General features: G+C 33.3%; 71 protein-coding genes and 1 pseudogene (2 of these 72 running past the window's edge). 39 read left to right on the forward strand and 33 right to left on the reverse strand.

Annotation, left to right across the window (positions count from 1 at the left end; translation table 11 throughout):
* The 6 genes from trpD to NSED_RS05205 form a co-directional block, all read left to right on the forward strand.
* On the forward strand, positions 1–201 hold the 3' portion of the coding sequence (gene trpD / locus NSED_RS05180) for an anthranilate phosphoribosyltransferase (protein ID WP_014965198.1). The gene continues 846 nt to the left of window position 1, outside the view; only the last 201 of its 1,047 coding nucleotides appear in the window; its start codon lies beyond the left edge, outside the window; its stop codon occupies positions 199–201.
* Positions 194–970 carry an indole-3-glycerol phosphate synthase TrpC gene (locus NSED_RS05185; RefSeq protein WP_014965199.1) on the forward strand — a complete coding sequence of 259 codons (777 nt, stop codon included), beginning with the start codon at positions 194–196 and terminating at the stop codon, positions 968–970. Before trpD ends, NSED_RS05185 begins: the two co-directional genes overlap by 8 nt.
* Positions 967–2,157: a tryptophan synthase subunit beta gene (gene trpB, locus NSED_RS05190; protein ID WP_014965200.1), complete on the forward strand. Its 1,191-nt coding sequence runs from the start codon at positions 967–969 to the stop codon at positions 2,155–2,157. Before NSED_RS05185 ends, trpB begins: the two co-directional genes overlap by 4 nt.
* Entirely contained in the window at positions 2,144–2,944 is an 801-nt protein-coding gene (trpA, locus tag NSED_RS05195; protein ID WP_014965201.1) for a tryptophan synthase subunit alpha, read from the forward strand. Before trpB ends, trpA begins: the two co-directional genes overlap by 14 nt.
* A gap of 218 nt (positions 2,945–3,162) precedes the next feature.
* Complete coding sequence (pyrG, locus tag NSED_RS05200) at positions 3,163–4,830, forward strand: glutamine hydrolyzing CTP synthase (protein WP_014965202.1); 1,668 nt, start codon at positions 3,163–3,165, stop codon at positions 4,828–4,830.
* Positions 4,831–5,046: 216 nt separating this feature from the next.
* On the forward strand, positions 5,047–5,634 hold the full coding sequence (locus NSED_RS05205; protein ID WP_014965203.1) for a matrixin family metalloprotease: 588 nt from the start codon (positions 5,047–5,049) through the stop codon (positions 5,632–5,634).
* A 44-nt stretch (positions 5,635–5,678) separates the two neighbouring features.
* Here the strand turns inward: NSED_RS05205 and NSED_RS05210 are convergent, their stop codons facing one another.
* Both NSED_RS05210 and NSED_RS05215 read right to left on the reverse strand, forming a co-directional pair.
* On the reverse strand, positions 5,679–6,677 hold the full coding sequence (locus NSED_RS05210) for an NAD(+)/NADH kinase (protein WP_014965204.1): 999 nt from the start codon (positions 6,675–6,677) through the stop codon (positions 5,679–5,681).
* A gap of 40 nt (positions 6,678–6,717) precedes the next feature.
* A complete protein-coding gene (locus NSED_RS05215; protein ID WP_026090118.1) occupies positions 6,718–7,587 on the reverse strand; it encodes a PfkB family carbohydrate kinase in 870 nt (289 codons plus the stop codon).
* Between the two features lie 262 nt (positions 7,588–7,849).
* Here NSED_RS05215 and NSED_RS05220 point away from each other — a divergent pair, with 262 nt between their 5' ends.
* Positions 7,850–8,137, forward strand: a complete 288-nt coding sequence (locus tag NSED_RS05220) for a 30S ribosomal protein S26e (RefSeq protein ID WP_014965206.1) — start codon at positions 7,850–7,852, stop codon at positions 8,135–8,137.
* Positions 8,138–8,180: 43 nt separating this feature from the next.
* Here the strand turns inward: NSED_RS05220 and NSED_RS10490 are convergent, their stop codons facing one another.
* The 4 genes from NSED_RS10490 to NSED_RS05235 all read right to left on the reverse strand — a co-directional run bounded on the left by NSED_RS10490 (position 8,181) and on the right by NSED_RS05235 (position 11,852).
* Positions 8,181–8,357, reverse strand: a complete 177-nt coding sequence (locus NSED_RS10490; protein WP_016940326.1) for a hypothetical protein — start codon at positions 8,355–8,357, stop codon at positions 8,181–8,183.
* A gap of 46 nt (positions 8,358–8,403) precedes the next feature.
* Positions 8,404–8,976 (reverse strand): CDP-alcohol phosphatidyltransferase family protein, encoded by a 573-nt coding sequence (locus NSED_RS05225; protein WP_014965207.1) that lies wholly within the window; start codon positions 8,974–8,976, stop codon positions 8,404–8,406.
* A 132-nt stretch (positions 8,977–9,108) separates the two neighbouring features.
* On the reverse strand, positions 9,109–9,981 hold the full coding sequence (gene speB / locus NSED_RS05230; protein WP_014965208.1) for an agmatinase: 873 nt from the start codon (positions 9,979–9,981) through the stop codon (positions 9,109–9,111).
* Positions 9,982–9,983: 2 nt separating this feature from the next.
* Positions 9,984–11,852 carry a threonine--tRNA ligase gene (locus tag NSED_RS05235; RefSeq protein WP_026090117.1) on the reverse strand — a complete coding sequence of 623 codons (1,869 nt, stop codon included), beginning with the start codon at positions 11,850–11,852 and terminating at the stop codon, positions 9,984–9,986.
* Positions 11,853–11,972: 120 nt separating this feature from the next.
* On the opposite strand from NSED_RS05235, the gene NSED_RS10495 reads away from it, so the two are divergent.
* Together NSED_RS10495 and NSED_RS05240 are read left to right on the forward strand one after the other, a co-directional pair.
* Positions 11,973–12,119 carry a hypothetical protein gene (locus NSED_RS10495; RefSeq protein WP_016940324.1) on the forward strand — a complete coding sequence of 49 codons (147 nt, stop codon included), beginning with the start codon at positions 11,973–11,975 and terminating at the stop codon, positions 12,117–12,119.
* A gap of 5 nt (positions 12,120–12,124) precedes the next feature.
* A complete protein-coding gene (locus NSED_RS05240; RefSeq protein ID WP_016940323.1) occupies positions 12,125–12,682 on the forward strand; it encodes a pentapeptide repeat-containing protein in 558 nt (185 codons plus the stop codon).
* Between the two features lie 26 nt (positions 12,683–12,708).
* On the opposite strand, the gene NSED_RS05245 is transcribed toward NSED_RS05240, so the two are convergent.
* Positions 12,709–13,044 carry a hypothetical protein gene (locus tag NSED_RS05245; RefSeq protein ID WP_014965211.1) on the reverse strand — a complete coding sequence of 112 codons (336 nt, stop codon included), beginning with the start codon at positions 13,042–13,044 and terminating at the stop codon, positions 12,709–12,711.
* A gap of 218 nt (positions 13,045–13,262) precedes the next feature.
* Here NSED_RS05245 and NSED_RS05250 point away from each other — a divergent pair, with 218 nt between their 5' ends.
* Entirely contained in the window at positions 13,263–14,357 is a 1,095-nt protein-coding gene (locus tag NSED_RS05250; RefSeq protein ID WP_014965212.1) for a homospermidine biosynthesis protein, read from the forward strand.
* On the opposite strand, the gene NSED_RS05255 is transcribed toward NSED_RS05250, so the two are convergent.
* Positions 14,354–14,566, reverse strand: coding sequence for a hypothetical protein (locus NSED_RS05255; RefSeq protein ID WP_014965213.1), 213 nt, complete (start codon positions 14,564–14,566; stop codon positions 14,354–14,356). The genes NSED_RS05250 and NSED_RS05255 overlap by 4 nt on opposite strands.
* A 121-nt stretch (positions 14,567–14,687) precedes the next feature.
* Between NSED_RS05255 and NSED_RS05260 the strand changes: the two genes are divergently transcribed.
* Positions 14,688–14,996 (forward strand): MarR family transcriptional regulator, encoded by a 309-nt coding sequence (locus NSED_RS05260; protein ID WP_014965214.1) that lies wholly within the window; start codon positions 14,688–14,690, stop codon positions 14,994–14,996.
* On the opposite strand, the gene NSED_RS05265 is transcribed toward NSED_RS05260, so the two are convergent.
* Entirely contained in the window at positions 14,978–15,328 is a 351-nt protein-coding gene (locus NSED_RS05265) for a cyclophilin-like fold protein (RefSeq protein WP_014965215.1), read from the reverse strand. The two genes, NSED_RS05260 and NSED_RS05265, sit on opposite strands and share 19 nt — an antisense overlap.
* Before the next feature lie 88 nt (positions 15,329–15,416).
* Here NSED_RS05265 and NSED_RS05270 point away from each other — a divergent pair, with 88 nt between their 5' ends.
* Entirely contained in the window at positions 15,417–15,911 is a 495-nt protein-coding gene (locus tag NSED_RS05270; protein ID WP_014965216.1) for a DNA-directed RNA polymerase subunit K, read from the forward strand.
* A gap of 51 nt (positions 15,912–15,962) precedes the next feature.
* Positions 15,963–16,274, forward strand: a complete 312-nt coding sequence (locus NSED_RS05275) for an AlbA family DNA/RNA-binding protein (protein WP_014965217.1) — start codon at positions 15,963–15,965, stop codon at positions 16,272–16,274.
* Here the strand turns inward: NSED_RS05275 and NSED_RS05280 are convergent.
* Complete coding sequence (locus NSED_RS05280; protein ID WP_014965218.1) at positions 16,271–16,687, reverse strand: transcriptional regulator; 417 nt, start codon at positions 16,685–16,687, stop codon at positions 16,271–16,273. The two genes, NSED_RS05275 and NSED_RS05280, sit on opposite strands and share 4 nt — an antisense overlap.
* 107 nt (positions 16,688–16,794) lie before the next feature.
* Between NSED_RS05280 and NSED_RS05285 the strand changes: the two genes are divergently transcribed.
* On the forward strand, positions 16,795–17,742 hold the full coding sequence (locus NSED_RS05285; protein ID WP_237737677.1) for an asparagine synthase C-terminal domain-containing protein: 948 nt from the start codon (positions 16,795–16,797) through the stop codon (positions 17,740–17,742).
* On the opposite strand, the gene NSED_RS05290 is transcribed toward NSED_RS05285, so the two are convergent.
* The 5 genes from NSED_RS05290 to NSED_RS05310 all read right to left on the reverse strand — a co-directional run bounded on the left by NSED_RS05290 (position 17,739) and on the right by NSED_RS05310 (position 20,768).
* On the reverse strand, positions 17,739–17,882 hold the full coding sequence (locus NSED_RS05290) for a YHS domain-containing protein (protein WP_014965220.1): 144 nt from the start codon (positions 17,880–17,882) through the stop codon (positions 17,739–17,741). The genes NSED_RS05285 and NSED_RS05290 overlap by 4 nt on opposite strands.
* A gap of 169 nt (positions 17,883–18,051) precedes the next feature.
* Positions 18,052–18,246, reverse strand: coding sequence for a hypothetical protein (locus NSED_RS05295; RefSeq protein ID WP_014965221.1), 195 nt, complete (start codon positions 18,244–18,246; stop codon positions 18,052–18,054).
* A gap of 69 nt (positions 18,247–18,315) precedes the next feature.
* Positions 18,316–18,681 carry a DUF6659 family protein gene (locus NSED_RS05300; RefSeq protein WP_014965222.1) on the reverse strand — a complete coding sequence of 122 codons (366 nt, stop codon included), beginning with the start codon at positions 18,679–18,681 and terminating at the stop codon, positions 18,316–18,318.
* Between the two features lie 63 nt (positions 18,682–18,744).
* Positions 18,745–19,845, reverse strand: a complete 1,101-nt coding sequence (locus NSED_RS05305; protein ID WP_014965223.1) for an aldo/keto reductase — start codon at positions 19,843–19,845, stop codon at positions 18,745–18,747.
* Between the two features lie 38 nt (positions 19,846–19,883).
* The gene (locus NSED_RS05310; RefSeq protein ID WP_014965224.1) at positions 19,884–20,768 is read right to left on the reverse strand and encodes a prenyltransferase; all 885 of its coding nucleotides are present in this window, start codon (positions 20,766–20,768) and stop codon (positions 19,884–19,886) included.
* A gap of 82 nt (positions 20,769–20,850) precedes the next feature.
* On the opposite strand from NSED_RS05310, the gene NSED_RS05315 reads away from it, so the two are divergent.
* A complete protein-coding gene (locus NSED_RS05315) occupies positions 20,851–21,057 on the forward strand; it encodes a hypothetical protein (protein ID WP_014965225.1) in 207 nt (68 codons plus the stop codon).
* A 3-nt stretch (positions 21,058–21,060) separates the two neighbouring features.
* Here NSED_RS05315 and NSED_RS05320 read toward each other — a convergent pair whose 3' ends face one another.
* From NSED_RS05320 to NSED_RS05345, 6 genes are all read right to left on the reverse strand, one after another.
* Positions 21,061–23,763 (reverse strand): hypothetical protein, encoded by a 2,703-nt coding sequence (locus NSED_RS05320; protein ID WP_232212403.1) that lies wholly within the window; start codon positions 23,761–23,763, stop codon positions 21,061–21,063.
* A 60-nt stretch (positions 23,764–23,823) separates the two neighbouring features.
* A complete protein-coding gene (locus NSED_RS05325; protein ID WP_026090116.1) occupies positions 23,824–24,414 on the reverse strand; it encodes an archaellin/type IV pilin N-terminal domain-containing protein in 591 nt (196 codons plus the stop codon).
* 126 nt (positions 24,415–24,540) lie between these two features.
* Entirely contained in the window at positions 24,541–26,376 is a 1,836-nt protein-coding gene (locus NSED_RS05330; RefSeq protein ID WP_014965228.1) for a hypothetical protein, read from the reverse strand.
* Positions 26,373–27,113: a hypothetical protein gene (locus NSED_RS05335; RefSeq protein WP_014965229.1), complete on the reverse strand. Its 741-nt coding sequence runs from the start codon at positions 27,111–27,113 to the stop codon at positions 26,373–26,375. Before NSED_RS05335 ends, NSED_RS05330 begins: the two co-directional genes overlap by 4 nt.
* Positions 27,114–27,120: 7 nt before the next feature.
* Complete coding sequence (locus tag NSED_RS05340) at positions 27,121–27,648, reverse strand: hypothetical protein (RefSeq protein ID WP_014965230.1); 528 nt, start codon at positions 27,646–27,648, stop codon at positions 27,121–27,123.
* Positions 27,645–28,871, reverse strand: a complete 1,227-nt coding sequence (locus NSED_RS05345) for a TackOD1 domain-containing metal-binding protein (protein ID WP_014965231.1) — start codon at positions 28,869–28,871, stop codon at positions 27,645–27,647. The genes NSED_RS05340 and NSED_RS05345 overlap by 4 nt, the downstream gene beginning before the upstream one ends.
* Before the next feature lie 135 nt (positions 28,872–29,006).
* Between NSED_RS05345 and NSED_RS05350 the strand changes: the two genes are divergently transcribed.
* From NSED_RS05350 to NSED_RS05375, 6 genes are all read left to right on the forward strand, one after another.
* Positions 29,007–30,620, forward strand: coding sequence for a type II/IV secretion system ATPase subunit (locus NSED_RS05350; RefSeq protein WP_014965232.1), 1,614 nt, complete (start codon positions 29,007–29,009; stop codon positions 30,618–30,620).
* A gap of 4 nt (positions 30,621–30,624) precedes the next feature.
* On the forward strand, positions 30,625–31,548 hold the full coding sequence (locus NSED_RS05355) for a type II secretion system F family protein (protein WP_014965233.1): 924 nt from the start codon (positions 30,625–30,627) through the stop codon (positions 31,546–31,548).
* Entirely contained in the window at positions 31,549–32,472 is a 924-nt protein-coding gene (locus tag NSED_RS05360) for a type II secretion system F family protein (protein ID WP_014965234.1), read from the forward strand.
* 257 nt (positions 32,473–32,729) lie between these two features.
* Entirely contained in the window at positions 32,730–33,575 is an 846-nt protein-coding gene (locus tag NSED_RS05365; RefSeq protein ID WP_026090114.1) for a TrmB family transcriptional regulator, read from the forward strand.
* Between the two features lie 91 nt (positions 33,576–33,666).
* The gene (locus NSED_RS05370) at positions 33,667–34,164 is read left to right on the forward strand and encodes a HEAT repeat domain-containing protein (protein ID WP_016940320.1); all 498 of its coding nucleotides are present in this window, start codon (positions 33,667–33,669) and stop codon (positions 34,162–34,164) included.
* 94 nt (positions 34,165–34,258) lie between these two features.
* Positions 34,259–35,056: a hypothetical protein gene (locus tag NSED_RS05375; protein WP_014965237.1), complete on the forward strand. Its 798-nt coding sequence runs from the start codon at positions 34,259–34,261 to the stop codon at positions 35,054–35,056.
* Positions 35,057–35,089: 33 nt separating this feature from the next.
* Here the strand turns inward: NSED_RS05375 and NSED_RS05380 are convergent, their stop codons facing one another.
* Positions 35,090–35,710, reverse strand: a complete 621-nt coding sequence (locus NSED_RS05380) for a hypothetical protein (protein ID WP_014965238.1) — start codon at positions 35,708–35,710, stop codon at positions 35,090–35,092.
* A 258-nt stretch (positions 35,711–35,968) separates the two neighbouring features.
* On the opposite strand from NSED_RS05380, the gene NSED_RS05385 reads away from it, so the two are divergent.
* The 3 genes from NSED_RS05385 to NSED_RS05395 all read left to right on the forward strand — a co-directional run bounded on the left by NSED_RS05385 (position 35,969) and on the right by NSED_RS05395 (position 38,718).
* Positions 35,969–36,526, forward strand: coding sequence for a hypothetical protein (locus NSED_RS05385; RefSeq protein ID WP_232212401.1), 558 nt, complete (start codon positions 35,969–35,971; stop codon positions 36,524–36,526).
* An 80-nt stretch (positions 36,527–36,606) separates the two neighbouring features.
* Positions 36,607–37,674 carry a DMT family transporter gene (locus NSED_RS05390; RefSeq protein WP_014965240.1) on the forward strand — a complete coding sequence of 356 codons (1,068 nt, stop codon included), beginning with the start codon at positions 36,607–36,609 and terminating at the stop codon, positions 37,672–37,674.
* A gap of 195 nt (positions 37,675–37,869) precedes the next feature.
* Complete coding sequence (locus tag NSED_RS05395; RefSeq protein ID WP_014965241.1) at positions 37,870–38,718, forward strand: TrmB family transcriptional regulator; 849 nt, start codon at positions 37,870–37,872, stop codon at positions 38,716–38,718.
* 97 nt (positions 38,719–38,815) lie between these two features.
* On the opposite strand, the gene NSED_RS05400 is transcribed toward NSED_RS05395, so the two are convergent.
* The 3 genes from NSED_RS05400 to NSED_RS10500 form a co-directional block, all read right to left on the reverse strand.
* The gene (locus tag NSED_RS05400) at positions 38,816–39,217 is read right to left on the reverse strand and encodes a DUF2203 domain-containing protein (RefSeq protein WP_014965242.1); all 402 of its coding nucleotides are present in this window, start codon (positions 39,215–39,217) and stop codon (positions 38,816–38,818) included.
* Between the two features lie 90 nt (positions 39,218–39,307).
* Positions 39,308–39,475, reverse strand: coding sequence for a hypothetical protein (locus NSED_RS10140; protein ID WP_016940319.1), 168 nt, complete (start codon positions 39,473–39,475; stop codon positions 39,308–39,310).
* A gap of 574 nt (positions 39,476–40,049) precedes the next feature.
* Entirely contained in the window at positions 40,050–40,190 is a 141-nt protein-coding gene (locus tag NSED_RS10500) for a hypothetical protein (protein ID WP_016940317.1), read from the reverse strand.
* Between the two features lie 154 nt (positions 40,191–40,344).
* Between NSED_RS10500 and NSED_RS05410 the strand changes: the two genes are divergently transcribed.
* Together NSED_RS05410 and NSED_RS05415 are read left to right on the forward strand one after the other, a co-directional pair.
* On the forward strand, positions 40,345–40,623 hold the full coding sequence (locus NSED_RS05410; RefSeq protein ID WP_014965243.1) for a hypothetical protein: 279 nt from the start codon (positions 40,345–40,347) through the stop codon (positions 40,621–40,623).
* Complete coding sequence (locus NSED_RS05415) at positions 40,620–41,018, forward strand: pyridoxamine 5'-phosphate oxidase family protein (protein ID WP_014965244.1); 399 nt, start codon at positions 40,620–40,622, stop codon at positions 41,016–41,018. Before NSED_RS05410 ends, NSED_RS05415 begins: the two co-directional genes overlap by 4 nt.
* Here the strand turns inward: NSED_RS05415 and NSED_RS05420 are convergent.
* Together NSED_RS05420 and NSED_RS05425 are read right to left on the reverse strand one after the other, a co-directional pair.
* On the reverse strand, positions 41,015–41,380 hold the full coding sequence (locus NSED_RS05420; protein WP_014965245.1) for a response regulator: 366 nt from the start codon (positions 41,378–41,380) through the stop codon (positions 41,015–41,017). The two genes, NSED_RS05415 and NSED_RS05420, sit on opposite strands and share 4 nt — an antisense overlap.
* A 154-nt stretch (positions 41,381–41,534) precedes the next feature.
* The gene (locus NSED_RS05425; protein ID WP_014965246.1) at positions 41,535–41,738 is read right to left on the reverse strand and encodes a hypothetical protein; all 204 of its coding nucleotides are present in this window, start codon (positions 41,736–41,738) and stop codon (positions 41,535–41,537) included.
* Positions 41,739–41,899: 161 nt separating this feature from the next.
* Between NSED_RS05425 and NSED_RS05430 the strand changes: the two genes are divergently transcribed.
* Both NSED_RS05430 and NSED_RS05435 read left to right on the forward strand, forming a co-directional pair.
* Positions 41,900–42,523, forward strand: coding sequence for a response regulator (locus NSED_RS05430; protein ID WP_014965247.1), 624 nt, complete (start codon positions 41,900–41,902; stop codon positions 42,521–42,523).
* 26 nt (positions 42,524–42,549) lie between these two features.
* On the forward strand, positions 42,550–43,161 hold the full coding sequence (locus tag NSED_RS05435; RefSeq protein WP_014965248.1) for a helix-turn-helix domain-containing protein: 612 nt from the start codon (positions 42,550–42,552) through the stop codon (positions 43,159–43,161).
* 20 nt (positions 43,162–43,181) lie between these two features.
* On the opposite strand, the gene NSED_RS10505 is transcribed toward NSED_RS05435, so the two are convergent.
* Positions 43,182–43,325 (reverse strand): hypothetical protein, encoded by a 144-nt coding sequence (locus NSED_RS10505; RefSeq protein ID WP_014965249.1) that lies wholly within the window; start codon positions 43,323–43,325, stop codon positions 43,182–43,184.
* Positions 43,326–43,573: 248 nt separating this feature from the next.
* On the opposite strand from NSED_RS10505, the gene NSED_RS05440 reads away from it, so the two are divergent.
* Together NSED_RS05440 and NSED_RS05445 are read left to right on the forward strand one after the other, a co-directional pair.
* Positions 43,574–44,212: a class I SAM-dependent methyltransferase gene (locus tag NSED_RS05440; protein ID WP_014965250.1), complete on the forward strand. Its 639-nt coding sequence runs from the start codon at positions 43,574–43,576 to the stop codon at positions 44,210–44,212.
* A 531-nt stretch (positions 44,213–44,743) separates the two neighbouring features.
* Positions 44,744–45,022: a peptidylprolyl isomerase gene (locus NSED_RS05445; RefSeq protein ID WP_014965251.1), complete on the forward strand. Its 279-nt coding sequence runs from the start codon at positions 44,744–44,746 to the stop codon at positions 45,020–45,022.
* Here the strand turns inward: NSED_RS05445 and NSED_RS10300 are convergent.
* A complete protein-coding gene (locus NSED_RS10300) occupies positions 45,014–45,169 on the reverse strand; it encodes a hypothetical protein (RefSeq protein ID WP_016940315.1) in 156 nt (51 codons plus the stop codon). The two genes, NSED_RS05445 and NSED_RS10300, sit on opposite strands and share 9 nt — an antisense overlap.
* Positions 45,170–45,276: 107 nt before the next feature.
* On the opposite strand from NSED_RS10300, the gene NSED_RS05450 reads away from it, so the two are divergent.
* Positions 45,277–45,549 (forward strand): hypothetical protein, encoded by a 273-nt coding sequence (locus NSED_RS05450; RefSeq protein WP_014965252.1) that lies wholly within the window; start codon positions 45,277–45,279, stop codon positions 45,547–45,549.
* Here the strand turns inward: NSED_RS05450 and NSED_RS05455 are convergent.
* Positions 45,546–47,053 (reverse strand): annotated as a pseudogene (locus NSED_RS05455) (DEAD/DEAH box helicase). The gene NSED_RS05450 and the pseudogene NSED_RS05455 overlap by 4 nt on opposite strands.
* 166 nt (positions 47,054–47,219) lie before the next feature.
* On the opposite strand from NSED_RS05455, the gene NSED_RS10305 reads away from it, so the two are divergent.
* The 8 genes from NSED_RS10305 (at position 47,220) to NSED_RS05490 (ending at position 55,418) form a co-directional block, all read left to right on the forward strand.
* Positions 47,220–47,366: a hypothetical protein gene (locus NSED_RS10305; protein WP_016940314.1), complete on the forward strand. Its 147-nt coding sequence runs from the start codon at positions 47,220–47,222 to the stop codon at positions 47,364–47,366.
* Between the two features lie 204 nt (positions 47,367–47,570).
* Positions 47,571–48,095, forward strand: a complete 525-nt coding sequence (locus NSED_RS05460) for a deoxycytidylate deaminase (protein ID WP_014965253.1) — start codon at positions 47,571–47,573, stop codon at positions 48,093–48,095.
* Between the two features lie 4 nt (positions 48,096–48,099).
* Positions 48,100–50,658: a DNA-directed DNA polymerase I gene (locus NSED_RS05465; RefSeq protein ID WP_014965254.1), complete on the forward strand. Its 2,559-nt coding sequence runs from the start codon at positions 48,100–48,102 to the stop codon at positions 50,656–50,658.
* Between the two features lie 8 nt (positions 50,659–50,666).
* Entirely contained in the window at positions 50,667–50,951 is a 285-nt protein-coding gene (locus tag NSED_RS05470; RefSeq protein WP_014965255.1) for a SemiSWEET family sugar transporter, read from the forward strand.
* Between the two features lie 38 nt (positions 50,952–50,989).
* Entirely contained in the window at positions 50,990–51,646 is a 657-nt protein-coding gene (tpiA, locus tag NSED_RS05475) for a triose-phosphate isomerase (protein ID WP_014965256.1), read from the forward strand.
* Between the two features lie 33 nt (positions 51,647–51,679).
* A complete protein-coding gene (ppdK, locus tag NSED_RS05480; protein WP_014965257.1) occupies positions 51,680–54,346 on the forward strand; it encodes a pyruvate, phosphate dikinase in 2,667 nt (888 codons plus the stop codon).
* Positions 54,347–54,451: 105 nt separating this feature from the next.
* The gene (locus NSED_RS05485; RefSeq protein ID WP_014965258.1) at positions 54,452–55,009 is read left to right on the forward strand and encodes a CBS domain-containing protein; all 558 of its coding nucleotides are present in this window, start codon (positions 54,452–54,454) and stop codon (positions 55,007–55,009) included.
* 106 nt (positions 55,010–55,115) lie between these two features.
* Positions 55,116–55,418: a hypothetical protein gene (locus NSED_RS05490; RefSeq protein ID WP_014965259.1), complete on the forward strand. Its 303-nt coding sequence runs from the start codon at positions 55,116–55,118 to the stop codon at positions 55,416–55,418.
* 137 nt (positions 55,419–55,555) lie between these two features.
* On the opposite strand, the gene mce is transcribed toward NSED_RS05490, so the two are convergent.
* From mce to NSED_RS05505, 3 genes are all read right to left on the reverse strand, one after another.
* Positions 55,556–55,954: a methylmalonyl-CoA epimerase gene (gene mce / locus NSED_RS05495; RefSeq protein WP_014965260.1), complete on the reverse strand. Its 399-nt coding sequence runs from the start codon at positions 55,952–55,954 to the stop codon at positions 55,556–55,558.
* Between the two features lie 66 nt (positions 55,955–56,020).
* Positions 56,021–56,458, reverse strand: a complete 438-nt coding sequence (locus NSED_RS05500; RefSeq protein ID WP_014965261.1) for a universal stress protein — start codon at positions 56,456–56,458, stop codon at positions 56,021–56,023.
* Positions 56,455–56,738, reverse strand: partial view of a universal stress protein gene (locus tag NSED_RS05505; protein WP_014965262.1) — the 3' portion only. Its footprint extends 181 nt past the window's final position; the window shows 284 of its 465 coding nt (coding positions 182–465); its start codon lies beyond the right edge, outside the window — the gene reads right to left on this strand; its stop codon occupies positions 56,455–56,457. Before NSED_RS05505 ends, NSED_RS05500 begins: the two co-directional genes overlap by 4 nt.

Here is a 56,738-nt window from a genome sequence, read left to right on the forward strand (position 1 = left end):
TCTGCAAATCAAGCAATGATTGAGACCACAGCTCTTAATGCCGCAGGAGGGTTGATTGTTGCAAATATTTCCAAGAACTTTGAAGAAGCAGTTGAACTAGCATTAAACACAATAAAAAGTGGGAAAGCATATTCATTGTTAGAGAAGTTTGTTCAAGATACTGGAGATGTTGCAAAACTAAGGGAGATTAACAATGGCTGAAAACATTCTACGAAAACTGGTAAGCAATTCCCAGATGGCAATTAATGACGGAGTTTATGAGGTGGATGCAAATTTGGAAAAATCTACCAAAGACTTTATCCAAATTATCAATACAAATCTACATGCAACATTGCTTACTGAGATAAAATTTGCATCCCCATCCTTAGGAAAAATTCGAACATTAACTGATCCAGTAAGCATTGCAAATCAAATGATTGCAGGAGGCTCAAAAGCCCTCTCAGTTTTGACTCAACCACACCTATTTCATGGCTCGCCAGAATATTTCATTAAAGTCAGAGAGGCAGTGGATGTGCCAATGCTCATGAAAGACATCATGATTGATAAAATCCAAATTGATGCGGCAAAGAAGATTGGTGCAGATTTTATGTTAGTTATTCAATCGCTTTATGATCAAAAGTTCCTCTCAGATATAGATGAGTTCATAGACTATGGTCACAAACAAGGATTGCAGATTTTGCTTGAAGTACATACAAAACAAGAATTACAAAATGCACTAAAGACAGAAGCGGATCTCATTGGAATTAATAACAGGAATTTAGATACTTTAGAAATAGATCTAAAAACTACGGAGACCATTCTTCTAGGAGAAGAAAAAACAAGACCAATACTATCTGAAAGCGGGATAAATACACCTGAAGACATCCAATATCTAAAAAAGTGCGGAGCAGATGCATTTCTAATAGGATCAAGCATTATGAAAAGTGACAACATTGAAGAAGAGGTAAAGAAATTGGTGAATGCATATTGAAGTATCCTAAAAACGGAAGATTTGGAGAATTTGGCGGAAAGTATATTCCAGAAACTTTGGTGCCGGCAATAGAAGAGCTAGAAGAAAATTATCTTAAATTTAAAAATGATAAAAAATTCAAAAAAGAATTAGATTACTATCTTAAGGTGTATGCAGGAAGACCAACGCCGCTGTACTATGCAAAGAATTTATCTGAAAAGATTGGCGGCGCTAAAATCTATCTTAAACGAGAAGACCTGCTTCATGGAGGAGCTCATAAAATTAACAACACGTTGGGTCAAGCACTACTTGCAAAAAAGATGAACAAAAAAAGAATCATTGCAGAAACAGGAGCTGGTCAGCATGGAGTAGCAACAGCAATGGCATGTGCCGCATTGGGAATGAAAGCAGAAGTATACATGGGATATAGAGATACAGTTAGGCAAAAACAAAACGTATTTCGAATGAACATGCTTGGTTGTGATGTACACCCAGTAAAATCAGGCTCTAAAACTCTCAAAGATGCAATCAATGAAGCAATTCGTGATTGGATTACAAATGTAGAGAATACGTACTATTTACTTGGTTCAGCAGTAGGCCCACATCCATATCCTGTAATGGTGAGAGATTTTCAAAGCGTGATTGGGAATGAAATTAAATCACAGATGAAAAAAATCAACAACAAGGCACCAGATACTGTAATTGCATGTGTCGGAGGGGGTTCTAATGCAATTGGAACGTTTTATCCGTTGGTAGATACTAATTCAGAGATTATCGGCGTAGAAGCTGCAGGCCATGGATTGAAATCAAAAATGCATTCAGCAACATTGTCTGTAGGAACCAAAGGGGTTCTGCATGGAATGATGACGTACTTGTTACAAGACAAAGAAGGTCAGATTACAGAGACTCATAGTATTTCTGCAGGGTTAGATTATCCAGGGGTGGGCCCTGAACATTCATACTATAAAGACACCAAACGAGTAAAATATCATGCAGCAACGGATGCAGAAGTTATTGACGCATTTCTTACATTAACAAGGACAGAAGGAATTATTCCAGCTTTGGAATCATCTCATGCAATTGCAGAAGCTATGAAAGTTGCAAGAAAGAGTAAAAAATCTGAATCAATTGTAGTTACTCTTTCAGGAAGAGGAGACAAAGACATCGAAGAAGTACAAAATTATTTGAATAAACATGTCAAGAATTAAAGAAAAGTTTTCAGAGTTACAGGCTAGAAACCAAAAAGCTCTGATATCATACATTATGGCAGGGTTTCCAAACGAGAAAGCAACCATATCCACCATTAGAGGATTGGTCAAGGGAGGAGTAGATATCATAGAGATTGGATTTCCATTTTCAGATCCTCTAGCTGACGGACCAGTCATTCAGAATGCAAGTACAGTATCCCTAGAAAAAGGAACAAAGATTGCAAAGTTTTTCAATCTTGTAAAAAAAATAAGAAAAGAAACAGACATCCCCCTTATTCTAATGACATATACCAATATTTTGTACCATAAAGGATACGCAAAATTCATTGTAGAAGCAAAAAGAGCAGGTATCGATGGTTTTATTCTTCCAGACATGTCAATAGAAGAGTCAAAAGAATACTTGAAGGCAGCAAAGAATAACGCAGATACAATATTCTTAATTTCTCCAAATACAAGCAAAACAAGAATTCAGAAAATATCTAAGGTAACATCAGGGTTTTTGTATCTGGTTGCAGTATTTGGCACTACAGGAATAAAAACAGGAATTAAAAAATATACAATAGATGCAATCAAGCAAGTCAAAAAACAGACCAAGGGAAAAATTCCAGTAGGGGTCGGATTTGGAGTTTCAACACCAGATGACGTAAAAAAATACATCAAAGCAGGGGCAGATGCCGTAATTGTCGGAAGTGCATATTTGAAATTGATTGAAAAGACCCCACAAAATCAACTAGAGTCAAAAATTGCATCATTTACAAAAAGTCTCAAAAAACAAACAATCCTTTAGAACAATATCGTCTGAGTTGGCGGTCAAGTATGCAAACTTTCATGAAGGGGAACTCGATTTCAGTTAATGGCCGCCAAACTAGATGTTCTCGCATAATATTACATAATGAAAAATAAAAAAATAACGTTTGCAATCTCTAAAATTCATTTGAAAATGGAGAAATTAATTTACAAGTGTAAAGATCGCAAATTTCTCAATAAAATTATGAACTATCTAAAATGATAGCAGGGTTATTTAATTATGATCGACAAAACATACAAAAACCAGATACTCGTTTCATTAATGTGCAGACGAAGTTCATTTTTGTCACAGGTGGTGTGATGTCTGGCCTTGGAAAAGGTGTAACTACTTCCTCGATTGCTAAATTATTACAATTAGCAGATCAAAAAGTATCATGTGTCAAAATAGATCCATATCTCAATTATGATGCAGGAACTATGAATCCTGTAGCTCATGGCGAAGTTTTCGTCACCGATGACGGAGGGGAATGTGACATGGATATTGGAAACTATGAAAGATTTCTAAATCAAAACATACCTAAAAGCCACAATATTACCACAGCACAAGTTTATTCATCCGTAATAGAGGCAGAACGAAAAGGGGAGTATCTAGGAGCATGTGTCCAAATCATCCCCCACATTACAGATGAAATCAAAAACAGAATTACAAATATTGCTGAAGATGAAAAATTAGACTTTTTGATTGTAGAATGTGGTGGAACTGTAGGGGATATTGAATCGCTGCCATTCTTAGAAGCATTAAGACAAATGAGAGTTGAAGAAGGACCAGAGAATGTGATTTTTGTACATGTCACGTTGGCACCATCTCTAGATGTAGTAGGAGAACAAAAAACAAAACCAACTCAGCATAGTGTTCAAGAATTAAGAAGAATTGGTATTCAGCCAGACTTTTTGGCAGTAAGATGTACTTTGCCATTAGAAGAAAAAACAAAGAAAAAGATTGCGATGTTTACAAATGTCACTCCAAAAGATGTACTATCATGCCATGATGCAAAATCAATTTTTGAAGTTCCACAGATGCTATACGATCAAGGAATAATGGATTCGATATTTACAAAGTTTGGAAAAGTTGGAATGGTCAATGCATCATCTAATTGGGACAAGTGGAATGAGATTGCTCAAACCATGGTAAATCATGAAAATGATAAAGTCAAGATAGCAATGATTGGAAAATATGTTACGTTACCCGATAGTTATGTGAGCGTGAATCATGCACTAAAGCATGCAGGGGCAGCAATTGGCAAATCAGTGGATATCGATTGGATAGATTCTGAATCAATTACAGATTATAACATTTTATCAAACTATGACGGGATTTTAGTCCCAGGAGGATTTGGCACAAGAGGTTCTGAAGGAATTATTCAGACTGCAAATTATGCTCGTGAAAAAAACATACCATACCTAGGAATTTGTTTTGGATTCCAGTTAGCAGCAATTGCATTTGGAAGAAATGTAATGAAGTTAGAGGATGCAAATTCTACAGAAATTAAAGCAGATACAAAAAATCCAATTGTAGATTTGCTACCAGAACAAAAAGATGTTTCAGATATGGGAGGATCATTGAGATTAGGAGCAAATGATGTAATCATCAAAGACAATACAAATGCCCAAAAAATTTACAGTGCTTTAACAATAAGTAAGCGCCATAGACATAGATATGAAATCAACAAAGACTACATTCCAGAGTTTGAAAAGAAAGGATTGATATTTTCTGCATATAGTGACGGAGGCAAAAGAATGGAGATGTTAGAAATCCCATCCCATAAATTCTATCTCGGAGTTCAATTCCACCCAGAATTTAACAGTAGGCCCGGATTTCCAGAAGAGTCATTTTCAGCATTTCTTAAAGCAGCATCTAAAAAATAATTTCTTGCAAAAATCAGATCAATATCCCATTTCTTAATGCATATCAAAAATTTCAACACATGTTAAAATTATCACAACATTAATTGTAATATTTGTAGACCAAAATTCATACTTTTATAAAATCCACGATTAGTTTGTTTGTTATTTGAATGACAGACTGTTGGATAATACAATGTATGAAGATATTATTTTATGAGAGATATGGTACTGCCAAGTATGGCAGTGGCGATAGCAATATTCGTCCCTACAGAAATTTGGGCAGATAATGATGAAAGATGGGAAAAATTATCCAAATGGCAAACTGTGAAAGAGAGTATAATTCCAGTTTTAATCATAAGAGATTCAGTAGTTGATCAAAATCATGTGAATATTGTTGAAGATGTAATCAATTCAAAAAAAGTTAAAAAAAATGGCAGACCATTATATTCAGGGTGGAATGAAGGAATTAAAGAAGCCTCAAAAGCATTTGATGTAAAAATTCCAACATTAGAAATCAGACATACATTAGACAGATCAGAATCAATTGTAATCTATCTAATGGGCAAAGGAAACAAAGAGAGATTTGACGGATACACCAACCTATATTATAATGGAGATAAAGAAATCGAAAAAGCAATTATATCAATTTACAATGCAGATGAATTAAACAAGAAGCAGATTGAATCAATTGTTAGACACGAGTTAGGTCACGCACTTGGACTCAGCCACACCACTGCAAAAGAGGACTTGATGAGACCAACCATAGATATGAATCACAGTTTAATTTCATTGTTGGATTTAGTAGCGTTGGCACATATGTACTGATTTAGAACAGGAATCACTTTTGGGCAAATAGAACAACTAGAAACTTACTCAATCTTTGAAATTTCATATATCTTCTGTCGGGCATCTCTGATGGAAACTTTCTTTTTTACATATCCTTTTTTGAGCAAATGGCTCAATGCCAATCTGACTGTCCTATCAGGCAATAGAGTTTTGTTTGCCAAGTCTTTTTGTGTGAGTGCCCCCTCATACTCTAGAGTTTTCAAAAGTAATTTTGAGCTTGGAGGCATACTCAATAATTCTTCTGCCAAATGAACCTTTTTTGCAAGTGCAGAAATTGCAGTAGAGTTTTTCTTTAAACGGATAATTTTTGCAGGAGGGAAAAACTGTGTGCATTCTACAGTATTGTTTACTTTGTATCTATCCAATCCATCCAACACCACCTCACAGTGTAATCTTGCAGAAATATCATCAATTACAATAGAACTATCATTAGATACAATGATGGGCCTTCTTGTCACATCTAATGAGTTAACTGAGATGATCTCAAAGACAGCAGAGTCCTGAAACAATACAGGACCGCCTGCAGACATTGAATATGCAGAAGAACCTATTGGAGTAGACACAATTATTCCATCACTGTTATCGTGCCATACTTCCTCTCCATTTACTCTAAGAGTATGCTCCATCAACATTGCACTTTTTGAAGAAAATACCGCTACGTCATTTAGCACAGGATAGACATTTTTCCCATCAATCTTTACTCCAAGTCTAGGAACTTCCTCTATTGTGTATTTTTGTTTTTTTAAAACATTAACGTATGTTGAGAATTCCCTAAGATCTATTTGGGCTAAAAATCCACTTGCCTCACCCTCACTGATTCCCAATACAGGCAATGTAGAATCAAATGTTCTATGAAAATAATTTCGGACTCCTTTATCACCACCTAAAACGATAATACAATCAGCAAGTTTATTCTTAGATTTTGTAATAGTAAATGAATCAATTCCAGAATCATCTAAAATTTTTTTAATATTCTTTGCAGCTGATTCGGCAGTTCCCGAACCATAGATACCTATTTGCATAGAAGAAACAGTCAATTTGGTTCAATAAAAGAATAATGTATCATATGTCTCGGAATTTTACCAAATTGTAAAAATAAGAGGCATTATTTTGGATTGCTCCTTTTTTGGGGATTTTTTGTAAACCAACTTTATTGGATTCTAATGCAGCCTGAGCAGCACCACCTGCAAAACATAGAGCCCACAAAAAGTCTTTTTCTTTAAGCATGGTACAAGTAAATGCAGCACAAAAAATATCACCTATGCCAGTAGTGTCATAGATTTGCCGATTAGGCAAAGTGATAGAATAAATTTTGTCTTTAACTAATAATGACACGTTAGTTTTATTTGTCAATATCACATGTTCAACTCCTTTTTTTTGTAGTGCCAACATCATTTCGTCATGAGTTCCATTAACAATTTGTTGGGATTCTTCAGGGTTGACCTTGATTGCATCAACATCAGATAAATCAAGATCAGTTTTGTCTAAAAAGATATTATTTTTGGAATCTTTTCGTCTTAGGAATCCTTGAGGATCTACGAAAAGAAAGTTTGAATCATTTTTAATTTTTTTAAAAACTTCATCAGAAATTTCATGATATATTGGACTGACAAGATGAGCGTCTGCATCAGATTGGAAATAATCTATTTGCTCACATTCATTTTCTAGCATCAATGTTCTGTCTGAGCCAGTAATAGATATTGCAAACTTTGTCGTGTTTTTTTCAGATTCAGAATTTTGAAAATGGATGTCATGTTCAGATAGATATTGTTTGGGAAAATCAGGGCCAAATTTTGTAAACAAATCTACATCAAATTTGAATTCTCTTGCAGTAATTCCACAATAACAAGAGGCACCACCTATTTGCTCGTAATTATTCCCATCAAGTGTTATTGTATCAATTGCACAATGAGAAAAAAGAGCTAATTTCATTTTTCTTAATTTTATTAGTATGGATTTAGTTTTTTGCATTGATTTTTGATTTGCAATCATGACAAAGAATCTGACCTTTCAGTATCTCCAATTCGACCCCAGATCTAAAGCAAATGTGACACAAACCATGCATAATATATCAATGGAAATGATTCGATCTAAGATTAAAACATGAGGGATTTTTATCAAAAACCCAGGCACAGAATGGGGAATATTGATGAAAATTCTACAAGAATATAAGTAGGCAAATTTGTTCATGTTCATGCCACTTAAGCGTGCAAGTAGAGGTCGTACCAAGGGAGGAAAAGGTTCCTCAGGAGTCGTACAATGCACAAACTGCGGACAAACAGTCCCAAAAGATAAAGCAAAAAAAGTAACATCCAGATTAAATCTGGTTGAACATACATTGGCAAAAGAGCTCCGTGCACAAGGCGCATACATTGCATCACCAACAGTTTTGAAACATTACTGTATATCATGTGCAATTCACTTTAAGATTTTGAAAATCAGATCTGCAGATAGCAGAAGAAAACGCGGTAAACTACGTTAGAATTATTCAGTTCTATATTTTGACACAAGTAAATTTTCCATTCTCAAGAACTTTCATAACCAACAGTTCTCATACCTACACAAGGCTTTTTTCCTTTGCTCCAACATTTACAAGAACAAGAAACAGCTTTTCCACTTTCTAGGTCTTTAACGACGTTATGAAAAACACCTTCTCTGATTTTGGATTCAATTGATATTGTTTCAAATCTATTATCTGTCATGAATTAACTACAAAAATTATAAACTTAAGGGTATTGATGAGTTTGATCATTCTTTAATGTTTTTTGCAGTGAAAATCATTCTTTGAATCAAAGTGATTCCGGCAATGATTACCACAATGATTACTGCATAATCCATAAAACCAATGATTCCAATAATTGCAATCACCAAAAGTCGTTCAGCTCTTTCACCTATTCCAATACCTTGAAGTTTGATGTTGATGATATCAGATTTTGCCCTTGCATAGCTTACCAGCAAAGACAATGTAATTGCAAGCAATACGAGATATGGTTCTGCATAACCTCCAACCAAAATTCCTAAAAAGATTGCAACTTCAGCAATTTTATCAAACATTGAATCAAGATACTCTCCTTTTTTCGATGTCTTTCCAGTAACTCTCGCTACTTGTCCATCAACCATATCAAAAAATCCCGAAACAAGTAAGAGTATACCACCAATAATTAATCCAAATTCAATTCCCATTCCATAAACAATTGCAGAAACTAATGCAAACCCAAGACCTACAAATGTCCAAAAATTAGCAGACAGTCCTGTTGCTGCAAATCCCTTACCTATTTTTTCAAGAGTCGGTCTCAGGGCATCACGAAGATTGTTTAACACGAGATACACCCAAAATACCATCTAATAAAGTGAACAGGAGAGAAATTAAGGCAAAACGGAACAAAAATTACTCAAATTATAGAAATTATCGTAAAAATTAAGCAAGACATTTGAAGATATAAAAACAGAAAATTATTTTTGAGATAGATTAATGGCAATCAAGGTAGAGATAATTTTTGCAGCAAGAGATGCTGTAGAGCCATTATCATGATATGGATTCAACTCCACAATATCGACACCGGTTACTTTAGTTTCTTTGAAAGTGTGAATCATATCGAAAAGTTCTCTTGATGTAATGCCTACAGCTTCTGGATTTCCAACACCAGGGGCAAATGCCGGATCTAAAACATCAAGATCAAAACTAGAATAAAGCGTATCAAATGTTGAAACATAATCTTTTAGAAGACCAGGTCCCTTTCCATCTCTTATTTCCTTATCAGTAATTGTTTTGATTTTGTTTTCAGTAAGAAACTCTAATTCTTCTTTTACAAAAGCACGTGCACCGACATGCAAAATATTTTCAGAGCCACGTTCCTCAACTATTCTTCTCAAATAGGATGCATGGCTTAGTTTGATATCAGCAAATTCGTCTCTTAAATCATAATGTGCATCAAATACAACATATCCTGTTTCTTTTGGAAAGCTTGTGTACGTTCCATATGTAATGGAATGTTCTCCACCTAGAATAAACAATTGTCTTTGTTTTGAAACAAGCTCAGTGGTGATTTTTTTTATCATATCAATCATTTCTGATGCAACAACGGTATGGCGAGTATTTCCCAAATCTTCAATATTGACAGTTTCCAAATCAATTCCTAGTTCAGGATGAAAAATCTCAATATTGTTAAAAGAGTCACGAATAGAGTCAGGACCGAATCTACATCCAGGTTTGTAAGAATGGGTTGCATCAAAAGGAATTCCAAATATCGTGGCAACAGGTTCAGAATCATCATCTGATGCAGTTATCAGAGGATTTTTGTTCATGTATAAATCAAGAAAACTCATTTTTACACCATCAAATTAGGTCTCTTTGAGAGATGCTTTGGCAAATTCAAACCGGTGAAAGGTTTTCCTTTGGTTTGCTCATCAATTTCTTTAATAAAATCATCAAACGAAATCTCTCTCACATCTCCTGTTTGCCTATCACGAATACTAAGGTTTTGTGAATTTGCTTCTTTATCGCCTATTACCAGGATATATCTAATCCACTCTTTTTCAGCTTCCCGGATTCTTTTTCCAATACTTTCATTTCTGTCATCAATGTCAACACGTACGTCATGTGTAGAAATTTTATCAGCAAGAGTTTCAGTGAATTCATTAAATTCTTCTTTGAGAGGAATGATTCTAACTTGTGTAGGGGACAACCAAAGAGGAAATTGTGGTTTACGTCCTTCATAGGAATCTTTTGCAGCTTTTTCCAATAAGGCGTAAATGATTCTCTCAATTGCACCACTAGGAGAATTATGTAAAATAATTGGGTTTTGTTTCATATTATTTTCATCAACAAAGTCAATTCCATATCTTTTTCCATTTTCAACATCAATCTGATCTGTCGATAAAGCAGATGCCTTCCCAAGACCGTCAATAAAGTTAAACTCCCATTTCAACACAAAGTAAAAGAATTTCTCTTTCCACATTTCAACCAATACAGGTCGTCCATGTTTTTTTACTAGTTCTTCGATTGCAGATTTATTTTCATTGTAAAAGTCCTCAGTAAATCTAATTGCCATGTCATAATCAGTTTCATTGATTCCAAGTTCTCTAAGAACACTTTGAGAAAGATCAAATCGAATTTTGATTTCATCAACTGCTTGCTTCATATCTTTACAAAATGCATGACAGTCAGGCATGGTAAATGCCCTTAGACGTCTTAATCCAACTAGCTCTCCAGATTGTTCCCTCCTAAAACTATAGCGAGTAAGTTCATAGAGTTTGAAAGGTAATGTCTTGTAGGATAATTGATATTGATTAGCCATGAGAAATTGTCCAAAACATGCAGCAAATCTCAAAAAAAGTTTTTTCCCTTCTGAATCTATATTGTACTGTCTGGCGGGAAATCGATTAAAATAACTTACCATACTTGGATGTTCAGAATCATACATGATTGGAGTTTCAACTTCATACCCACCATATTCCTTAACTCTATCAGTAACATATCGTTCAATCAATGATTTGATTAGACGCCCATTTGGATAGAATCGCATGTTACCAGAATCAGATGCAGGTTCATAATCAGCTATGCCCATTTTTTTCATCAATGCAACATGTGGCGGAGGTTGATCTACTTTGCGAATTTTTGCGGATTCATATTTTGCTAAAATTTCTAATTTTTTATGTTTTGAAAAATCAAAATCACCAATGTTAGTCATTGTTCCATCAGGAGAAAGTATTTTCCAGTACGAGCGAATTTTAGATTCACCTTTAAGAGCATCTGAAGTAATCTCATCATCAGGTTTTAAACCAGATGAGTCTTTTGTTACAACTTTAGAGCTTTCTGCAAGAGGATGTCCTTTTACTTGAATTTTGTATGATTTTGTCCAACCAAATGGAGAGTGAGATACGTCAAGTTCTGATGCACCATCTTCCATCTCTTTTAGCAAACTCATGGCAGTTGATGGTTTTGCAAGATTAGAACTAAGATGAGCATATGGATATAACAATAATTTTTTGCATCCAATTTTTTCCATAGATGATTTAATTTGAGATATTGCGTTTTGTGCCACAGAAGAATCATCACCATCTTCGATTGCTACAAAAACTACTACAAGCTCCTCTAATCGAGTAGTCTGAGGATCTGCAATATCTTCGGCAGATTTTATCTCCTTTTTTGTAGGAGTATACTCAATATGATCACAGTGTAATTGCAATATACGCATGTAATGAGATGTTAAAATGCTCATAAATATACGATTCCCAAAAAAGGCATTTGCCCCATAACAAGAGCTTGTGAGGAGATTTTACTAATGAAATTTATTCAGAAATAAAGTAAATTGTTCATGCAAAGCAAAAAGAGTGAAAAAAGACATCTGGAATTACTAAAAGAAAAGAAAGAACTCGAAGATAACAGGCCCCATGATATCGATGAAATGAGACGCTGGAAGCATTCAATGGGCAAAATTTTGCAAGAATTGGAATTATACTAGTTTACTTGAAAAGATCAATTTTAAATCTAAATTCAAATGTACCGCTTTTGGAGAATTATTCTAGGATGAATCCATCAGATGTGTTTAGAAAAAGAAACCTCTCAAAAGTTAATTTTGATTATGAAGAATTAGTTGGAAGGGATTTATCAGATACCAATATGAGAGGAGTGAATCTCAAAAACAGAGATATTCATAATGCTGATTTGAGTTGCTCTGATCTTAGTGAATCGGATTTGAGTGGAGCCATATTGTTTAATGTGAAACTAAGAGGAGCAGACATGCGGGGTGTGAATCTCTCAAATGCAAAACTTTGGGATGCAGAACTGTATGGTGCAGATTTAAGAAATGCAAACATAAGTGGTGCAGATTTGTTTTATGCTGATTTGAGAAATGCTGATTTGAATAATGCAAATATGCAAGGAGTAAATCTGAGACATGCAAATTTTACAGGGACAATACTGACATCAGTAAACTTTGCAGGAGCCAATTATGATTCACATACTTTGGATACAATTTCAAAGGAAGTGAAAATTGTTTTACAAAGCCAAGGAAATCCGTGGTAAGAGTTTCAAAATATTAAATTCAAAAATTATTTTAATTTTTCTTCTAATGCAATTACTGAGCGCAAAATTAAACCAGAAATTCCCAAATTAGATTTAAGAAATTTACTTGCCCTCAAAAGGGATCCTTCTCCACGAAATCCTTCATCATAAATCATTTCTATAGATCCTTTATCAGTCTCAACAAAAGAGGTAATCAAAGAAAAAACACCCAATTTTTCATCAGTATGTTCGGAATAAAGTCTTAATTCTACTCTTGAAATTTTGAAATTATTCTGGAAAAAATTTCCAGAAGAAAGTAAAACCTCAACAGCATCTGGAGTTCTATCTACCCGTGTAGGATCATGTAAATCTACAATATTCATTCTGTATCATTTAGAATTATTCCTAAATAAGTAATAATATCGAGCGAAACATCATTCACCTAAAATCAACCCTACACAAAGTCCTATGATAGAGATTACAACTTGTGGCCACAAATTTTTGAAAATATAATTTTTAAACACCATTTAGTACATTTTGATTTTTAGATCTATCAAAAAGGATTCGATAGTGTTATTTACCAAAATATTAGTTTTCAAACATGGATCCACATGAATTTCACGGGAAAGATATTCCTCACATCAAACTAGATCCGAAAATGACCATAGAAGAGTTGGTGGATGTTTTTGCAAGTTCAGGATTTAATGGGAGACAGCTTGGAGATGCAGCAAAACTTTATGCTAAAATGATCAAAGAAGATGCAACAATCTGTCTTACAATCTCAGGGGCAATGACACCAGTGGGATTTGGAGGGATAGTCAAGACATTGATTGAAAGAGGATTTGTAGATTGGATAGTTACAACTGGAGCTAATGTATATCACGAAGATCATTTTGCATGGGGATTGCCAGTAAAACAAGGTAGTTTTGATGTAGATGACATGAAACTCTATGAAAATGAAATTGTTAGAATAAGAGATGTGTATATTAAATTTCATGAAACACTAGAAGCGCAAGATGAACTAGTTCAAAAAATGTTTGGAGATGATTTTCCAGACAAGCCATTCACTACGGCTGAATTTTGTAATTTGATGGGAAAGATTAGTAAAGAAAAGGCCAAACACCCCGAAAAAAGTTTCATTACAACCGCATATGACTATGATGTTCCAGTATACATTTCAACAATGAAAGACTCATCACTGGCATTAAATTTGGCAGTTCATAGATTGCGAGGTAAAATATACAACTTGGATTTTGTACGAGAGATTATCGAGCAGGCCGCAATTCTTCATGATTCAAAAAAATCAGGAATTTTGGAATTAGGTGGAGGAGTACCAAAAAACACAGCTCAGCAGACAGGTCCACTATTAGATCAAATTCTAAAAAGAGATGACGGGGGGCAAGATTACATTATTCAGATTACAGATGCACGTCCAGATACAGGAGGTCTTTCAGGAGCTACACTGCAAGAGGGTAAGAGTTGGGGGAAAGTTCAAGATGCACATAACGGAATGGTAACAGTTTATGCTGATGCCACAATAGCTTTTCCAATTCTTGCATTATACGTTCTTAGTAACCAAAAAACAAGAAAACCAAAAAGACTTTACAAAAAACTAGACAAATTATATGAAAAACTAAGTGAAAATTATTTCAAAAATCCAGATAACAAAATAAATAAATCAAAAAAGAAGAACTAGAACTTGTTATATCTAGCACGTTCAAGATCTCGATCATCTTTAGATTCTTTCTTGTATTCTTTGTAGTGTTCTTTACAAAGAACTGTTTTTTTTCCAGTTGAATTTACGCGTAGTCCAGCATTTTCAACTTTACTAGTATTAAGAGAACGTGCACCGTCTTGATCACAGCCTTCAAAATTGCATTTTGCACCTTTAGATACTATTCCCATATAGAATAGTAATCAAGATGTTATTTATACTTGAAAATTATTTTTAGATTTTTTAACCCATATAGGTAATGTATCAAAAAATGGTACATCGTTTATAAGAGGAATATTTTTTTCTTAATTTATGGGTGGAGCTAAAAAACCAACTGCTGGAAATAAAGACAAATCTGCAGGTTCTAAAGATACAAAGAAAAAGAAAGACAAGGGTGAAGGTGGCCCAAAGAAAGCAGAAATTACAGTTAAGGTTAATGAGCAACAAGCATTAAAAATTATTCAAAACTCCAAAGTTGTCACAGTCCAAGATCTTGCAAGACAAACAGGAGTTAAAATTTCTGCAGCAAATGCATTTCTAAAAGAATCTACAAACAAAGGAATTGTAAAAAGGGTTGGTGGATATTCAGGCCATCATCTATATCAAGCAGTATCTTCATAGACACACAACACATCACCAGATTTAGCATCTTTTAATGATTCAACATCGCCATCTAGTTTTCCAATAGGAGTCATCGTTTTAGCAAAGACAGTGTCGTTTAAGAAAAAACAAATACTTCCAGTAGATGGCAAAAATGCAACATCGCCTTTTTTGAATTCAGTTCTTGATCTTTCAATTCCAGAGTCAACACTTGTTTCGAAATACAAAATACTTTTCCCCAAAAGATGGGCATGCCCTTCCAATGGCAAAGATCTCATAATAGTTCCAACAGTTCGTGGGGATAGATGACGTTTTAGATCACATGTGATTTTTGCTTTTCCACGAATTTCCAAAATTAGTTGCTTTCTGGAGACTGATGATGTACTCAATTCGTACTTTAAAATGATTAGATTATATAACGTTTTAAGAAAATTTTGGTACTTGCCTGATATTAAAGAACCTGAATTGATTGAAGCTCCACAACCAGAAGAAGATATTGATGTAGAGGTTGAAGAAAATGCAGGACTAAACAAAGCATTAGATACTTATCGAAAATTAATTGACAGAAAAGATCTTGTCGAGCCATTAACTGAAAAAGAACAGGATGCATTAGAAAAAAGAATTAAAGAAATTGAAGAAAGAGAAGTTGTTGAAAAAATAGAGGAGCATGAGCCAACAGAAATTCCTTGTGAAAAAAATAAGATCACTATCGGACCACCTAGGTTAACAAAATTTGAAAAAGCAAGAATTATGGGAGCAAGAGCATTACAATTATCATTGGGGGCACCACCATTTATTCCAATTCCAAAAACGGCACGAATTTCATTAGACATTTCAATGGAAGAGTTAGAGCAAAGAGTAATTCCAATTACAATTAGAAGAGTATTACCAAATGGTGATTACCAAAATATTCCAATTGATTACTTTGAAAAATGAATCAATGGTCGATAAAACTTAAAAGAACATAAAATTTCTAATTAGTGAATAATGCTCATGGAAGAGACAACTGAACTGCATGGTCAAGAGCAGACCGAAAAGTCTGAGACTACAATACAAATTGGAAACTATCCGGTAATGGAGGCAGCTCTTGAGGTGTTAACAATTTTAGGTAAAAAAACAAGAGTGATTCTTAAAGCAAAAGGAAACTCAATTCCAAATGCAGTTGCAGTTGCAAATATAATTACAGAGAAAATGCTCAACGGAAATTCTAAAGTCGAGAAAATCAAACTAGATACAGTTGCAGCTGCAGGTATTGGAGATATGACCTCAACTGTAGAAATTATTATAGTAAAAAATTAGTAAACGCTTCCGGGGCCTTTAAGAAGCATATTTTCACATTCTTTACAAACTTGTTCGTCAATATTAGATTCTAGATTATGATGAATTTCACAAATTAACAGACTAGATTTAATGTAATTGCAGAGTCCAATAAATTTAGAAAGGCTAGATGGGGTATATGCCATATCTGATGAGAGGCTATCACTTAATTCATCAATCATTGTTGCAACTTGTTTTTCAGCTAAAAGTTTTGCAATTAACGAAGGGTCGCCGCGTGTTCCACGAATGTAATTACTAATTGCAGCTTGTGTAACTCCAAGCATTTTAGAAATTTCATCTTCTCTAATATTATGATCTTCTGCAAGTTTTTTGGCAAGAATTGCTCGTAGTGCAGGTATCAGAGTTTTAGATTCGATTTCAGCAGGAAGTAGCATTAATCCTCAAGAACTTGATAACGAATTTAAAGTTTGCAATAAGGTCTCTTGAATTTACCCTCTGCCTCATTAGGCATATCTATTTTAATTTCAAAAATATCTAATGCGTGTTGGAAGAATTTTCTGAGGAAATTTACAGTGTTTTAGAAGAAGCATGTCAAGAAACCAAATCGAATGTAATTTCACTGTCAGGGGGAGTAGATAGTTCAATCATAGCATATTTTCTAAAGCAAAGAAAACCAAAAACTATCACAGTAATTGCAGAGGATTTTGTTTCAACAGATTTGACATATTGCCAAATGATTTCAAAAGAGATGGATTTACCATTAACAATTTACAATGTAAAAACAACTATAATTTTAGAAGCAATAGAAGAAACAATCAAAATTTTAAAAAATTTCAACGATATTGAAATTCGCAATAACGTAGTCATGTATTTGGCAATAAAATGGGCAAAAGAAAACGGAGAAAACTCAATTATCACAGGAGATGGAGCTGATGAATTGTTTGCAGGATACAATTTCCTAAAAAATAAATCAGATGAAGAGTTGGAAAGAGAAATCAAAAGAATTTGTTCTGTGATGCATTTCCCTACACAAAAAATTGGAGATGCATTGGGAGTTACAGTAGAATCGCCTTTTCTTAATGAAAAAATGATTAGCCTGGCTGAGAAAATACCAGTTAATCTCAAAGTTAAAAATGAAAATGGAAAAAGGTATGGAAAATGGATTTTGCGTAAAACATTTGAAAAATACATTCCACAAAAAATTGCATGGAGAGAAAAATCACCAATGCAAGAGGGTTCAGGAACAGTTGGATTAACAAATTTATTTGATTCAATAATAGGTGAAGAGCAATTTGTTGAAAAGAAATTAACAGTTGAAAAAACAGACGGAGTTGTAATCAGAAGTAGAGAATCAATGCATTATTATGAAATTTTCAAGAAACTATTTGGCAATCCAGCAGAACCAAAATCAGATGAAGTTTGCCCATATTGTAAACATCATGTGGGAAAATCAAAATTTTGTAGAATGTGTGGCGCTTTCCCTATCTAGTTATTTTTGTACTTGCGTGGTTTTTTGATGAAAATTCTTCTACATCCATTACAACAAAAATAGAATTTCTTTCCATCATGATCATGAAGTAATGCTAGTTCTTCATCAAGTTCAATTCCACATACAGGATCTACTGGCACAAACTTTCCACTTTCAAATTCTATTTATAGATTCATCTAAAGAGAATTTTACATCAAAAAATCAAAGAATGTTTGGATTTTAATTGAAAATTATAGTCACAACATATGGTGATTAAATTCCGTTCTGAATTTATAGAGTTTTTGTAGTGATGGGATTAACTGTAAATTTTCATACTGTCAATTCCGGCAGAGGGGACTTTATTTTGTGTATAACATCAGATGTGATTTTCAAAATATGTTCAACATCAGAAGGAAGTAAAATGTCTCTTCCTTGATTAAAGGAATTTTCCACTATGGTACCAATTTCTTGGGTCAATTCAGACATTGCTAAATAATCATCGTCAAGTTTTTTATCAAATTGCATGTAACCAATTTGAGATATAATTATTAATTAAGAAGATCAAAATGTCCCAGAATTGGAAATGAAGTAAATCTATGATTGAATTATTTTGAGAATTTTTTTCGGTAATGAACCATAATCAGTGTCAGGTTCTGACACGACATATAAAATATCATCATTAATTATCACGCTTATTGCAAGTGCACGTTCACGAGAAGCCATTGCAAAATTTACAGGTCCAAGTTGTTTATCAAATTCTTTTCTCATTTTAACACGCAGTGCAAGTTCCATGAAAATCATTTCGTCATCTTTTTCACTTTCCAGAGGCTCAACATTTTCTTTCATGCCACCTGCAACTAAACGCCCACGTTCGTTGATAACTCCTACAAATCTAATTTTAGGATCAATTGTAAATACTGAATTACAAATTTTTGTATAATCATAAATTTTAGCAGACAAATTACTATGTCAACCTAAAATTCACTCATTTATTATCTTTATACAAGTTTTTGAGGCTGATAATTATGAAGTGAGTTTCTTTACTAGTGCAAGAAAATCATCTTCAGATAATGGGGGAATTTTCATGATTTCAAGATTTTCAGATACATGGTCAGGAGATTTCTGACCCACTAAAGGAGCCAAAACACCAGGAGTCGAACGAATGAATTGTAAAGCACGCAATGATGGTTTCAAATCATCAAATTCAGGCATTACACCAGGTTGCAGTAACCGTCCTTGCATGAAAGGAACACTGGTAAACACACCAATTCCCAATCTAACTGCAGATTCAAAAATTGATACATGCTCAGTTCCAATTAATTGATTTTTTGCAAGTAAAGCCTGATCATAATTCATGTTGTAGGGTAATTGAATAAATTTGAAACCATGATTTTCTCCACCCACTTCTTTTGCCATATTGACGGTGTCTTCAAGAGATAGGTATTGAGGATTATCAGATGGGACTCTGAAACATTCCCACGTTGCCATGCCATAAAATTTGATTTTTCCTTCTTTTCGTTTTTGTTCATATAATTTGAAAACAGATTTTAAATTTTCTAAAAATTTTTCTTTTGAGACATCTTTTATTTGTCCTTCAACAGCATTGTGGAGATACATTAAATCAATGCATTCAACATTAAGATTTTTCAAGCTCCTATCTAGCTGATCTGAGAGGTATGGAATAGTCATACAATGGTACCCAGAAGTGACATCACCTTCATGAATTACACCATTTTTAGAATATTCTTCTTTCACATATTCCCAAAAACCCAATTTTACATCAGCGTCATTTGTGAGATATCCATTTTTTGAACTAAGGAAAATTTGGTTACGTGTAATTTTACCTTCTTCAATTAACTCAGAAATTGCCTTTCCTATTGAACGCTCTGCCTTTTGGGAACGATAATTGATTGCAGTATCTATTACATTGACTCCAGATAAAATAGATTGTTTTACTGCACTTGTAACTAATTCATCAGTTTTGGCATCTGCATCTCCCAGATAGGTTCCAATACCGACATTTGACAGGTAAAGATGTTCAAAATTCTTAAAATTGTCTTGATTTACACCTGAATCTACGACGAATTTTTCTGTGCCATCAGAGCTAGTACATCCTAAAATCATATTATTTGTAATTAGTTACTAAATTTATGTTTAAAGCATTATATGGAAATTAAAAATCCAATGACAAATAATGCCCCAGTGATTCTACCAAACATCAAAGTTGATGACATGTATGGGACAAGATTATCAATCGAATCGTAATTTTTCCGTAAACCAAAACCAGATTTTACCATCAATGGAATTCCAAATAAGCTAATCAGAGTGAGAACAGGAAACAGATTTGTGGCAACACCAATAATTATTGCAGAATAAGATATTAGAGGAAAAATCCAAAATAATTTTGCAGCATTTTGTTTGCCAACTGCAATCACCAAAGTCTTTCTACCTTTGGATTTATCAGCATCATGATCAGGAAAAGATGCGATAAAAAGAACTAAAGAAGATAAAGAGCCTACAACAATTCCTGCAAGAATTGATTCAATAGATATTTGTCCAAACTGAATGAAAAAAGTGCCAATGACAATCATTGAACCCTTTACAGCAACAAAGAATTCACCCAAACCAGAATCGACAATTTTTGTAGAATAGAAATAGATAGATAGAATTGCAAATGCCAATATGATTGCTATAGTTATTCCATCGGTAATTACAAAAAACCCTCCAATAACAGTACCCAAAATTAGAAATGCAATTCCTGCACGATAAACAGAAGAAGGTTTGAGTAATCCTTCAGGGAGCACACCAGTGCCACCACTCATTTTTGTTCTTTTTGTTTTAGTGTCAATACCTCTTCTGAAATCCCAAAAATCATTTAACAAATCCACACTTGCATGAAGCGCCATTACACCAGCAAATGTCAAAAGAGCATCAAATACATCTAAAGAAGAATTTTGCCACCAATTTAGTGATAGTCCAACTGAAACAGCAATTACGGATGCAAGTAGAAATCTTACACGTATTACACGAAACCATACGGATAGCATATCGATTCTAGTGATTTTTCAGTATAATATTCATGAGTTTAAGAGCAGAATTTGTATATATCAAAATGAAACAAAAAAGAAATTGATCATAGGGAAAATTTCAGAAAACGATAAAAAAATAGAGATACAGGCAGAGATCCACTGCACAAATTGTGGCAAAAAGGTACCAGGAGGGCTAAAAACAGGCGAGAAATTTTCAAAAACAAATCAATTCAAAATAGAATTAGAAGAATTTATGGAGAATTATCTTTGTGGAATTTGTAGAGATAAAAAAAGAGTCAAAAAATAAGAATCAAAGTTCTTCCTCTTCCCATTCCTCTTCCAAATCTGTTTTAGATTTTTTCAAGAACATAAAGACCACAATGCCCACTAGTAAGATTCCTCCAATTACAATATAGATAACCCATTCAGGTAATTCCAAATCAATTGAGTCAAATACTTTATCCGGGGCATCTACATTAACAGTAAAAGAATCCTTGCCTTCCGCATACCCTTCAGCAGTTGCAATTATTTCAAATGAAATATCAGGTCCCTTTAATGCAGTCAAACTTACAATGGCACTACCATCAGAATTAGTCCTCACAACATCAGGAGTGATTAATGCTTCTTCCTCGTTTGCAATTATTTTTATTGATGCGCCAGGTACAGAATCAGCATTTTCATCATCAACAAACAATCTGAATTCGATTTGTTCATCAACAGGGATTTCATTATCTAAACCACCAGTGAAAATTTTGAGTTGAGTTTGAGACGAAGCAGAATTGAAAGATAAGGATGTACCATTAACTCCCTTTGCACTTGCAGAAATTATTGCATCTCCAACAAAACCAGTTGTTTTGATTGAAAATGGAGCATATGATGAACCTGCAGGGATGACTGCATCGTCAATAATTTGTGCAATCGTATCTTTTGAAGACACAATTTTAGATTTTACATCAAATTTAGGAATAACTGGATTTCCTTGCAAATCCACTAATTGAATAACACCCACATTTTGCTGATGATCAGCATTCATTTTATCTACAGGCAAAAAGACTTGAAGTTGGGAAGTTGGATGAGTGGTGAAGATTTTACTACTCTCCAAACTCAAATTAGCATTTTCGCCTATTGGTTCCACAGTAAGCAAAAGTACTGTCTCATCAGTAGGAGTGTCAAAAGAATCACTTCTTAATTGAGTAAAAGTAAATGTGGTTCCTTTTTCAATTTCAATCAACCCATTAGTAGGCGTAATCAAATATTTCCCAGACTCTTTCATCACTTTTGGACGTTCTTTTGCATCAAGTGAAATTAAAAATATATCAAAAAAGCCATCACGATCAAAAATGATGTTATCTTTTCCAGTTGGAGAAAATAACAGTATTTCTTTTTGTTCTAATGTGTTAATAACCTCACTAGTAAATGAACCAGTACCTACACCGTTAACAGATGCAGAAATTTTTACAGGACCGGTTTGTTGGCCAGTTGAGACAGTAGCTGTACCATAAGAGTAAGAACTGGGAATTTTTCCACCATTATCAATTTGGGCTATTTTCTCATTACTGGAAATCACATTAATTTTTTGGACAAAACCATCAGAGTATTGATTTTCATTTGATTGTACAGGATATAATTCACCTTCTTCTAGACAATCAATACTGTACAAAATAATATCATCAGGATCTAATTCAGTATTATGAGTTATGCCATTAGAATCACTCCCACTAGAATCATCATCGGATTGCTCAAGGCAGTTAGGATGAATTTTGATTTCAGTTCCATCAGGTCGAAATCCATCGTCATCTTCATCATCTTCAATTAAAGATAATTGATATGTGAAAAATGCTGTTGCATTGCTAGGGATTTTATCTAAACCAAAAACATTCACAGTTGCATCATAATCTTTTTCATCAAAATTATAATCTGTTGATCTCTGATTTTGATCCAACTCTATAGATTTACCCACGGTACGAAAAGTATCAGTTGCAGTGCCATACCCTACAGAACTAACTCCAATCAAGATATCATTTTTCAATAGATTTTGCAAGCTGTATTTTTGTTGAAGTAAATATCCAAATTGATTTTTTTTAATTATAGGTTTTTCAGATTGTGAAATTTTATCCAGATTTTCCCCAATTGGGTATTGCTCACTTGAGAAAAAATCAAGAGGGATGTCATGAGGTGTTTTCGTAGGATTACCATCAGAATCAACCACACTGACAAAAATATCTAAAGTTCTATCAAATTCGGCAGGAATTAATTTTGGGAATATTGATAATTTTAACGAAGTTGGGAGTGTAGATGAAATCTGAATACTTTTGGCCACATCAAGGCCTGAATCCGTATGAATTGCACGGATGAAGGTATTTCCAACTTTCTCATGGGCATATATCGTGCCCCATGTGTAATAATTTCCTTTTTTTATGGTCAATATTTTAGAATCAGTCGTTGCCAGCAGATCATCATACTCCAATACAATATCAACATCATTGGGTGCACGAACTATAACACCATCATCTGTTTTAAGAAACATTGTAAATGGCATTTCAGAATTCACATGCATTTTGTTTGTTGGAAGATTTAGTTCCAAAATTAAGTCATCTGGAAGATATGTTTCATCGGTACCAATCTCAATTTTTTGAAATGTGATTTTTCCATTAAGATTTGCAGTGATTGTAGTAGAACCAGATTTATCGCTAGTAGTTATAGGAAATGATGCATATTCTTCATTTGCTTTTAGAATGATTTTATTTGGAACAGAGGCAATTGTCGAATCATCAGAACTTAAACTAATAGGAACGTCATATGTAGATGTGATTGGAACTCCATGTTTGCTTAAAACAAAAACATATCCTACATCATGTTGCGCAATTCCACTTTCTAAATGAGATGGAGAAATAGCTAATTTAATAGAATAGTCAGATAGTGCCTCTAGATTTTGAGCATTAACAGAATGTAAATTAGTTCCAAATAGAATAGTTATGGCAAGTAAGAAGAGGATTGGTTTTTTTGTGTTCATTTTTTCTCCATTTTTCATTTTTTACTCCGTTTTTTTTCATAAAAAGGAAAAAGGGTGGAGTTATCCACTTTGTTGACCAGCGATAACAGTTCCAACAAAGACAGCACCGTTTGCAGTTGTTAATTTCAACTGTGTATCTCTACCATTCTTGATATTTTCATCAAGTTGTAGAATTATTGATACCTGTTGTCCAGGTTGAATTTCTGCAGATGTTGATGCCAAAATGGAATCAGGTCCTCTTGTAAGTACTTCGTATTGACCATCTATAGGAGATCCACTTGAAGTATAGTTGTATACAGTACCTCCAAATCTTACTTCACTTAGAGTGAGTTTGCCTACACTATTACTTTGTAGATAGACTATTGCATTTTCACCAGCTGTAAGACTGCCATCTCCATCGTTTGTTGAAACATATGATGTACCATCATGATTCAACAAAGTAGTGCCATCAGATAGATCATACCCAGTGAATTTCAGAGATTCGATGTTTGGGGAGCCACTGATTTGAGCAGAACTAAAGAATCCTTGTGAGAACACAAAGACAATACTTCCACCAACTACTGCGATTGCTACCAAAAGAAGTGTTGCTATAACTGGAGCAACTGCTCTTCTTGAAGTCAACTTGTTTTGTTTTGACTGTAGTTTTGTCATTTCTGAATTTCTTAAAATCAAAAAAGGTGTTAAAGGAATTTGTGTTCAAATTGGACTACAATTGACTAGTTTGTACGTATGTTTTATGAAATGAACAAAAAATCATTAGAATAAACAAAAAAAGTATTATGGGCAACCGCTAGTAGGGCATACTTGTAAAACAGTTTCAGCTATAGGACCAACTGCAAATTCACCGCTTGCACTATTGCCAGTGGCAACACCATTTGCAAGAATAGACATGACATACATTTTTGTTTTTGGAACAGAAGGAGCTGTAGCTGTAAATTGTATTGTTTTTGCCTCACTGTGATCATCAATAGATGAAATTAGAGTGCCAACTATCTGTGTAGAACCATCAGGGTATGTAACTGGAGGAGATAAATTAAAACCATTATTACTGACAACAGAACCAAAAGACCATTCTTTTGGAATGTTAATAATCAAAGATGTGCCGTTTTTTATACCATAGATGTTATCACTGCTCATATCCGCAAGAGTTGCATTAAATTTTACAGTAGTACCTTCTACAATTCCAGTCAACTCACTCATCACATTAGATGATGCAACAGACTCAGGGGTCCTTGCAAGAAAAACATTAGGCAATGCAACTTCATTTGTGTGCATGGTAGTACCATAACCTGCTTTTCCATATTGACCAAGAGTAGTAAACACAACAGGCTGTACAAGAATATTTTGTGCATCATCAGTAGTTCCAGCCATATTTCCACTACCAATACCTACAAGAAATGGGAAAACAGATCTAGGAGCAACTTCAACAGGAGAAACTAAATCTCTCCACATCAACTGATTGCTTTCAGGGCAAGACCAATTATCAGGAGTAGGAGGTATGGTGACAGGTCTTTCAGGATTTGCACCAGGAATGTCTTCACAGTTCTTAACAAAGACATCATCTTGAGAATTTGCTCTAGGAACAAATGCCATTACTACAACTTTATTTACAAACATTGGCTGGTCAGTAGGATTTGCAACATTTACACCCCAAATTGGCCTATCAGAAACATCACTATTCTCATCTCCAACAGCATTAGGCATCAGCATGAATATCTGAGGTTTTCCAAACAATTCATTTGAAATGACTACTTCACCTCCACTTCCGCCTTCTCCAGCTTCACGTAAAAGAATTGTATCAGATGCGACATTACTTGACACATCATCAACATCTTTAAAATCCCCTTGTGCCATAGCTGAAAAAACTAGGTCATTACCACTAACACCATCAACTTGATAATCCCAAGAAAACATTACGGATTCAGCAGGTTCCAAATTTACAGATGAAGGAGTATGTGATGGAGAGGGAGAAATAAGAAAACCAGAGCCAGTTACAGATTGCATAATAGGGTGAACATTCTTAATTTCAGCATTTCCAGTATTAGTGACAATCATTGCGACAGTAACATTTTTGCCTAAAACTACATCGGGAGGATCTGTGATTAATTCTGCACGCAAATCTCCAATAGAAGCACCCAATCCAACAACTAGTTCATCAATATCTATCGTTCCATGAGATGAAATTATTTTGATATCATAGATATCAGGAACCATATGAAGTGTTTGGGAGGAAATAATATCATTAGTAAAACCAGAGGGAATAAATGCATCATCATAATTTATATCAAATCGAGTTACAGGTTGAGTAGGAAGTGTTTTGTTAACAATCCACATGCTTGAAATTTCAACTGGATTTTGACCTTGATTTTTAACATTCATACTTAAAACATTATTTTGATCAACAGACGCAAAAACTGCAAACTGTTCTTGTTGTTTTTTTATTTCAGTATCAGAGACAATTCTTTGTGTAGTTACAATATCAGTTTGAGCATCCAAAGCCAAACTCAATACAGAAAAACCTGCAATCATCAAAACTGTAAAAAATAGCGCACCTACGACAGAAGATAATCCACGTCTGTTTTGAAGATGAAATAAAGAGGTTTTACGAATCATCTAGCATCACCGCTATCAATCAAAAATTCAACTAATTGGGGATTGCCCACATCAAAGGAAACGCGAATTCCCTTATTGAGAAGAATATCAGAATCATCCAAACCCAATTTAACTAGAATGTTTACTGCCTGACCATTTTGAATCTGAATATTAGAATTTTGAATTACAGGATATGCACCAATAGGCAAGATAGAAAAAGTGCCATCAGCAGGATATTTTCCACCCACTAAATCATTTGTGGAAGCATCTAATTGCATCCCCGCAGTAGATGAATCCCAAGTATGAACCACATTGTTAATTCCTATATCTTCAAGAAATATTGGATTAAGGCCATTATTTTGAATTTGTAATACAATGAATTCAGTCCCACCATTTTCAGGAATCGCATTGGGGGTACCACTACAAGTAACACCACAAAGAACAGGATCGCCAGTATTAACATCAATCCCATTAGCAATATCATTATCAACATCGATTAATTTCAAAAGACCAGATGAATCTCGTGTATCATATGCTAAAAGTAACAGGTTCAAAGACGAGGAATCCAATGTGGATATAGTTCCAAGATTGCCAGATACAAATGCATCATTCATAAAATAAGTAAGGGTGCTGGCTCCAGTCACAGTGACTGCCATTAGCATCATAGTACTAATTACATCAGCCACACCTCGTCTATTTTTTAAACGAGAATGTTTTTTCTTTTCAGATGTTTGATCAGATTTAATTTTTGATTTCATTTTAGTTCTATGTATTAAATGGACTCGCTACAGTTGTGAAAAAATTACCTTTTACAGTGGTTAGAGATATTTTATATTTCCCATCAACATAGTATGTGTCATCCCATGTTTGAGTTACAATTCCATTTGTAAGAATAATGGATGAACTATCAAGGATAATTTTTTTACTTGTGTTAATTGGGATAGGTTCAGTAACATCTACCCAATTAGCAATGATTTCCTGAGTGTCAATTTTTAAAATTGTAATATTTGAAATTGTAGACTCGACTGTTCCAATATTTGTCAAATGAATTTCAATGTCATCATCATTGGGAATAAATCTGATATGTTCAAAAATTATATCCTCACGATGAATTTCATTTTTTGATTTTTCGTGGAAGGAGAGATCATATGTGAATGCACTGATACTGTTCATGCCATTAAATAAAATTACAGAACCAACCGAACTAACTATACCCAATATCACAATACTGCCCATTACTTGACTTACTGCACGTCGTTTTTTTACAGGAAATTTAGATAAGACATTTTTCATTTGTTACCACCAGTCTTTGATTTTAGATTAGTCACAAGGGATTCAAAGGAATCAATGGAAGATTTCTGAGGAGAATAGTCATTTTTAGAATACCACTCAGAGACAAAATCTTCAACACGAGAAAGAATTTGAGTAAAATCAGGCTCAGAAATCAAATTAATGCCATAATGTTTTGCAAAATTTTCCATTCCATCATTAATATCTGAAACAGTAACTAGAAGCGTATTTGTAGGATCGATGTCTAATTTTGGAACTAAAATAGAATTCATGTCAGATTGACCAATTCCATCAGGTGGATTTTTGATAAAAATTAAGAGAGACTCATCAGATGTTTTACTCTTAGCATATATTGGAATCTCATGTACATTTCCACTTTTTCCTTTTATTGATACATTGAGCTTGGCATTAAAATTAAATCCTTGTAACAGTTTTAGTAATTCATCTTTAATTTGATTAGTATCAGAGTTTATTGAAATCTCGGAATTTTTTAATTTATAACTAAAGGTCGTTACAAATTGTCCAGAATTTGTATCAAAATCATGTTCATGTTTTCTGCAATGCAATTTGATTACAGCATTATCAAATTTTTCATTACAATCATCACATTGATACCACATAGCAGGAACACGAATTTCTTTCTCAAAATTTTTAATTTGTTTTTTACATGAAGGGCAACTAGAATTTCCTTGTTCGACAAAATCAAAATTGGTACTTTCTGTAATATAGCCGCATTTTTTATGTTCAAATAAATTTAATTTTTCAACACTCATTGAATGACATTTTGGACAATACAAACGCATGCTAGAAGAAAATGTATCTGAATGAATAGGACATACAATTAATTTTTCATAGACTTTTTTCTCCAAAATTCCATCAGACACCAAATCATCAAGACATGCGATATTATCCTGAACTTCTCCTATTTTTGATAGTATTGGATAGAAGAGATGACCTTCGTTATAATCCACAAAGGGTTTGATTGTTCTATCCTCAAGCTTTTGGACCTCTTGAATTAGTTGTACTGCTCTATTGTTTGAGGGTTTTGGGATAGTATCTGGGATAGGTAGAGATTTTTCTATAGTAGCATTTTCAATAATTAACTCATTTTTAGAATCGTTTGAATTTCCTTTGAAAAGAGAAGACAGATTCTCCAATTTAGTTAATTTACGCTCATTTTTTGAGGAAAAATCACCATTGCCAGGCGGAGATTTTTTTCTAAACATCGATACGTACCTCACTTGATACTAACGAACTACTTACCATGGTAGGTTTCTTAGCAAATTCAAGAGTAAAAGGAAAAGGTTGTTCAAATGGACGAACAAGCGTTAAAACACATTACTTGTGCATAAAATCCGGAATTGAGTCTAAAGATTTTAAAAAATAAATTGTCAATATTGCAAAAATTACAGTCAAATCACAAAATCAATCTGAAAACAAAAAATGAGTCTGTAAAAAATATTCCAGACAAGATTGAAAATGAAATTAAAATTCCACAATACATGACACTCTCAAAACTAGATTGGGATAGCAACGAGATACATGCAGGGATTATTAAGGATCCAACAGCAAAGGGAGGGTTACGATATCAGGTGATAGAGCCAGTTCTTTCTGAAAGAGACCAAAAAGCATTTGAAATTATAAAAAAACTCCTCATAACAGAGCTTACAGTTTCATTGCAAGATATTAAAACAAAAAAAGATGCAGAACGTAGATTAAAAAAGAAAATCGCATCAATGATAAAAAAATACAGGTTAAACATCCCCCCAAAAAATATAGCAAAAATCAATTATTTTGCTATCAGGGATTTTGTATATCTTGGAAAAATCGAACCATTGATGAGAGATCATATGATTGAAGAAATTAGTTGTGATGGAACAAACATTCCGTTATACATATGGCATCGAGAACACGAGTCAATGCCAACAAACATCATATTTGAAAAAGATGCAGAACTAAATAATTTTTCAAGAAAGATGGCATATATTTGTGGAAAACATGTTTCGATGGCAGACCCAATTATTGATGCATCATTACCAAATGGAAGTAGAATCAATTTGACATTAGGTCATGAAATTACCAAACGTGGGAGTACATTTACAATTAGAAGATTTAGAGCAGACCCAATTACGATTATTGATTTAATAAAATTTGGAACCATATCAGTGGATATTGCTGCATACATGTGGTATTTAGCTGAAAAGAAAGCAACGATGTTAATTGCAGGAGGCACTGCAAGTGGCAAAACAACTGCATTGAACGCATTGGCCTCATTTATCAGACCAGGGGAAAAAGTAGTAAGCATAGAAGACACACAGGAACTCAATCTACCTCATGAAAATTGGATTCCTGCAGTCTCAAGACAAAATTTTACAGATACTCAAATTGGAGAAATTAATCAATTTGATCTTTTAAGAGCAGCATTAAGGCAACGACCAGACATCATCATAGTAGGAGAAACTAGAGGAAGAGAGGCATACACGTTGTTTCAGGCAATGGCAACAGGCCACGGGGGATTCTCATCAATTCATGCAGATTCAGTAGATGCAACATTAACCAGACTAACATCATCTCCAATGGATGTTCCAAAAGCCTTAATCTCAAATAGTCTTGATTTGATCACACTGCAACTGAAAATCAGAGTGGGTGACAAATCAGCAAGAAGAATCATCCAGGTTTCAGAAATTGATGGTATCGATGAAGTGACAGGACAAATCAAAACTCATGAAATTTTCAAATGGAATCCTAAAACGGACACTCATGAATATATGGGAGACAGTGTTATTTTCAAAAAACTCAAAGATAGAGATGGAGATTCAGAAGAAAAGATCAATTATGAATTGACAAAAAGAAGACTAGCACTAGAATGGATGGTAAAAAACGACATTCGTGATCATAAAGAAGTAACTGCAAATGTAATGGATTTCTATGCAGACCCTGAAAGATTCTATGAAAGAAAGAGACTCGAGGTATAATATCATGAATTTAGTTAAAAACAAACAAAGAAAAAGAAAACAAGAAGAATCAGTAGGTCAGATTCATGTTTATAGTTACAAACTGTTAAATGAACATGTAAAATTTTTACATCCTAAATTACGAACACTGGATAAAACAATCAAACAAGCAATGATGCCAATCCCATTTGAAGTATATGTTTCAAGTATGGTTTTCTTCAGTATGATTGCAGGAGTATGTGGAGGAATTATGGGATTAATTGCATCACAGTTTATCAATATTCAGCCGGCAAGTGTAGGGATGCTACTTCCAATATTAAGTGGATTAATGCTGTTTGGAATGACTTTTGGAATATTACAGATGATACCAACTGTCAAAGTAAAAAACAGAGCAGCAAAACTCGTTGAGGAAATCCCTCATTTTATTGGATATATGTCAACGCTGGCAACCAGTGGCTTGACATTGGAGGGGATTTTCAAAGCCATAGCGAAAGAAGAAACAGATGAAGACATCGTTAAAGATGCAAGATTCATCGTAAGAAATATCGATATTCTAGGCATGGATTTGATTAGTGCCATAAAAGATTTGATTCAGAGGACACCTACAGGACCATACTCAGAATTACTTGAAGGAGCAATAGTTACAGTTCAATCAGGAGGAGATCTCAAAGAATATTTCAATGCAACTGCAAAAGTTCAGCTTGAAGAAAAGAAGATGTTAATGCAAAAAACTACAGAATCATTAGGTAGTGTTGCAGAAATTTATACTATTTTACTAATTGTTTTTCCATTGCTTGCAGTAATCATGTTATCAATCATGGGAATTATGAGTCCTAGTCTTGCAGGATTTGATTTGTTAACACTGATGAATATTCTAACTTTTGCAGTAATTCCGCTTAGCGGAGTACTGATGTTAGTTATGATGGACACCATGGTGCCAAAGAGGTAAATGAAAATGGAAATAATGGAGAAAAAACAAAAGAAAAAGCCAGAGTCGAAATTAGAACCAAGACAATCAATTTTAAAAAATGAGATCCTCAAGACACTAGCATTCTCATTAATTGCATCGATAAGTGTTCTGTCAATGAGTTTCTATTTTTCAGAATTTTCAAATTCCACAACAATCAGGGATGTAGGACTAATCTTTGGAATTCTAGTAGGGATTATTCCATTAACAATTCACCAACTAAAAGAAGTCCAAAGGAGAGACAGTATTGATAGAAATTTGCCAGTATTCCTACTTGCATTACTAAGTTCAGTTCAGAGTGGGGCCAATTTGATCAAAGCCATAGAACAAGCAGGAGATAGAAATCTTGGGGCATTGACTCCAGAATTAAAAAATCTTAGAGCAAACATAAGCTGGGGAACCCCAATCGAAGAAGCTTTTGAAAACTTTGCAACAAGGACAGGGACCAGAGTTGCAAGACGTGTTACTGTATTGTTAGAAATGGCAATGAAGATAGGAGGAGATGTATCAGAAAATTTAGAGATGATCCAAAAGCACGTATCTGAAATGCAAAATATTGAAAAAAGTAGAAAATCTGCTTTGGCCCCATATACTTATACAATTTACATTTCATTTGGAGTATTTTTGGCAGTAGCTGTATTGCTTACTACCAGTTTTTTCACCGAAATAGAAAAGGTTCAGGACGGATTACTTGCATCTGGAAGTGGCACTGAAGGATTATTTGGATCCCTTGCAAGCATGGAAATTGAAAAATTAGAATCAGCATTGTTTAATATGGCAATAATAGAGGCAGTTTTTGGTGGACTGGCGGCGGGAAAAATTGGTGCAGGCTCATATGTTGCAGGTACAAAACATGTTGTAGCAATGATTGTAATAGCAGTAATTGCATTTAACATTCCAATGTAGATGCCATTTAAGACATTTCAGTAAAGAAATGTTCTAAAGGAGATCATCAAATGTTGTTACAACATAATCAAAAGAAATCATATCAATTACTTGTATGATTTTTTATGTTTGTAATTGATCTAACAAGCAGATCTTTTAGTTTGCAATATTTCAATATTAATTACCAAAAATGGGAATCAAAAACGATACAAAACATAGGAATCATACGAAAATACTAAATGCAAATAGGCAAAGTGAGCCTAGGGGAAAAAAATAGAATGATTTCATATCAAGAACAGGTAAGCGGAATTGCGTCGGAACTAGAAGATATTTTAGATTTGGATGATTTAGAAGCCAAAGTTTATCTTAATTTGCTAAGGGCAGGCCCAATTACAGCAAGTGCCCTAGCAAAAGAACTTGATATAGACAGAGCAAGAATGTACAGAACGGTAGACAAGCTAGTAAGTAGAAATATTATTTCTACAACATTATCCAGTCCCAAATTATGTATTGCCGCAGATCCTCACGATGCATTAAAAATTGCACTAGGCAAAAAAGAAGACGAAGTAAACAAAATCAAAAAGTCAGGGGAGGCAATTATTGATAAAATCAATAATGAAATCAGTACCAATCAAAACAGCACAGTGCCAACATTCAGAGTAGTTCAGGGCCGTCAGAATATTTATGCAGATATTTCACATGTAATTGAAAATTCTACAGGAATCATCTACATCGCTACAACCCTCGATGATGTTTCAAGAATGTATCACAGTACAATACCTGAAAAAATCACCCTTTGTGAAAAGAATGGTGGCAAAGTGAGATTACTTGTAGACATGGATGATCCTAAACTTGCACCTTTTGTTAAAAGATTCAATGCTACTGAAACAAGAATTGGAAAGCTTCCATCTAAAGGAAGAATAATAGTTCAACAAGAGAAAAAAATGATTATGTCAGATTCTGCAGCATCATTCCAAAACTCAAACTCAGACTCTGACTTTTCATTATGTACAAACTCATCAGAGATGGTAGATAATATTTTTACACTATGTACATTTTTGTGGGATACATCAAAGCCATTAAAAACATTAGATGTTAAAAATTTTGTAAAGAAAATGAAATAAAAAATACGAAAGTACAACAATAATACTTTCATAAACTTTCGAGCCTAACATTTTAGAAATCGTTAAAAGGGACTCATTCCCAAAAATGGGAATGGCAATAGAAATCTACGACGAAAACAATCTAAGAGACCTACCAGAAGCCCAAAGGTTTTCCATGTGTGAACGTATCATAAAAAATGATAGTGATGAGTCAAAACGATGGGATGCAGTTTGGCTTATTGGAGAACTAGCTGAAAACAGAGATCCAGAAGATCCAATGTTCATAAAATCTGCAGATTTGATGGAGTGGGTATTGAAAAATGATGACAATGGAGTAGTTAAACATGAAGCATGTTATCAGATTGCTGGAAGGAATATGAGATCAAAGATCCCAGCTCTTGTAGAATCGGCACTAAATGACAAAAGCATTCTCACAAAACACGAGGCAATTGAATCCCTTGGCCTAATGAGAGCATTTGATGCAATTGATTTGATTAGAGATGCCGAAATTGATCCAAGTATCGACGTTAGAGAAACAGCAAGATTCGTAATCAAAAGATTGCAAAGATTGCAAAATCAAGGCGAATACAAACCAGCTGAGATTCTCTAATCAAATAACAACATATGTTATTTTTATTTTGAAATAACAATTATATTTTTTAATATGATAAAGACTTAACTAACTGAATTCAAAAGCGTAAACCATGAAAGATTCAGACGAATCACCAGAAATAGTTCCAGAAAAAATAGAAAATTCATTTAACTATAAAGCATTATTGGGAATTGCAATATTAGTAATATCATTTCATATTGGAATTAATTATTTTATTGAAACGGATGATGCAGACACAATTGTTTCAATTTTCTCAATGTTCGTCCCACTCACACTAGCAATAATTGGATTTAGTGTAGTTCGTAAGTATAAAGGAACACAAGTTTTTGGAAAAGCATACTTAGCTCTATCATTTGGATATTTGAGCATATTTTTTGCCGAAGTCACATATGCAATATACGACATTGTTTACAACATAGAACCATATCCATCGATTGCCGATATTTTCTTTTTTATGTTATACCCATTATTGTTAGTATATCTTTTTATAAATATCAAATTCTTCAGCCCCAACCTAGGAAAAAAAGCAAAAGCATGGATCATAGTAATGCCACTTATTGTATTACTAGCATATTCAGTGGTATCAACAACTGCAGGAGAAATCAGCATATTAGAATTCGATTTCTACTATGGAATAATATTTGTCTATGCAGCAACACTCACTTTAGCTGTATCTATTGTCGGAGCAAGTATTTTCAAACAAGGAGTAATAGGAAAAGCATGGTTGATTTTAGTTATAGGAATCCTGCTCAACAATTTAGGAGATTTATGGTATTATAATTTAGAATTATTTGGAGAGTATGATTTGTTACATCCAGTAAACATGTTTTGGTATTCAGGATACATAGTTGTAATATATGCATTAGTCATACATAAAAAAACACTGTAAGTTAAAAGAAATAAAATTTAAAAATAGATTGAATTATGAATTAATTTGTACAGTTTGTAAAATAGAGCTATTAGCAAGTAATGAAGTCTTAAGTTGAACTTTAACTTCAACATCATTTTTAATTATGTCAACTTTAACGTTATCAAAAATAGTTTCATATTTTTTTACTTTTTTGCCATCATGAGCTAATTCAAATCCATTAGATACCAACAACCCATTATTTATCAGATAATTTATTTTTCGGTATCCAGAAGTTTGAGGAATTCTACATGAATCTAAAATTTTTGCAATAATTAAAGAGTCATTCATCACGGAGCCAAGAATTGCTTTTTTATCTTGATCTGCAAAAGATTCCAAAAATATTCGAGCCAATTCAGGATCTTTCATCTGGATCCAATTAGAATCAGTTTGTTTTGATTTTTCAACACTGACAACTTTTTGTAAGAATTTTTGTTCCAACCCATCAGCACCAGCACCAAAAAATTCTCTCAAAACACTATCAAATTTATGGAAATTTTTTATTGCTTGAACTAGCCCAAGACCATGTCGTTCCATTAATCTTTGCTCAATTTTATTCAAAGTATCATTACCAAGATTTTCCTCTATAGATTTTCTTAAAGATGGAACTAAAAGAGTATCCAGGCCATTTTCCATGTATGGATTTAAGAATACGTGATTATAAAGAATGTGACATTAATTTTTATGACAAACAACTACTCAATAGGGTTTTGATCGATCAGTGCTTCTAAAACCATTCTAAAGCGATCGGAAATATTACAAATTCATGCAAAGTAATTATTTGTACAATGTTGTATGTGTTGAAAATAACATACTAATCCATATGACTAGAAATACTGTAAAACAATTGTAAGAAATGAGCAGTCACGTAACAATACAAGGAGAGAGTCAACTTTGACTTTACAGGAAAAGCAATTATTGAAAAAAACAGATAATGTTTCAATAAGAATTGATTCGGATCTAAGCAGTAAACTTCATGAAAAATGTTTAGAACAAAAAATTAGTCTTAACACACTCATCAATCACTTATTAGACAAACAAGTGAATTGGCATGAACTGACAACAGAGATGGGATGGATTCCAATGTTTAGATCAACATTTAGAGAATTATCTGATTCAATACCTAAAGATAAAATGGAAAAAATCGCTGAGACGACGGGAACATCTGATCTAAAAAATTCATTAAATTATGTTTATGGATATATCGAACTAGATTCAATCTTAGATTTGTTCAAGAAGAGATGTCAAAGTATGAATGTTCAATACAGAGAAATGGAAGTGAACGGAAAGAACAAAATTATCATTCAACACGATTTAGGGAAAAATTGGCCATTTTTCATCGTAGGTCAAATGAATACAATTCTAAATGAAATAGGACACAGGATAATCAATGAGGAATACAACAAGCAAGGATTTTCCTTTGAGATTGTCAAAACGGAGGAAATTCAATAAGATCGGAAATCGTGCCTAAATTTCCAAAAAATTAAAGATACTGCTATTAAGGATAATCTCATTTCCAAAAATGGGAATGAATGATTTCTGAGAAGGTTTCCTTTAAAAAATCAAAGTACGGATATTATCTAATTATTCTAGCGGCAGCATTATCAGCACTTATTCATGTTATTTCAAAACCCATGCTTGAAAATTCAGAAAACATGGTTGAAATCAATCCAATAGTTATGGCATTTTTGATTTATTTTATAGGGGGGATTTTTTTCACACCTCTTGCAAAAAAAACAAACCCTATTTCCAAATTTGGGAAAAAAGATTGGATGTTTATGGGATTGATAGGAATTGCAGAAGTAGCAGCGCTGATAACTTATTTTTACGGATTATCAACGGCTACGGCAATTAATGCATCGATATTTAGCAATAGTGAAATAATTTTTGCACTTGTGATAGGAATGATGGTGTTTAAAGAAAAATTACACATAAAAGAATGCATTCCATTTTCAATGATAATTATTGGCATGATGGCATTGCCAATTGGTAATGATCTATATCAACATGGATTTAATTTGGGGCATATTGTAACTGGAGATCTTTTAATAATTTTATCAGGAGTTTTGTATGCAATAGATATAACATTTTGTAAGTATGTTGGAGATAAATTTGATGCTAGAAGAGTAACGCAAATAGTATCATTCATTTGTGCAGGAGTGGCAATTTCATTAATCATAGTATTTGAAATTCCCATGGATGTAGACATATCTCAATTACCAGGTATTTTTACAATGTCGATTCTAGGTACTGGATTATCAACCTTATTTTTCTTAATGGCTCTAAAAATGATAGGAACTGTAAGAACAGTGTTGTTATACTCCACAACAGCTGTGTTTGGAGTAATTTTTTCAGGAGTATTTCTTGCAGAAACAATTAGCACTATAGACATTATTTCATTAGGATTAGTATTAACAGGTATTTTCTTGCTTCGAAACAAACTTGCAGGAGAAGGGTATGAAGAAGAAAAAGACAAGATTACATCAAATGTCACACCTAGAAGAAAAACAAGGAAACAATCCATGCAAACACCAAAAATATCATATGAAACTAGAATTAAAAATGAAATTGCATTACAAGGCTGGATTAGTGCAGGCTAGTCATTTCATTAATTGAAAATGAGCACAACTAAAAAGAAAAGAAAACATAAAGCAGGAGATTTAACAACCTACCAGAAAATTCTAGGCACAAAAAAGTCCTAAAATAATAATAAATTTTCGAATGTAGTAATTTGTAGTTAAATGTATACGATTGAACGATCAGGCTTTTAAGAGAAACATCGATCATTACCATTAATGGAAATTAGTGTAAACACTATGCAGTTAGGAACATACCCAGTAGATAAGAATAATTTTGAACAAGTACGGGATGCACTAGTTTCATTTGGATTAACACCAAACCAAAGCAAGGTATTTTTTTATCTAGGCAAGATAGGTGCAAAAACAGCATCAGATATTGCAAAGGCTGTCAACATACCAAGAAGTGAGACATACCACTTACTAACGGCCTTACAAAACAAAGGTATCGTAGAAGCATCATTTCAGCATCCAATTCAATTTACAGCATTGAGTATCAAAAACGCAGTAAATCTTCTTATCAGCACAGAAACTGAGCGTCTAAACAAACTCAAAAAAGCAGGACCAGAATTAGAAGAAATCTGGGAAAAAATTCCAGGAGCCACATTAAATGAAGAGGAAGAAGGAGAAGAGAAATTCAAAGTATTGCAAGGAGGCAATCAAGTGAATAGTAAAATTTTTGATATGATTCTTAATGCTAAAAAAGAGTGCAGGATTTTAGGTTCAGAAAAAGATTTCATTAAATTTTATCATGCAAACTTTCTAGATGCGTTAGAAGAGCAAAAAATAGATTACAAATTATTAACATCAATAACAAAAAAATCAAATGGAATATTTGATGAAATAGATAAAACAAAGATCAAAAAACTTTGTTCATCAGTCAAAGAAAACTTGTGCTTTTTGATAAAGGACGATGACGAAGTGTTATTCTTTATTAAAAATGAGGGAAACAATAAAGAGATGAGAGCCATATGGACAAACTCTGAAACAATAATCTATTCCAAGGCATTGTTGTTCAATAGCATATGGTCAAAAACAGAATTAGGCGGAGAGGTATTCAATGAGTAAATGCAGCTGCGGGTATTCTACAACATGCAGAGATGAATTTTGCCATCATTTAGCTGAATCTTGGAATGATCTTAGAGTCGATCATGAAATCAAATTATTAAACCAGTGAATCATCACTAACTTCGATAGGTTTTCTTCCCATAAAGCCAGAATCTTTTTCATGCCAAAATTTGATTTCAGTTTCACCGTATTTCCAGCATAGCCAAACCTCTTCTTCAAATCGTTTTGAGGGAAAATCCAATAGGCCTTGCTCTATACTTTTGACAACAACGCCCGTATTTTCCAAGATTTCAACAGATTCATAGAATTTGGTGATTGCAGAATTTAGACGTTGTTTGATTTTCACATATGATTCAAAGGAATTTGTAGTCGACATACTCATTTGCAATTCTTGCTCTATTTTCTTAACTTCATTATTTTTTGCTAAAGCATACTCAAATTTTTTTATCACATCGGGTAATGCTTCATTTGCCTCATTTGTGGTAAAAAAAGAGAACATGTGTATTCCTTAGAAGCAGAGATTAAAAATCTTAGGTGCAAATGTTGACACATCTATAAATCACAAATTCTTTTAATTTGGACTATTGATTTAATCCCACTTTATCAAATCCCATTTGGACAAGTCAGTAGTGGTTTTTCCACATTTCACACATGATATGGTACCGTTTTTAGAAAATATGTGATCACATGTTTGAAATCCCATGGCCATTCCAGATGGAAACTTGTCCAAATATTCTTGAACTAGATCCATTTTCATTCTGAGCCGTCTCATCTTTGTTTTTGAACCGACTTGATTATCCCGATTCCCATTACTGCTTTAATCATGTGATGTTTAGAACTCAATTTGATAATAGTATCCTCTAGCAAACTAGCTAACAAATCAACAATTTAGCTAACCCAACAGGCATAATTTCAAAATCTCATGATCTGCTGACAATAGCCTTTGAACTCCCCGATTCAAAGTGATAAAACATCACATTAGCATAAGCTTCCGAGTTACATCCGAGCATATTACAGATCATGAGAGACTATCTAGGATATTTTGAGACTAAAAGGGAGGGTTATTGTGAAATGTATACGATCTTAAATACAAATTTGGTTATACAAGATTAGTGTAAGTGAGAGAAAAGAGCGTCGAGACGTCATTCTCTCCTTTGACACAAATTTTCAAGAGTTTAAAATTTTGAGATTATACCAAATTACATTTGGAGGAATTCCAACATACATCAATACAATCAAAGATATTCCAATTCCCAATACACTAGATTCAGAATATGCATATTCCTAGGCAGTCAAATGAACTATTGATTTTGGTTTAAGACTCTTTTTTCTTATAATCCTTCTTCATCTGGATCTGGTTCAGCATTTACTTTTTCAAAACTCATATCCTTTCTTTGACAGGACTCACATTTTTCCATAATACCAAATTCATTCTTGTATTGACCTTTTCCATCACATCTGAAGCAAACCAATCACTGTTTGGTTTGTTAGTATTGCATAAAAATTTTAGAATAAAATGCAAGGGTTTTGAAGTAAAATTTGAGGGCCTTCGAGGTGACTTGTCAAGTTAATTCAAGGCCCTAAATTCAGGTGCAGATTTATTAAGAAATATTTCAATGAAATAGTATGAGTGAAGATCAATTAGAAGAAATAATTCTACAGACAATTAACGGTGCAGTTGCAACAATTCCAGCATATTTAGAAGAAATTAATCAAAATAAAGAAACACTCAAGGTAGAAGATCCAAAAGAATTCGTTTATGGGATTGTCATGGGAATGGCGCTTGGTATGAGCGGGGCAATACTTAGTGCACAAAAAGAGATGCCTACAACAGAAGATCAAATTAAAGTAAGAGATATCGTATACAAACACATTCCAGAAATAAGAGAACGAATTTTCAATTGATAGAATTCAAACAAAGTGAAATTGATTTTCTAAATTCATTAGAAGAAGCAAGAATTGCAACATCTCATAATGACATTCCACATGTCAAGCCGGTTTCATTTGTAAAAATCAACAACAGTATAATCATTGCAACAGATTATGATACACGGACATATACCAATATCAAATTTAATCGTAATGTGGGTATTGTTATCGATATTTACAAGTCAGGCAATCATAAAGCAGTATGCATCCAAGGTAAAGCAGAAATCATTGAAAATGGAGAAGAATTTAAAAAAATCTACGAAATATTCTTCAAAAAATTTCAATGGGTAAGAGATGATCCCTGGAATGAAAATGAAGCCCCTTTTTTGAAGATAGTACCAACCACAAAAATTAGTTGGGGTTTGGATTAAAATGCTATTTCGGGTTCAACTTGTGAAAGCAATGATTGAACAGAGATAGGTTTTCTCAAAACAGAACGAATTCCCAAATTTAATAATTCTTGTTCTTGTATTGAGCTCATCGAGAGTCCACTTACAATGACAACTTTAGATAGCTCCGAAGGCTTTCTTGATTTTAAATCTAAAAGAAAATCAACGCCGCTATATTTTGGCATACACATATCAAGTAAAATTAGATCATATTCTTTGTATATTGCCAACTCCAATCCGGCTCGCCCATCCAATATACTATCAAAATCATAATTTTTAGTTGATAAAATATCTGCAAAGATTTTACTTATTTCAGGAGTATCCTCCACATGAAGTATTTTCATATTATATGAAATATACTAGAATTGATAAAAACAAGTTTGCTCATTTGAACAAGCTATGAGATTTAAAATTAAAACCAGCAGTTAAATTTCATCATAGAACTCATCATTTCAAAACCATCATTACACGACAAGATTAATAGAATTTGTCAAAATCCTATTCAGAATCTTCATTTTTCTGAATCATTTTGCAATCTTTTATCCAATTTTGAACATCAATGACAATACTAGATTGTAATGATTTTGTATGAAACCAGCAAAGTTCATCATTTGAAAGACACTTTTGGCAACTAGTAATTTCTTTTAATGATCTAGATATTTCAGACTGGGCAAACGGGTTTTTATCAAATTGATATTTCAATGATTATTCCTTAACATTCTAACATTTATGAAAATGTAATTTAACATGAAGACATACATTTTTCATGATTTCCCAAAGATGGGATTTGATCCATAGGATAATCATATAAAGTATGAATGTATGATTAAAAAGGATGTCAGACATCAGAGAAGGGACAACAAATGGTTAATTGCATAGTCATTGATGATGAACGAGATATCGTAGATTTGATATGTGAATTTTTAGATATTATCAAAGTTGATGTCATGGCAAAAGGGAACAACGGTAAAGATGCAGTTGAATTGTATAAAAAACATACCCCAGATATCGTGTTTACAGATTTGTCAATGCCTGACTATGATGGACTTTATGCCATAGAAAATATCAAAGATGAAAATCCAAATGCAAAAATAATTGTGGTGACAGGAAATCCATATGATGAAAACAAATATTTTTTTGACTTGCTAAGAATACCCATAATATCCAAACCATTTGACATGGACATACTAAAACAAGTTGTAGAAGAGATTTCTTCAACAGATACAGCACCCATAATGCCATTTGAAATCAAATACAAATTCAAAGAGGATTATGATTTTTACACATGTGTAGTAAACTATGAGCAATATAGAAATTTTAAAAAACTGCCAATCATACATGAATGTGAAATAGTAAAAAACAATGAAAAAAATATCAAATTAAAAAAAGAGGAAATGGAAAAAGCTTTGAATTTGGCTGTAAAGAACGACAGCAGCCATATTCGTAAATTATCAAAAATATCAACCGACGGAGGAATGAGATACTAATAACATAGTATCAAGTAATAAAAGCCATGGCAGAAGTTGACCAATTATTTGCATCAGCATTTGAAAAAACAATACAGGAGAATCTTGGCAATACAACATTTCAAAGCATACAGAATAGATTATTTGAAAAATACGGCATGTCAATTACAGAATCGATTAAAGACTTTGAAAAATTAGATTCAGTTTTAACAGAATTTTTTGGATCTGGTGCAAAAGGTCTGGAGAAGAGATTTTTAGACAGCATTTGCAGCATTAAATCAGATAAAGACAAAGTTGAAAAAAGATTCACAATATTAAATTCGTCAATTAATCAATCAATCATCAAAGCATTCAGTGATGATGAAATGTCAAAAATCCTCAATGCCTCAATTGGAGAACCATGGACCATTTCAGAAATTTTAGAAAAATTGGATATTCCAAAGACATCAGGGTATAGAAAAATCAATTTGTTGATAAAAGAAGGGTTATTGATCAAGTCAGGACAGGAGTTCACAGAAAATAGACGAACTATAAACAAATACAAATCATTATTTGACAATGTAAATATCGATTTTAATAATAAAGTCACAGTAAATGTTCAATTTACACCAGAAGTTGTTTTGAACAGTTCAATTCTCCAGACAATATATAATAAATAAATTTTCGAAAGAAAACTGAATTATTTTAAACCTTTTTCCAGGACCTCATTTATGATTCTTGAAAAACTGACAGTCGATGAAGATTCTTTAATTTTTTTTGCTTGTAGTGCTCTTAGTTTTTTTGCAATATCACTATTTAGCATGATTGTGAGTCTTTCTGCCATAAGATTTGAGAGGGCAATAACGATTTTTAGCATTTACATGTTGATTATTTACAAACATGTCAAAGTGTATAGAATATTCCCGTTTGTGGAAATAATGTAAAATCAACTATCCTAATACACTCACCATCTAACTCATGTGGCATTCGTATTTTGTGGTCTTTTTGTATTTATTATCTCAACTTCAAATGTAGAGTCATCCCTGAAAATCATGATCATTGTTTATGAGATAATAACGCGTGATTAGATACATGTCTAGTTCTATAATTAAGGCATACAGAAAATATGCTGATAATTATGACTTTGCAGTAAAACTCTACCGATTGTTGGGGATTAAAATAGGAAAATATCGGAAAATGACTGTTAATTCACTGGAACTGTCAAAAGGAGACACTGTAGTCGAGCTTGGATGTGGCACTGGTTTGAATTTTTCTTTGATTTTGGATAAAATTGGAGAGGAAGGAAAACTGATTGGAGTTGACATCACCGATAAAATGCTTGATCAAGCAAAAAAACGAGTAAATGGAAGGAGATGGAAGAATGTTGAATTGGTTGAAAGCGATTTTGCTAAATATCAATTTCCCCAAAAATTAGATGGAATTTTTGCAACAGGTGCACTACAATACTCTATTCAATATGATAAAATAATCAAACAAGGACATGATGCACTAAAACCCAACAAGAAATTTGCCATCATGGATTTTAAAATGTCACAAGGACCTGCAAAGATTTTTGCTCCATTAATTATATTCTTTACAAAACCATTTGGTGCAAATGAAGAATATCTTAAAAGAACTGCATGGAAATCAATCGAAAAGTATTTTGAAAAAACTTCTTATCGTGAAGGTTGGGGAGGATTTTTATATCTTTCAGTAGGGACAAAGGTCTAAAATCAATTTCAGTCATACCCATTCTCATTGCAGACAATGTTCTTTTGTAATTATTGTAGGCGCCATTACCATTAAAAATTTGGGAGTAGATATTTAGGAAAAAACTCCAGATAAATTCTCAGACAGATATGATTTGATAATTACTAATTGTTAAACCATCGAATATTTTTTCAATTTTGTTTCCATGATAATTTATTTTTCAGATTTATGAATTGTTCTGATATGCCGGCGTAGGTGGCCTTCTCCCGCCAGATACTGTTTACAGTATTGGCATAAAATTCTCTCACTCATTTCTTAAACTCATACTTTATGTGAAAATCATATATTAGAACATAGGTAAATCAAGAATAAGACATACAATAAAATGAATTTCCCATTTTTGGAAAATCAATCTTAAGAAACCTGAATGATTTGAGATTAGTTGCTTATTGTTAAAGTGGGATTTGTGATTAAATTCAGGCTGTCAAAGGAAATTATTGTTTTAGTTCAAGACTCCAAACAATTAAGATGTAGAATAGTTTAGAAATGTAAATGAGTATCAAGATAAAGTGCGCCCACATACTAGTTGAAAAACAAAGTGAATCATTAGCAATTTTGGAAAAAATCAAAAAGGGTGAAAAATTTGGAAAGTTAGCTAAAGAATTTTCAACAGACAAAGGAAGTGGAAAAAAAGAGGGAAATTTAGGTTATTTTACCAAAGGTATGATGGTAAAGCCATTTGAAGACGCAGCATTCAAACTGCAAGTTGGAGAAATTTCAGAGCCAATAAAAACAGAATTTGGATATCATATTATCAAAAGATTAGGATGATTTAGATAATTTCGATTGTTTTATCTTTTCAAAATCATCATTAATTTTCTGACTAATTTTCTCAAAATCATCATGAATTTCCTTGTGAAGTTTTTTCTCTTTTTGAATCAGATTTCTCATTTCTTCAGATTTATCAGAGTTTACCAATAAATTATCTTAAAGTGGGAGATTTTGAAAGGTTTTATCAATTTCAGTATCTAAAAAACCAAAATAAAATACACAACATTTTTTGCAGTAATCAAATTAAATCTATCGTGGTCTTAACAGATGAAACAATGGATGAAATTTTAGATTATTTGGACAAATCTATAGAAAATTTATCAAAAGAAGCACTTGTAAATTTGGAAATGGATGATGGACTTTCAGGAATTTTGAGTTTTCTTCAAAACCAATTTGATATCAGATTGGAAAATATTCTTCTTGCAAAAAAAAGCAGCATTCATCATTTAGAATCAGGAATGAAAAATAAGATCATTCAAAGAAAACAATTAGTGATTGATAGGATGATCAAGCAATACAAAAATTAAAGAAACGCATCCAGTCCTTGTTTTTGAGATTCAATCTCTTGATTTTTTTCTAATACTTGAGTCATTTTATCACCCATGGATTTAGCAGCAGTCATTTTTCGTTTCCCAATCCAATAGTAAGTTTCATCAATAGTATTTTTTGCAATTAAAACTACTAGTTTACCAACATCTTTTCTACCAGTCCTCCCCCGCCTTTGAATGAATCTAACAGAACTTGGCACATTATCATAAAAGATCACCTGGTTTACTTCAGCAATATCCAAACCCTCTTCCCCTACACGAGTAGCAACCAATACTTGATAGAGACCATCCCGAAAATTTTGCACTGTCTCAATCTGTTTTTTTGTTTTAATCCTTTGTCACCTGCTTTTCCAATTAAGATGCCGGCACTAATTCCCAATTCAGTTAATTTATTGTAAATTAAATCAACCGAGTCCCGATAACTAGTAAAAATGAGGGCTTTCCCGGGAACAGAATCAAGGATTTCTTTCAGTTTTGGAATTTTGGAATGCTCGATCCCATGGGCTTGTGCTTCTTTTGCCAATTGTATTGCTTTTGTGAAATTAGGATCAAGCTCAAACAAATCCTTTACACCTACACCTTTTTTTGCTTTAGTTCGTTCACAAAATTTTAGAAAAGGAGTAACTCCATGTGCCTCAAGCATGTTTAGTGCATAATGAATTCTGATTGCCGTAAACAATGGTTTTGCAGAGCGTCTATTTTGATTTAATACAAATTGTCTAATTCGAAGAAGTGCAGAAAAAGATTGTTGTTCTGCCAACCGGATTCCATTTTTTCTTAATTGATCATATCTTTCATCCAATGCAGATTTTAACAACGTTTGAATTGTTTTTAATTCCGGAGGAAGTTCAACATTGACCCATTCTGTATTAGTTTCTTGAGTGTACGGTTTTACATCAAGACTATCTTCAGTTTTTTCTGCAACACTAGAAATTTTTAGTCTTGTCAAAATTTCAGTTGCTTTTTCTTTTTCACTAGGCAAAGTAGCAGTCATTCCAACAATACGGGCAGGAGCATTTTCAAACCATTTGGCAATTCCAGAATAGGCATAATCACCAATAGTTCTATGAACTTCATCAAACACTATAAGATTAAACTGGTTTGGAGATATGATTTCACGATTTAAATCATTTCTAGCAATCTCAGGAGTAGCACAAACAATACTATTATTCCACAACTTTGCTCTTTTTTGAATCGTATCTTCACCTGTAATTATAGAAATATCATCCAAAGTAAGATTATTTTTTAAGAATTCATAATGCTGATGGACTAAAACTCGAGTAGGAGCTAAAAACAGAATACCACCAGTTCCTTTTGACAAATACTCGGCAATAACATGTAATGCAACAGCTGTTTTTCCAAGACCAGTTGGCAAAACAACAATACAATTTTCTTTAATTGCTTGATTTGCAAGATTTATCTGATAATCACGTTTTTCTATAGAATCATTTTTGACATATTTTTTTTTGATGAATTCAGTCATGTGCCAATATAAGAACGAAATTTATTGATTTTATGCTTTCGCGTAACAAAATACTATCCACAACTCAATAATTCACAAATAATCCAGTAAAAGATAGGCATGAAATATTCAGGATTGTTAATTAGAGTAATTTTTAAATCTCAAAAAAAGAAAATTGGCATAATTTATGTCTAAAAAATCTAAATCAAATACTAATGAGAAAGAGTCAGAAATGAGACTGAAAGAAGAAAGGCAGATTTTGGAATTAGAATTAGCTTTAAAAAAAGAAAATTACAAAAAGAAAAAAAAGATTAAAACTAAAATTGATGTTTGAAAGAGATAAAAATCTCATAAACGGCAATCAGACTTAAAGAATAGTTTTAGAAAATATCTGTTACCATTATAGATGGATTTATCATCTCAATACAAACTAGTTTTCAGCGAACCCAGACATTTATCTGCGACATAGTTTTAATCTGATCGCAAATTAGATTTCTATTAACGTGATCCATATATTGAGCAGTCAAACAGAGTTTGTATGAGTTCTTTTGACAGACCTAACTGGGATGAATATTTTATGTTACAAGCAGAACTTGCCAAACTTCGCTCTAATTGTATGACAAGACAAGTAGGCGCAGTCATTGTTAGAAACCACAGACAGTTGGCAACAGGATATAATGGAACCCCACCAGGAATCAAAAACTGTTTTGAAGGAGGATGTAAAAGATGCCAATTAAGAATGGAAGGGAAAATTGAATCAGGGGCATCATTAGACAGATGTTTGTGTAATCATGCAGAAGCAAATGCAATAATGCATTGTGCAATTTTAGGAATAGAGGCAGGGATTAAAGGTGCAATTCTATACACGACATTTGTCCCATGTTTAGAATGTACAAAAATGGCAATAACCATCGGAATTAGAAAATTTGTTTGTCTTGATGCATATCCTGAAACAGATTATGATTTGTTGGAAGAGGCAGGCGTGGAAGTTATTAGCCTTGACAAAAATAGAATTACAAAATGGGCAAAAGAACTAGTAAGCAAGTACGATAATTCAGAGTGAGAAAATGCAAGTAAATTTGCCAGAAACTAAGAAAATTGAATCAATGCCAGCATCAATGTTAGTATCAGCAACATATGACAATATTTCAAAATCTGCAGTTTTGAAATTCTATGATCCAGAATCTAAAAAATTATTCTTATGGAAAGATGAAACAGGGCACAAACCATATTGTTATTCAAGATTATCTCCAGACGAATTAGATTTTCTTCAAGAAAGAGATGACATTTTGGAAATCAAAACGGTTCGAAAATATGATTTAATGAAAGACAAAGAAATAGACATGTCAAAAATCACTGTTGCAGACCCGTTAGCAATAGGGGGAACAGCAGGAGACAAAAGTATTAGAAATGTGATTGAGACATGGGAATCAGATATCAAATATTATGAGAATTATTTGTATGATAGACAACTAATCGTTGGAAAATATTATGAAGTCGTAAATGGGGAGTTAAAATCACATGATCTAGAAATTTCGGATGAAGTTAGACTTGCATTGAAGAGTTTGTTGTGGGATAAAGTAGATAGTGAGAGCATGGTTGATGCGGAAGAATTTAAAAAATATATTTCTGAATGGGCAGATTTACTAAACCAACCAATACCAAAAATAAAGAGACTAAGTATAGATATTGAAGTAGAAGCAGAGATAGGGCGCATCCCAGATCCAAAAATTGCAGAAAAAAAGGTCACTGCAATAGGATTGAAAGGTTCTGACGGATTTGACCAAATTTTTGTGCTCAAAACAGAAGGTACAGAAGAAGGAACAAATGAACTAGAACAAAATATCAAAATTACATTTTATGAATCAGACAAAGAAAAAGAAATGATTCAAGACGCATTTGAAATAATGAAGACATTTCCATTTGTTCTAACATACAATGGAGATGAATTTGATTTACCGTATCTCTACAACAGAGCAGAAAGATTAGGAGTAAAAAATTCAGATAATCCTCTTTATATGATGAGAGATTCTGCAACATTAAAAGAAGGAGTTCATCTTGATTTGTACAAAGTTCTTTCAAACAGATCATTTCAAATCTATGCATTTAGTCAAAAATACACGGACTTTTCTTTAAACAGTGTATCAAAAGCACTTCTAGGCAAAGAAAAGATAGATTATGGATTAGAATTTGACGAGTTATCACTCTACCAGACTGCAAATTATTGTTATAATGATGCTCTTCTAACATACGAACTAACCAGCTTTAACAAAGATTTGATGATGGACTTGCTTGTAATCATTGCAAGAATTGGAAGAATGCCAATTGACGATATTGCAAGAATGGGGGTGTCACAGTGGATTAGAAGTTTACTGTATTATGAACATAGACGAGAAAATTGTTTGATTCCAAAACGAGAGGAGTTACAAAGAAGATCAGAAGGGGTAATGTCAGATGCCGTGATCAAAGATAAGAAATATCGTGGAGGTCTTGTTGTAGAACCTAAAGAAGGAATTCATTTTGATGTGGTAGTAATGGATTTTGCTAGTCTGTATCCAAGCATTATCAAAGTTAGAAATCTATCATATGAAACAGTTAGATGCCCTCACGAGGAGTGTAAAAAAAATACAATACCGGGAACAAATCATTGGGCATGTACAAAAAAGAATGGCCAGACATCAATGATTATTGGATCGTTAAGAGATTTGAGAGTAAATTATTACAAAAGTTTATCGAAAAAAGAGACATTAACAGATGATCAAAGACAGCAATATACAGTTGTCAGCCAAGCACTCAAAGTGATTCTAAATGCCAGTTATGGGGTAATGGGAGCTGAAATATTTCCACTTTACTTCCTACCAGTAGCAGAAGCAACAACTGCAATCGGCAGATATACAATTTTAGAAACAATCAAAAAATGCGAAGAAGCAGGGATTGAGGTTCTGTATGGAGACACAGATTCATTATTTATTAAAAATCCAACAAAAGAGCAAATCAAAATTGTAATAGAGCAAGCAAAGAAAGAACACGGTGTAGATTTAGAGATAGATAAAACGTACAGATATTGTGTGCTCAGCAATAGAAAGAAAAACTATTTGGGAGTTACAAAGGATGGTAAAGTAGACGTTAAAGGATTGACAGGCAAAAAATCACACACACCTGCATTCATCAAAAATTTATTTTATGAATTAATCGATGTCTTGTCCAGAGTCCAAACAGTAGAAGATTTCGTAAAGGCAAAGCAAGAGATCACAGAAAAAATTGCAACATGTGGTAAAAAAGTGGAAGCAAAAGAAATACCATTAAAAGATTTGACATTTAATGTAATGCTAAGTAAGGCACCATCTGAATATGTAAAAACAATTCCTCAACATATCAGAGCAGCCAAACAATTAGAATCCATCAGAGAGATAAAGAAAGGAGACAAAATTTCATTTATCAAAATCCTAAACAAACCCGGCGTAAAGCCAGTTGAATTGGCAAAGAAGGAAGAAATTGATTCTAAAAAATACATGGAATTTATGGAATCAACATTAGAACAAATCACATCCTCAATGGATTTAGATTTTGACACAATGCTAGGAAAGCCAAAACAAACAGGATTAGATGAATTCTTTTGGAGCTAGAATAGAAAATGGAAGTAGATGGAACATTTCTAACAATATTAGGAATAACCGCAGGGATTTTTATTTTGATGGGATGGATTGAACAAATCTACAAAGGGTATAAAACCAAAAGACTCAAAGATGTTTCGAAATTTTTAATGATCTTCATTGCAGCAGGTTCGATATTATGGCTAATTTACGGGATTATCGTAGATGACGTATTCATAATTGGTACAAACATGTCAGGGTTAATTTTAATGATCATAGTATTAGGAATGAAGAAAAGATATGACATGCATGCTAAACCATCATAATCAAGGAATAAATACAATACAAAAAATTTCAAAGAAAGATGTTTGTAATTAATTGTAAAAATTATGAAGAAATTGCAGGAGATAAAATAGTCAAATTTGTAAAAACGGCAGAAAAAATTTCCAAAAAATATAAAATAAAAATAGCAATATCACCACCACAGCATCTAATTGGATTGGTATCAAATAGTTCAATTCCAATTTTAGCCCAACATGTTGATGACTCAAAGGTTGGAAGCACTACAGGATTTGTGATTCCAGAATTATTAAAAAAATCTAGAGTCAAAGGATCATTAATCAATCACAGCGAACATAGAATTTCCAGTAAAGAAATTGAAAAATTAATTTTAAAATTAAAAGAATTAAAAATGATATCTATTTTATGTGTAAAAGATGTTGCCGAAGTTAAAAAATATGCAAAATTCAATCCAGATTATATTGCAATAGAACCTCCGGAATTAATTGGATCGGGCAAAGCAGTTTCTAAAGAAAAACCAGAATTAATCGCTAAAGCCGCAAAAGCGATAAAGAATGCAAAAAATAGTACAAAATTACTTTGTGGTGCGGGAATTGTTTCAGGAGAAGATGTGTCAAAAGCCATAGAATTAGGATCCAAGGGAATCTTAGTTGCAAGTGGAATTATCAAAGCAAAAGACTGGAATAAGATTATGGCAGATTTTGCCAAGTCAATGGTTTAATACCCCCTTCCTAGGATTGGTTAATCGTAAAAAATGAAACAAGTTTATTTTTATGATGAAGGAGACGGCAAAAACAAGCAGCTTCTAGGTGGAAAAGGAGCAGGTCTATGCGAAATGACCAGATTGAAGCTACCCGTACCTCCAGGATTTACAATTACCACTGAAGTTTGTAACAAATATTATGAAAATAACAAAAAATTGCCAAAAACACTCATGGCAGAAGTAAAAAAGAATATTGCAAAAATAGAGAGAAAAACAGGGAAAAAATGGAATTCAAAAACAAATCCACTACTAGTATCAGTCAGATCAGGCGCAGCAATTTCTATGCCAGGCATGATGGATACAATTCTGAATTTAGGGTTAAATGATGAAACAGTTATCGGGTTATCTGAAAAAAGTAGCAATCCAAGATTTGCATGGGATTCTTACAGAAGATTTGTACAATTATTTGGAAAAGTAGTGTTTGGGGTGGAGGATAAGAAATTCGATGATGTTTTAGAAGCAGCAAAGAAAAAACAAAACGTACAAGTGGACAGTGATTTGAATGAAGAGTCACTAAGAGAAATTGTTGCAAAATACAAACAAATCTGTGACACTCATACAGGAAGGAAATTTCCAACAGACCCAACTGAACAAGTAGAACTTGCAATCAAGGCAGTATTTGGAAGTTGGATGGGAGAAAGAGCAATTGTATACAGAGAGAAAAATAATATTACAAAAGATATTGCAAATGGAACTGCAGTAAATATTGTATCCATGGCATTTGGGAACATGGGAGATGATTGTGCAACAGGAGTTGTATTTACAAGAAATCCTGGAGACGGAACAAGAAAGATTTACGGCGAATATCTAATTAATGCGCAAGGAGAAGACGTAGTAGCAGGAGTAAGAACAGGAAAACAAGTAGATGAGATGAAAAAGGACTTGCCAGAATCCTACAAACAACTAGTCAAAACATGTGAAAGGCTTGAAAGACACTACAAAGAGCCACAAGATATTGAATTTACTATTGAGCAAGGAAAATTCTATTTGTTGCAAACAAGAAATGCAAAGATGAATGCAGTAGGAATGGTAAAAACATCAATTGACATGGTGAAAGAAAAATTAATTGATAAAAATAGAGCAATTACAAGATTACAAGCAGAACAATTAGAGCAATTATTACATAAAAGAATAGATCCTAATGAAATCAAAAATCATACATTACTAGCAAAAGGAATTGCAGCATCACCAGGAGCAGCAAGTGGAATTGCAGTTTTGGATGTAAAAAGAGCAACAATCATGGGCGAGAACGGGGCCAAAGTGATTCTAATTAGAGAAGAAACAAAACCCGAAGACGTTCCAGCATTCTTTGAATCAGTTGGAATTTTAACCAGTCGTGGAGGTAAAACATCTCATGCAGCAGTAGTTGCAAGAGGAATGGGAAAACCATGTATCGTAGGATGCTCTAATCTGAAAATTGATCTTGACAATAAACAATGTAGCGTAGATGGAAAAGTTGTTCATGAGGGGGATTCGATTACAATAGATGGCAGTTCAGGAGCAGTATACATTGGAGACATTCCAACTATAGAACCTAAAGTAAATACAGACTTTAAGCAAATTTTAGATTGGTCCCAAAAAGCAAAAAAAATAGGGATTAGAGCTAATGCAGATACGCCTGAGGGTGCAAAACTTGCAAGAGAATTCGGAGGACAAGGAATCGGGCTCTGCAGAACAGAAAGAATGTTCAACGGCAGTGATAGAATCAATCTATTTGTAGAAATGATCATGGCAGAAAGCATCGAAGAGCGAAGTAAGATTTTACAAAAATTAGGAGAATTGCAAAAAAGCGACTTTGTTCAAATTCTAAAGGCAATGGAAGGATACGAAGTTACCATTAGATTACTAGACCCACCACTACACGAATTCCTACCAAACCCAGAAGAACTAGCAGAGAAAATCCACAAATTAGAATTAAAAAAAGAAACTGCAGAAGTTGAAAAAGCAAAAATTGTTCTAAAAAGGGCAAGAGAACTTGCAGAAGTAAACCCGATGATGGGGCATAGAGGAGTCAGAGTAGGAATTACATATCCTGAAATATACGAGATGCAAATTCGTGCAGTCTTTGAAGCATTAGTAGAATTAACAAAGAAAAAAGTAAAGGCACATCCACAAATCATGATTCCTCAAATTAGTAGCATCGCAGAATTAAATCACATTAAGAAAATTTATGATTCCATTAAGAAAGAGACAGAATCAAAATACAAAATGAAATTAAAGATTAACTTTGGAACTATGATCGAAGTTGTAAGAGCAGCATTAACAGCAAATGAACTTGCAACCACTGCAGAATTCTTTAGTTTCGGTACAAATGACCTCACACAAGGAACATTTAGTTTCAGCAGAGAAGATGTGGAAGGGAAATTCCTTCCAGAATATATGGAAAAAGAACTTCTTGAGAGGAACCCATTCCAATCAATTGATGTAAACGGGGTAGGCAGCTTGATAAAAATGGGAGTTGCAGCAGGAAGAAATCTCAGACCAAACATGGAGATAGGAATTTGTGGAGAACACGGAGGAGATCCTAATTCAATTAAATTCTGTCATAGCATAGGTCTAAGTTATGTTAGTGCATCACCCCATCGAATTCCTATTGCAATAGTTGCAGCAGCACAAGCAGCAATTGAACAACCAAAAAATAAATCAAAGAAAAAATAGGATTAAAATCAAGATATTTTGAATAATTTAGAATGCCATATGACTAGTTCACTTATCTAATCAGAAAAGAAATTTTTAAATCAATTAAAAACATTTCAAAGTGAATTGTTACCTAGAATTGATTCAATTAAACAGATTAGACAAAAGATAGGCATAACTCAGAAAAAGCTTGCGGCAATGACAGGGGTAAGTACATCCATGATTAATCAAATAGAATCAGGAAGAAGTCAACCCAGCTATGAGACGGCAAAAAAGATTTTTGAGAGCCTTACTCAATTAGAAGGGGAATCATCATCTCATACAGCAGGAGATTTTTGTAGCAGGGATATCGTAAAACTAAAACCAACAAATACACTTCATGATGCAATCAAGAAAATGCATCAATTGTCAATCAGTCAGATCCCTGTTTTTGACAATTCAGATGTAGTGGGAGTAGTATCTGAAGATGGGATAGTAAAACATCTTGCAGATTTAGGAGAAGCAGAGTTGAAAAAAGCAAAGTTAGCAGACACAATGGATCCTGTACCACCCATAGTAGATTTTGATACACCAGCTAATGTGTTAGTCCCATTGATCAGATATTCAAAGTGTATTCTAGTTTCAAAAAAATCGAAAATCATCGGAATAATTACAGCATCAGACACATTGAAAATGATGGAATGAAATTTCTTCATAAATAAATCATTTTTTAGATTGATGCCCATGTTTAAAAATCAGCAAAATAGTTTCATATCATCACAACACACTAAAGTTTAAGAGAGATGTTTTGATGGCATTTGAAAATTTTATTGTTACAGGATTTAAAAGAAGACAGAAAAATATCAATGAAGTAGAAAACAAATCTCAAAGATTAAGAAATGAGCGTCAAATTGCAGAATCACAACAGTTTGAAGAACATGCATTATTTTTGAAACAAGAATTAGGCAGATATTTTCAGCAATATCGCAAACTTCTTGTTAGTCATGGAATGGTGCCAATCCATCGTGTTGGAATTCCAGCACTCACAAAAGAAGAACTAAAGATAAAGGGTGAATATGATTTGAAAGATGGAAAAAAGAATCAGCAGGGATAATAAGATTGGATTTTGAAATTCTAGTTCCCATATTCATAGTTCTGGCAGTAGGGATTTTTGTAGGTTCAAGAATATGGATGATGTTTAGGAAATAAATGTAGTCAGTATGAACATAATTTTTCTAAAGAATGAAATAATTATTCTTTAGGATGAGAGCAAAGTTCTGCCAATACCCCTTGAAGAGATTTTGGATGAATGAATGTGACTTTAGTTCCTGCAGAACCAGGTCGGATTTTTCCCAAGAATTGGATTCCACAACCTTCCATTCGTTCTACTTCACCCTCTATATTGTCAGTGTCTAGTGCCATATGATGTAATCCTTGACCTTTTTTATCTAAAAATTTCTTTATAGGACTAGAATCATTTGTAGGCTGCATTAATTCGACACGACCATTTTCCAAATGAATGATTGCGACTTTAACACCTTCAGATTCCACTGTTTCAAATTCTACTGAATCAACTCCTAGTGCTTTCTGGTAAATTTTAGCAGATTCTTCCACATCATTTACTGCAATTGCAATGTGATCAATTTTCATCTAAAAGACATCACAATTTACAGTATTAATGGATTTATTTTATTACAACACGAATCATTTTTGATTTTAGTTTAAAATTAAAATTGCACGATCAAAATTTTTTGAAACATCATCAATGGTGCTAGGATAGTGTCTTTTTTCATATCTAGTGCGCTTTTTCATCCCCATGATTATCAAATCCACATCATATTTTTTTGCAAATTCAAGAATTTCATTGGCTGGCATACTACTCTTAGTAATTTTAAAAGCAGGGGAAATATCATGTTCTGTAGCATATTTTTCAAGTTTGCTATGTTCTAATTCGATCATTTTACATTCCTTATCAAATTCCTCTTTGTCTGTTTTTGTTTTGAATAACCCAAATGTGGCTCTATCTTCAACGCATGTCAAAACTGTTATTTTTGATTTTGTCAGTTGTGATAATCCAATTGCTTTTTTGAAAGCTTTTTGACTACCATGAAATCCATTGTATGGAACCAATATATGGTCAAAAAGTTTTTTCATTTTCCAATATCCAGTAATAACACAGGGCAATTAGCATTTTCAACAATCTTTCTTGAAACACTACCTAAAGATAATAATTTTTTTATCCCCTTCAATTTGCGTCGTTTTGACATTACTATTAGATCTACTTTTTCTTTTTCAACAGTATCTAAAATTATTTCAGCAGCATCTCCTATCGCCACTTTAATTTTTGATTTAACTCCTTTTTCTTTGCATTGCAGAGAATATTTTTCCATTTTTTTCTCCATATCTTTTTTCATTTCCTTATTTGCATTGCCAA

This window comes from Candidatus Nitrosopumilus sediminis, from assembly GCF_000299395.1.
Lineage (GTDB): Archaea > Thermoproteota > Nitrososphaeria > Nitrososphaerales > Nitrosopumilaceae > Nitrosopumilus > Nitrosopumilus sediminis.

Excerpts from the sequence above, each read along its gene's own strand:
- NSED_RS05355 (WP_014965233.1), top strand. The coding sequence starts at position 30,625 with ATGAATTTAGTTAAAAACAAACAAAGAAAAAGAAAACAAGAAGAATCA.
- NSED_RS05465 (WP_014965254.1), top strand. The coding sequence starts at position 48,100 with ATGCAAGTAAATTTGCCAGAAACTAAGAAAATTGAATCAATGCCAGCA.
- NSED_RS05340 (WP_014965230.1), bottom strand. The coding sequence starts at position 27,648 with ATGAAAAATGTCTTATCTAAATTTCCTGTAAAAAAACGACGTGCAGTA.
- NSED_RS05410 (WP_014965243.1), top strand. The coding sequence starts at position 40,345 with ATGAGTGAAGATCAATTAGAAGAAATAATTCTACAGACAATTAACGGT.
- NSED_RS05330 (WP_014965228.1), bottom strand. The coding sequence starts at position 26,376 with ATGATTCGTAAAACCTCTTTATTTCATCTTCAAAACAGACGTGGATTA.
- NSED_RS05310 (WP_014965224.1), bottom strand. The coding sequence starts at position 20,768 with ATGCTATCCGTATGGTTTCGTGTAATACGTGTAAGATTTCTACTTGCA.
- tpiA (WP_014965256.1), top strand. The coding sequence starts at position 50,990 with ATGTTTGTAATTAATTGTAAAAATTATGAAGAAATTGCAGGAGATAAA.
- NSED_RS05235 (WP_026090117.1), bottom strand. The coding sequence starts at position 11,852 with ATGCGTATATTGCAATTACACTGTGATCATATTGAGTATACTCCTACA.
- NSED_RS05275 (WP_014965217.1), top strand. The coding sequence starts at position 15,963 with ATGCTCATGGAAGAGACAACTGAACTGCATGGTCAAGAGCAGACCGAA.
- NSED_RS05460 (WP_014965253.1), top strand. The coding sequence starts at position 47,571 with ATGAGTTCTTTTGACAGACCTAACTGGGATGAATATTTTATGTTACAA.
- NSED_RS05435 (WP_014965248.1), top strand. The coding sequence starts at position 42,550 with ATGGCAGAAGTTGACCAATTATTTGCATCAGCATTTGAAAAAACAATA.
- NSED_RS05305 (WP_014965223.1), bottom strand. The coding sequence starts at position 19,845 with ATGATTTTAGGATGTACTAGCTCTGATGGCACAGAAAAATTCGTCGTA.
- NSED_RS05255 (WP_014965213.1), bottom strand. The coding sequence starts at position 14,566 with ATGGGAATAGTATCTAAAGGTGCAAAATGCAATTTTGAAGGCTGTGAT.
- NSED_RS05260 (WP_014965214.1), top strand. The coding sequence starts at position 14,688 with ATGGGTGGAGCTAAAAAACCAACTGCTGGAAATAAAGACAAATCTGCA.
- NSED_RS05325 (WP_026090116.1), bottom strand. The coding sequence starts at position 24,414 with ATGACAAAACTACAGTCAAAACAAAACAAGTTGACTTCAAGAAGAGCA.
- NSED_RS05250 (WP_014965212.1), top strand. The coding sequence starts at position 13,263 with ATGGATCCACATGAATTTCACGGGAAAGATATTCCTCACATCAAACTA.
- NSED_RS05220 (WP_014965206.1), top strand. The coding sequence starts at position 7,850 with ATGCCACTTAAGCGTGCAAGTAGAGGTCGTACCAAGGGAGGAAAAGGT.
- NSED_RS05375 (WP_014965237.1), top strand. The coding sequence starts at position 34,259 with ATGAAAGATTCAGACGAATCACCAGAAATAGTTCCAGAAAAAATAGAA.
- NSED_RS05320 (WP_232212403.1), bottom strand. The coding sequence starts at position 23,763 with ATGAACACAAAAAAACCAATCCTCTTCTTACTTGCCATAACTATTCTA.
- NSED_RS05365 (WP_026090114.1), top strand. The coding sequence starts at position 32,730 with ATGATTTCATATCAAGAACAGGTAAGCGGAATTGCGTCGGAACTAGAA.
- pyrG (WP_014965202.1), top strand. The coding sequence starts at position 3,163 with ATGATAGCAGGGTTATTTAATTATGATCGACAAAACATACAAAAACCA.
- NSED_RS05440 (WP_014965250.1), top strand. The coding sequence starts at position 43,574 with ATGTCTAGTTCTATAATTAAGGCATACAGAAAATATGCTGATAATTAT.
- NSED_RS05185 (WP_014965199.1), top strand. The coding sequence starts at position 194 with ATGGCTGAAAACATTCTACGAAAACTGGTAAGCAATTCCCAGATGGCA.
- NSED_RS05380 (WP_014965238.1), bottom strand. The coding sequence starts at position 35,710 with ATGGAAAATGGCCTGGATACTCTTTTAGTTCCATCTTTAAGAAAATCT.
- NSED_RS05370 (WP_016940320.1), top strand. The coding sequence starts at position 33,667 with ATGGCAATAGAAATCTACGACGAAAACAATCTAAGAGACCTACCAGAA.
- NSED_RS10490 (WP_016940326.1), bottom strand. The coding sequence starts at position 8,357 with ATGACAGATAATAGATTTGAAACAATATCAATTGAATCCAAAATCAGA.
- NSED_RS05470 (WP_014965255.1), top strand. The coding sequence starts at position 50,667 with ATGGAAGTAGATGGAACATTTCTAACAATATTAGGAATAACCGCAGGG.
- NSED_RS10140 (WP_016940319.1), bottom strand. The coding sequence starts at position 39,475 with ATGAAAATGGATCTAGTTCAAGAATATTTGGACAAGTTTCCATCTGGA.
- NSED_RS05335 (WP_014965229.1), bottom strand. The coding sequence starts at position 27,113 with ATGAAATCAAAAATTAAATCTGATCAAACATCTGAAAAGAAAAAACAT.
- NSED_RS05420 (WP_014965245.1), bottom strand. The coding sequence starts at position 41,380 with ATGAAAATACTTCATGTGGAGGATACTCCTGAAATAAGTAAAATCTTT.
- NSED_RS05490 (WP_014965259.1), top strand. The coding sequence starts at position 55,116 with ATGGCATTTGAAAATTTTATTGTTACAGGATTTAAAAGAAGACAGAAA.
- NSED_RS05280 (WP_014965218.1), bottom strand. The coding sequence starts at position 16,687 with ATGCTACTTCCTGCTGAAATCGAATCTAAAACTCTGATACCTGCACTA.
- NSED_RS05215 (WP_026090118.1), bottom strand. The coding sequence starts at position 7,587 with ATGAAATTAGCTCTTTTTTCTCATTGTGCAATTGATACAATAACACTT.
- NSED_RS10495 (WP_016940324.1), top strand. The coding sequence starts at position 11,973 with ATGCAAAGCAAAAAGAGTGAAAAAAGACATCTGGAATTACTAAAAGAA.
- NSED_RS05500 (WP_014965261.1), bottom strand. The coding sequence starts at position 56,458 with ATGAAAAAACTTTTTGACCATATATTGGTTCCATACAATGGATTTCAT.
- trpA (WP_014965201.1), top strand. The coding sequence starts at position 2,144 with ATGTCAAGAATTAAAGAAAAGTTTTCAGAGTTACAGGCTAGAAACCAA.
- NSED_RS05390 (WP_014965240.1), top strand. The coding sequence starts at position 36,607 with ATGATTTCTGAGAAGGTTTCCTTTAAAAAATCAAAGTACGGATATTAT.
- NSED_RS10505 (WP_014965249.1), bottom strand. The coding sequence starts at position 43,325 with ATGGCAGAAAGACTCACAATCATGCTAAATAGTGATATTGCAAAAAAA.
- speB (WP_014965208.1), bottom strand. The coding sequence starts at position 9,981 with ATGAGTTTTCTTGATTTATACATGAACAAAAATCCTCTGATAACTGCA.
- NSED_RS05295 (WP_014965221.1), bottom strand. The coding sequence starts at position 18,246 with ATGCAATTTGATAAAAAACTTGACGATGATTATTTAGCAATGTCTGAA.
- NSED_RS05395 (WP_014965241.1), top strand. The coding sequence starts at position 37,870 with ATGGAAATTAGTGTAAACACTATGCAGTTAGGAACATACCCAGTAGAT.
- NSED_RS05445 (WP_014965251.1), top strand. The coding sequence starts at position 44,744 with ATGAGTATCAAGATAAAGTGCGCCCACATACTAGTTGAAAAACAAAGT.
- NSED_RS05205 (WP_014965203.1), top strand. The coding sequence starts at position 5,047 with ATGGCAGTGGCGATAGCAATATTCGTCCCTACAGAAATTTGGGCAGAT.
- NSED_RS05360 (WP_014965234.1), top strand. The coding sequence starts at position 31,549 with ATGAAAATGGAAATAATGGAGAAAAAACAAAAGAAAAAGCCAGAGTCG.
- NSED_RS05245 (WP_014965211.1), bottom strand. The coding sequence starts at position 13,044 with ATGAATATTGTAGATTTACATGATCCTACACGGGTAGATAGAACTCCA.
- NSED_RS05210 (WP_014965204.1), bottom strand. The coding sequence starts at position 6,677 with ATGCAAATAGGTATCTATGGTTCGGGAACTGCCGAATCAGCTGCAAAG.
- NSED_RS10305 (WP_016940314.1), top strand. The coding sequence starts at position 47,220 with ATGTCTAAAAAATCTAAATCAAATACTAATGAGAAAGAGTCAGAAATG.
- NSED_RS05345 (WP_014965231.1), bottom strand. The coding sequence starts at position 28,871 with ATGTTTAGAAAAAAATCTCCGCCTGGCAATGGTGATTTTTCCTCAAAA.
- NSED_RS05430 (WP_014965247.1), top strand. The coding sequence starts at position 41,900 with ATGGTTAATTGCATAGTCATTGATGATGAACGAGATATCGTAGATTTG.
- mce (WP_014965260.1), bottom strand. The coding sequence starts at position 55,954 with ATGAAAATTGATCACATTGCAATTGCAGTAAATGATGTGGAAGAATCT.
- NSED_RS05400 (WP_014965242.1), bottom strand. The coding sequence starts at position 39,217 with ATGTTCTCTTTTTTTACCACAAATGAGGCAAATGAAGCATTACCCGAT.
- ppdK (WP_014965257.1), top strand. The coding sequence starts at position 51,680 with ATGAAACAAGTTTATTTTTATGATGAAGGAGACGGCAAAAACAAGCAG.